Below are 57,671 nucleotides of genomic sequence, written 5' to 3'. Positions count from 1 at the left end.
AGATCATATTACCTAAAACTATTATACAATCTAAATTTCAATTAAAACCAATGAAAAAAATTATCATTCTAAAAGCAATCGCCCTAGTTTTGCTCATTAGTTCTTGCAGCGATGATGAAGGCCAGGACCTTATCGACTTTACCGTTAATTTTAGCAGCGAGACCGTAAGCACCAACGAAGAGGACACCGCTGTGGATGTGCAGCTCAATTTTTCCAGGCCAGCATCCGAGGCCGGCACGATTACCTTAAGCTATACTGGCACCAATGCCGAATATGGAACAGATTTCACCACGTCTCCCAATGGGGAAACAGGAACACTTTCCGTCCCCGTAGCAAGTGGAGCACAAAACGCCTCCTTTACGTTTAATAAACTCACCAATGCCATAGAAGGCTCCACAAAGTCCGTAACATTTACCATCGATGGATTTGATCAAACGGATTGGTCCCAAGGCACAACAACCTCCACTTTGGTAAGCTACACCCCCATTGCTTCTACCAGCGGCGTAGTGGATTCGGAAAATGGAGGTTCCAATATACCTAACCAAGTATATTTCGACTTTAGCTCTGCCACACAAACTGCAGTGAAGCGGGATACCTGGGAAATAGCATTTTACAACGGAACGGAAAACCGGGTGTTTCTAAATTCTTCCCTTTTGGTATCGGCTGCCGAGTTGACCGGTGTTACCGACCTGCTTTCTGTTACGGAAGCAAGCAATCTGCCCGAATCCATGGAGCTCAATGCCCTGGATGCCATGTTCCAACCAACCACCGTCACCGTAAATACCGTTGCCGAACTGGTACAAGGACTACCGGTCGGCTACCAACAATATGGTGATCTGGAAGCTGGAATTTCCTTTACGGACAGACCAGAAGGCAATCTGGATGACACCGCTATTGCCGAAGTATCCACCACAGCAGAAGAGAATTTTGTGTACATTATAAGTCTAGGAAGTGAAATCCCTACGGAACCGGCCGAAACGGGAAGCATTAAACATACAGGGGACCAAAGAGGTTTCATGAAAATCAGAATCCTAACCGATGGCAACAGCTATACCCTCCAATACGCCGATTTGGCCGAAACCGAGTCCTACAACGAAGTAACGGTGAACAAAGATGCAGCTTATAACCTTACTGCCTTTAGTCTGACCAATGGGGATACTGTTAGCGTGGAACCAACAAAAGAACAGTGGGACATTAACCTAAGTGGTGTTTTCGCCTATTATGGAAACCAAGGCCCGCTTGTTGCCGGATTAACGTTTTCCGATTATGTACTGCACAATACCATGGGAGGTGTTGGCCTTTATCAGGTTACCATTGAAGCCGATGTGCCCACCTATGCGAACTTTACCAGGACCGATGTGGAAGAATCTGCATTTGTGTACGATAACAGAGCAGTTGTGGGCAGCGGATGGAGAGATGCCTTTGGCGGTGTAATCAACGAAGATGTGTACTATATTGTTAAGGACGCCGACGGTAATTATTACAAATTCGATTTTACAGCCTACACCAGCGCAGAAGGTGAAAGAGGAAACTACCAGTTCGTTTACGAACGCTTATAATACTTATTTGTTCAGATGCTCAATACTAGGCACTACCTTTTGTTATCGTAGACCATTATTGTTTAGTATGAGTTAGTTTGTGTTGAAAGCGGGGCATTTGTCCCGCTTTTTTTATCCGCTTTTACGACACAAAAAAATTGGATTGCGTTAAGCCCCATCATCACAAAAAGCTAGCTTAACGTAAATTTTATTTAAAATGAAAACAGACATGGGAGTAATAGCAACAAACCATCGAGAAATAACCCTGTACTACAACGCAGAAACTCAAAAAGGTATGCAGACCTTGGCCTACCTACAATCCTCATCGAAAAAAGTACAGGACATAGATTTGTCCAAAACCAAGGTGACCGGCACCCAATGGACAGAAATTGCAAAACGGTTGGGCAAGTCCATCAAAGCCCTCATAAACACCCAACATCCCAATTTTAAAAAGGAATACGGCAGTTCGCAAGACCTACAATCAGATGAAGATTGGCTAAAAATACTGGTCAACAACCCTGCGGTCGTCACGCAGCCCATACTATTGCACCACGACAAAGCGGTTCAAATAGACACTCCCTCGGAGGCATTGGTATTTTTAAAGGATGATGAATCCTCTAAATTGTAGTCGAAAACAACCTGATCAAAACTTATATGTCCGCACCTAAAAACAAGCGAGCTTTAAAACTGGTAGTCCTTACTTTGGCTATTTTGATGCTGATCGCGATAGCTGCACAACTGTTCTTCACAAGCAAGGTAAAATCCATATTGGAAGAAGAACTACCACCATCTATCCATGTAACTTATGAAACATTGAGCACCAATGTACTATTCGGAAAAATAAGCTTGGGTCAGGTAAATGCAAAGCATAGGGAACAAAACCTGGATTTTAAGGCAGAATCCTTCACCATTTCTGGCTTAAGACTTTTTCCCCTGCTCTTACATGCGGACATTACCATTACCGATCTCACAGTTAAATCCCCTACATTTTCCTATCATCCAACCCAAAAGGGTTCTTCTTCATCAACAACCAAAGAAAAACCCCGAAATACATATACCATCAAAAATTTCAGTTTAGAAAACGGGAACTTTGTGATCGGTAACACAAAATTGGACAGTACAGCAACGGTTAAAGGCATACATCTGTCCATGTCGGACATCCAATTTGATTCGGAAAGTGCAAAAGAGATGATTCCCTTCACCTACGATAAATTTCAATTGAGCACCGAAGACGGCTACTTCCAAATCAACCCATTGGAATATGCGGCCTTTGAACAATTACATCTATCCTCCGAAAAAGGAGGGCTGAAAAAATTTGTATGGCGCACCAGGTACAGCCCTTCCGAACTATCCAAAAAACTGTCCAAGGAACACGACCATTACGACCTAAAGATCGATCATATCGGTTTAAAAAATTGGGGGTTCGGCAGCAAAAGTGGAAAACCCTGTTTCCATTTGTCAGAACTTCTGTTGCAATCCCCAAAATTTCAAGTGTACCGCGACAAATTATTACCAGACGATACCACACATAAAAAACTCTACAACGCAGCCTTGAGGGATATGCAATTGGACTTGCAAGTGGATACTGTTCAAATTTCGAACGGTCTCATTACCTACCAAGAACGGATAGAGGCCGATGTGGAACCAGAAAATGTGAGCTTTTCCGGTATTGAGGCCACCGTGGGCAATCTACACAGCCATGGCCATGGGGAGGTTATGGTGGCCATAAAGGCCAGATTAATGGACAATGCTCCCTTTGCGCTCGATTGGAGTTTTGACCCCCAAAACAAGGCCAACGCATTTTTGGTAAAAGGATCACTATCCAATTTCCAGACCGAAAGCATTAACCCTTTTTTAAAATCCAACCTACAGGCCGAGGTGAAGGGCAACGTACAGCAAATGTATTTTACCATAAACGGCAACGAACTGGAATCGCATGGGGATATAAAAATGAAATACGACAATTTTGAGTTTACCATTCTCAAAAAAAATCGTTTGGGCGTTAACAAACTCCTCACCGCGGTGGTAAATCTCTTTGCCAAAAATGGCCACAAAACCGATAAGGACGGTTTTAGGCACGGTGATTTTACCGTAAAAAGGGAACAGGATAAATCCTTTTTCAATTATTTGTGGCTCAACCTAAAAGCTGGCCTGTTGGACACAGTGACCGGTAATGGAAAAAAAGAAAAAAACTGAGTATGTCGACTAATCGCAAACATATCATCAAAAGAAAACGCTTTCTCGTTCCGGTCATTATCCTTGTGCTTTTGGTGGGCCTTCGGTTGGCGCTCCCCTACCTTGTAAAAAATTATGTAAACAAGGTATTGGCCGATATCCCCGGGTATTATGGCCAGGTGGAGGATATTGACCTTTCCCTGATCACCGGGTCCTACACCATAGATCAATTGTACTTGAACAAAGTAAATGCCGAAACCGAGATTCCTTTCCTCAATTTTGAACGAACGAACATCTCCATTGAGTGGGCCTCGTTGTTAAAAGGCAAAATCGTAAGCGAGATCAGCATGTACCGGCCCTCGCTTATTTATGTGTTCGAGGACCAACAAAAAGAAACGGAAGCAAATGCCAACATTGACGATTGGACCAAAGCGTTGACAGATTTGGTTCCGATCGACATTAACCAACTGGAAATCCACGATGGTAAAATGGCCTTTGTGCAGCTCGCTGCCGACCCCAATATTGATCTTCACCTCGATCAAATAGAGCTATACGCCAACAACCTGCGCAATGTGGTACGCACCGGGGAGCGACTCCCCTCCAACTTGGTGGCCGAAGCCGTATCCTTTGGCGGAGGAAACTTGCATTTGGAGAGTAAAATGGACCTGGTTAAGCAAATCCCGGATATGGATTTGGCCCTCGCTTTGGAAAATGCCGACGCCACTGCCCTGAACAATTTTACCGACCATTATGCAGGCATCGATTTTAACAAGGGCCAGTTTAACTTTTATGGCGAAATGGCGATTGCCGATGGCTATTTAGAAGGTTCCCTAAAACCGATCATTAAAAATGCGAAGTTGATCGGAAAGGAAGATGCTTTTTTGGAAACTCTGTGGGAAGGCTTTGTTGGCTTCTTTAAGTTTGTTCTAAAAAATCACAAGGAGAACACCTTGGCCACCAAAGTGCCCATTGAAGGCGACCTCAACAATGTAAAAACCAAAACGTGGCCCACCGTGATCAATATCTTTAAAAATGGATGGATCGAGGCCTTTAAAAATATTGTGGATAACGATATTGATTATAGAGACGTGCAAAAAACCGCCGATAAAAAGAACAGGAAAGCCAACAACTAGTATTCCGACTTAAAATACCAACCACTGCCTACTGCCTACTGCCTACTGCCTACTGCCTACTGCAAACTATACATTTCCCCCAGTTTTTTTAAGGATTTGATGCAATCGTAATTTATTGATAATTAGTAACTTGAACAAGTCCCCCGTAGAATTTAGAAACAGCTTGGACCAAAGCTACAGAGCGTATGAACTGGATGCCTTACACGGTGTTGGTATATACGCAATGGAGCCACATATTTGTGTCATGCAAAACGAATTTTAAACCTTAAAGCTACTCTTATGGACAATCCTTTTCACATTCAGCGGGAACTCAGGTATGGTGCACCAGTTTGCGATGAAATTTTAATTGGCCGGTATTTCACCATTGGCTATTCTTGGTACTTCCGGCAAGCCAAGTGGACGCTGGAAATCATCAACAGAAACGACTATCTGTTGACCGATGCCGAGCGAATGGATAATTTTCGGGCCGACATCAGAATACCGGAACGGTTTAGAGCGGGTTTAAGTGCTTACCGGGGCAGCGGTTTTGATAGAGGACATTTAGTGGCCAGCGCGAACAACGATATTTTGGAGATACAGAACAGTGAAACCTTTCTAATGTCGAACATGGCGCCACAACGACCCAATTTCAACAGAAGGATATGGCGGGATTTGGAGCAGGCCATTCGAACTTTAAATGACACGGACGACATCTTGGAAACCTATGTTTTGACCTGCCCCATTTTTTATTTTGACCGATTGATCGAAACCATTGGTGATGAACAGGATGATTACGGAATAGACATTCCCATTCCCCATGGGTTTGTAAAAAGTGTTTTGGCTGAGGATAGAAGGGGAAAATTAAAGCTATGGACTTTTGAAATGGAAAACACAGCGCTGGACGGTAACCTGGAAGATTATTTGGTGGTAACCTATGATGCCGAACAGATTGTTGGCGGCCGTTTCTGGGACCGGATTTCGGGTGGTGATATGCACGAACAAAAAAAGAATCCCATAGCCATGTGGGATTATTAAAGTAGTACGCCAATCATATCATCATTGTCACGTTCACAGATTACGGAAAGTACCCCAATATAATGCGCTTTGGCACCCTTTGAATATAGCTACCCACCAACGCAATCTAGCATAGCTAGCACCATGGCCCACTGCAAACTCCCCATTGTCCATTGTTCATTGTCCATTGCTAATTGCCTACTGTCAACTGCATATTGCACCTTTCCCCCAGTTTTTTTAAGGTTTTTCCGTAATGTTATTTTATTGGTAATTAGTAATTTGCCTACTCGCAGCCCCTCCCCTATACTTACTGAACAGAGCATACTTTGTATATGCATCGATAACATTCCTATTTGGGAGTATATGGATGTATTTTATGGTAGAAGAACTAGTTGTATGTCATTTCAAAGAAAAATATGAATAGAACAATACTAAGTTTAGCATTATTAAAAGTAAATTGGTCAAAAGGAGTTGACTATATTGATTGCTTTCTGCCTCTATTAGTAACCACAATTCTCTCTAAACAAATAAAGAACTTTGACATTGAGAACGTTTCACTAATAAAAAAAGCGATTCTTGATGAATATGGTTTGGATTTGCCTAGCTCAGCATTAATTACAATCGTAAATCGAGCGAAAAAGAGGGATTATTTCACAGTTGACAATGGAATATATACTGTGAATGAAACCAAAATCAATGTTGAAGATAATACCAAGGTAAGAGCAGAAATTAACCGAGCTTATAACTACGTTCTCAAGGAACTACAAAAATTTATTAAGCAAAATGCCCCAGAAGGTATAACATTCAATGAAGATGAAATTTCAGAGGGACTTCTTGCTTTTCTGAAACAACATGATGCCGATATTTCTTTTGGAGCTGAAAGTCTCTCTATTCTTCCAAAGGCAGATGCTCCAGAAAAACTGAAATATCTTATTTGTTGGTTTGTTGTAGAAAATTGGGATTCAAATCCTATCCTAGTTAATTACCTTAAGGATATTTCAATTGGACATGCTTTAAGTTCTATAATACTATATGATGAATTTAACCCTTTCAAAGGTAAACTTGCTAATCTTGATATCTACTTAGATACACCATTTATTTTAAGTTTACTTGGAATAAATGGCGAGAAGAGAACTCAACTTTCTGAAGAAATTTTGAGTCAATTAAGAAATGAGAACGCTAACTTATATGTTCTCCAAACAACCATAAGTGAAGTACTTAACATTTTAGACGGATGTAAATCAACCTTAAAAAAAGGAAATGGAATTTCACAATCTCTCTCTGTTCGCATGTGTGTTGAAAACAATATAAAGCCAGAAGATATTGAGCAAATAATGGCTGACTTTTCTGCCAGAATGGAGGAGTTGGGTATTGATGAAAATGAAGTTCCAGATTATGAGGATTACAAGTTGGTAATCAATGAAGAGGAACTTTTTGACACCATTATTGAGTCCTATGAAAAAATAAATCGCGGTGATAAAAAGCCACGAACACTAAATAAGATTAAGGCTAACTTACCAGATTATTTAGAGCGCACAATAAGAAGGGATGTGAAGGTGCTGTCAGGAATATATAGGTTTAGAAAAGGCAAAATTCCAATAAGCATTAAAGATGCCAAGGCTATTTTTGTCACCACTAGTTCAGCATTAGCATTTGCAAGTAGAGTTTTTGAAAACAAGCTTAATAAGCGCAACAATACAATTCCAACTTGTTTTACCGACATATTTCTGTCAACTTTAATATGGATTCAAAATCCTGTTCTTGCTGACAAAATTAATAAGCAGAGGGTTTTATCAGATTGCTATGCAGGAATTAGCCCTTCTGAAGAACTAATTAAGGAATATGAAGCCGAACTCAAAAAACTAAAAGAGAAAGGTAGGATTAACAACTCCACTTATTTAACACTTCGCACACACCACGTTGCTATTGAAATGCTGTCTTCTAAAACATTAGGAGACCCTGAGTTATTTAGTGGTGAGTCCACCTCTCAACTTGTAAACCAGTTCCTAGATAGAATGAGCGAGGAAGAGAGAGCTAAGAGACTAGAAGTTGAATCTGAAAATAAATCATTACAGTCCCAAAATGAGAAATTGACAACCACATTATCACGGAAAGAAGAAAAAATTAATCAAAAGGCAGAAGTATTTGGTCTAAAAGTAGCAAATTTGATTCTTGGTCTTTTTTACATCTTAATTATTTCGTCATTCTTAGTAAGTATTGCATCATTTCTTTTTCCTGCTATATCAAAGACCTTGCAAATTGTTTCCTTTATCATCTTAGGTTTATTGACCATATTCGGATTTAGTCATAAGTTCTCTTCAGACTCAATTAGAAATCCAATAAAGAAGTCAGTAAAAAGAAAAATTCTAAAACTGTTAGAATAATATATGGCATACTACAATATCTACATGCAGTATAGTTAGGGCACTACGCATAGCCAAACGTTATTAAAAAACCCTCCCCACCGCTTCAATCGTCTTATCCAAATCAGCATAACTAAGGGCGTCGTTTAAAAAATAGCTTTCAAAAGCAGAAGGCGGTAAGTACACCCCGTTCTCCAACATGCCGTGGAAATATTTCTTAAACGTATCATTATTGCCCTTCGCCGAGCTGGCAAAATCCACCACAGGTTCGTCCGTAAAGTGTACGGAGATCATACTGCCGTAGCGGTTAATTTGGTGCGTTACACCTTTTTCTGTCAGGGTCTCGGCAATGCCCTTGTGCAAATATTCCGTTTTTTCGGCAAGGCTGTCAAAAATTTCAGGTTGGTTGTTCAACGCGGTAAGCATGGCCAGTCCGGCACTCATCGCCAAAGGATTTCCGCTCAAGGTACCTGCTTGGTACACCGGTCCTTCGGGGGCCAGATGCGCCATAATCTCTGCACGGGCCGCAAACGCCCCTACGGGCAGTCCGCCCCCGATCACTTTTCCGAACATTACAATGTCGGCATCAATGCCCAAGGCTTCCTGTGCGCCCCCTTTCCCGAGACGAAAGCCCGTCATTACCTCATCAAACAACAACAAAATACCTTCTTGGGTGCAGAGTTCGCGTAGGCCTTTTATAAATTCTTCCTTGGGGATAATACAGCCCATATTCCCCGCTACGGGTTCCAAAATAATGGCCGCAATTTCGCCCTTATTCGCTTCCACCAAAGCTTTTACGCCCTCCAAATCGTTGTAATCCGCCAATAGGGTATCCTTGGCCGTGCCCTGCGTAACCCCGGGACTGTTGGGACTACCAAAAGTTACGGCCCCACTCCCGGCCTGTATCAAAAAAGAATCGGAATGGCCGTGGTAGCAGCCCGCAAACTTGATGATTTTGTCCTTGCCCGTGTACCCGCGCGCGAGGCGCACCGCACTCATACAAGCTTCGGTTCCACTGTTTACAAAGCGTATTTTATCGATATTGGGCACCATGGACACCGCCAATTGTGCGAGTTCGGTCTCAATTTCGGTGGGCGTTCCAAAGGAAGTGCCCTTTTTAGCTTTTTCGATAACAGCATTGATCACCGGTTCGTAAGCATGACCCAAAATAAGCGGCCCCCACGAAGCAATGTAATCGATAAGTCGGTTGCCATCGGCATCGTACAAATACGCTCCTTTGGCTTCTTTGATAAAAATAGGGTCGCCCCCTACAGCTTTGAATGCTCTTACTGGTGAATTAACCCCTCCGGGGATGTATTTTTTGGCCTCTGCAAACAAGGCACTGCTTCGTTGGTAGATCATAGTATACTTTTATTCATCCCGTCATGCTGAGTTTATTTCAACATCCCATTGTTGTCAGTCAAAAAAACAATGAGAACCTGAAACGAGTTCAGGTTGACGCAGGTGCTGCAAAGGTAATGAGGATCGTTCGTTCTTGGAAACGGAATTCATAGGGATATGAGGGATGCTTCGTTCTGCCCAGAACGATAATCGGACCATGAAGAACTGCCGTCATGCTGAATTTATTTCAGCATCCCATTGCTGTCGGTCCTAAAACCTTGTGAGAACCTGAAACGAGTTCAGGTTGACGCAGGTGCTGCAAAGGTAATGAGGATCGTTCGTTCTTGGAAACGGAATTCATAGGGATATGAGGGATGCTTCGTTCTGCCCAGAACGATAATCGGACCATGAAGAACTGCCGTCATGCTGAATTTATTTCAACATCCCATTGCTGTCGGTCATAAAACCTTGTGAGAACCTGAAACGAGTTCAGGTTGACACAGGTGCTGCAAAGGTAATGAGGATCGTTCGTTCTTGGAAACGGAATTCATAGGGATATGAGGGATGCTTCGTTCTGCCCAGAACGATAATCGGACCATGAAGAACTGCCGTCATGCTGAATTTATTTCAACATCCCATTGCTGTCGGTCAAAAAAACAATGAGAACCTGAAACGAGTTCAGGTTGACGCAGGTGCTACAAAGGTAATGAGGATCGTTCGTTCTTGGAAACGGAATTCATAAGGATAAGAGAGATGCTTCGTTCTGCCTTGAATGATATTAAAAACTACTGCGCCCTTCGGATATTGAGTATTTGACCTATGGAAATAATATTGCCGTTCAGGTTATTGAGACGGCGCAGTTCCTCGACCGAAATATCGTATCGTTTGGAAATTCCGTAAAGTGTATCCCCTTTCTTCACTTCGTGGGTAAACACTTCATATTGTTTGGTGTCCCTAACCGTGGACAAGCCATTTTCAACGACCTCTTCATCGTACTTATGCAAATCGTACCGTTCTATAAGTGCAATCAACTTTTGGGGATACTTGCGGTCGGTGGCATATCCGGCCTGCCGCAAACCATGAGCCCATTTTTTATAATCGTCCCGTTTATAATTGAACAAAAACGCATAGCGTGAACGTGTGGACAGGAAAATACTATGATCGCGGAAGGAGTACATGGGATGGTTGTATTTTCTAAAACACTCTCCCTTGGCATCATCGTCGTGAAAATCGAACTCGCCCTGCCAGCCGGCATGGCACTTTATCCCAAAATGATTATTGGTTTTTAGGGTGAGCTCCCCACGACCGGAGCCACTCTCCAAAATGCCCTGTGCCAAGGTAATACTGGCGGGTATACCATACGCACGCATTTCGTACTGGGCAATCTCGGCAAAAGTCTCGATATAATGTTGTGTATCCGAAATGGGAAAACGCGCAAAACGCCCGGTATCTTCCGGCATGGGATATAGCCCGGTTTCATCCGTGTTCTCCTTTGGGGAACTCGTGGGAGTTCTGTCGGAATTACTAATGGTCGGAGCCCCCTTACGGTGGGTACTACGTTTCTTTTTTGCACCACAGCTAGAAAGCAAAAGCGCCACTATCAATACATAACCTATTTGCCTGATCATACGTCCAATAACGGTAAATTCTTCTTTTTCAATACAAGGTTCATGCCTTTTATGCCCTGCAGCCCCCCTGTATGGATTGCCAAGATTTGGGTTCCTGGTGTAAAAAAATCCTTTTTTATAAGGTCAAAAATACCAAAAAGCATCTTACCTGTGTATATGGGATCCAGTGGGATGCCTGTTTTTTGTTTAAAAAGATTGATGAACTCGATCAGTTCGGCATTTAATTTGGCGTACCCTCCAAAATGATAATCCATAATAAGGCGCCATTGACCGCTATGTGAATATTTTTGAATTTCGTGGGTTAAAAAATCACCCTTCAAGGCCGGGAATCCCAAGACGGTCTGATGCGCTCTGGATGCATTGATAAGCCCTGCCATGGTACCACCTGTACCCACCGCACTACAGATGTAATCGAATTGAGCATCGAATTCCGTTAAAATTTCGGCACAGCCTTTTACTGCCAAAGTGTTGGTTCCACCTTCGGGCAACAGATAAAAATCACCAAATTTTTCTTTTAACTTTTCAACAAAGGCCTGAGTTTCTTTAGTCCGATAATCGCGGCGAGACACAAAATGGAACTGCATGCCATGTTCGTGGGCAAGTTTTAAAGTCGGATTGCTCTGCCATTTGTCCGCCAGTTCTTCGCCACGTATCACCCCTATTGTTGGTATGCCTTGTTCAAACCCTGCAAAGGCAGTGGCGGCTATATGGTTGGAAAAGGCCCCACCAAAGGTGAGCAAGGTACTTTTGCCCTGGTTTTTGGCCTCGATCAAGTTATATTTAAGTTTACGGTACTTGTTCCCAGATATAAAGGGATGGATAGTATCCTCTCTTTTCAGGCAAAGGCGAATGCCCTTTTCTTTCAAAAGGGGCAAATCAATATACTGATCGGGTATGTTCAATCTAAAAAATTAACGGGTCAGGTACTGCAAAAACCCAAAGGTTTTCCGCTTGGAAAGATACTGCATATCCTTTTCATTGGTATAGGCTTCCCGTTCAAAACTTATATTCTGGTAGGCACGGTAACTGTCCAAATACAATACCGTACGCAACAACCATTCGGAAACATAAAGAATATAAAAAGGTAATATGAGCAGTTCCCTTTGTTGTTTTAAATGGATGCGCTCGTGGTTGATGAGCACCTCATCCGCTTTTAAGGAATCTTCCTTTAGAATAATGAATGGCCAAAGCGAAAGGCCAACATAATTTTTATAAAAGAAATGTTTAAAAACGAGTATCAAATGGTTACTGTCAATTGGTTACCAACAAATATAACTGCAAAAAGCGCTCAAAATTGGACAGTTACGATAATTCCATCAACAATTTCGGTGAACAACATTGTTTTCAAAATCCTAAATCCTTGGCAGTTTTGGCACGAAAGCCTTATTTTTAGGTAGTAAAAGCTGGGCTACGGATGAAAGAGCGCATTCCACTGGAAGAAGGAGATTATTATTTATCGGAACATGGATATCGGGTTTTTACCGAGCAATATCACCTAAAACGTGGATACTGTTGCGAAAGTGGTTGCCGACATTGCCCGTTTGGCTACGACCCTAAAATCAACGCTCAATAATTTAATTTTCGGCATAATATTTGTGGTCTTTTTAGGGATATCTCAAACAATTAAAAAAAGTACTATGAAAAGTTTAACACGTTTGGCACTTGCCGTCTTCTGCATCGGGTTTTTAGCTTCTTGTTCCTCTGTTCGGGTTGTTTCCGATTATGATCAGAAAGCTGACTTCAACAATTACAAGAGTTACGCCTTTTATAAAACCGGAATAGATAAAGCCCAAATTTCCGATTTGGACAAAAAAAGAATCCTGCGCGCCATTGAGGCCGAAATGGGGTCAAGAGGTTTTGTTAAATCGGATAAGCCCGATATGCTGATCAGTATATTCACCAAAGAACGCGAACGTGTAGATGTGTACAACAACAACTTCGGCTGGGGCTGGGGTTGGGGCTGGGGTCCTGCATGGGCCTGGGGCCCGGGTTGGGGCTGGGGAGGCAACAATGTAAGCACAAGTACCGAGGGCTCTCTATATATTGATGTGATCGATGCCAATAAAAAAGAACTGGTATGGCAAGGTCGTGGAATAGGCACCTTGAACAATACCAATAATATTGAAAAGAAAGAACAGCGTATCCGTGAATTTGTTTCCCAAATTCTCGAGAAATACCCCCCACAAATGGCCGTGGCCACCAACTAAAATTTAGACCGCCCTTTAGGGCGGTTTTTTATTGCGCTTAACGATTCTTAAGAAAATATCCTATATCGATTTCGTATATTTAGGTCGCATAAAAATTGACCTATGAACTACGAATCCAATCCAATTCTGGACAAACTCCCAAAACACCTGAAACAATTCATAAAGCCCCAAAATTATGAAGAGTACACGGCTATAGACCAGGCTGTTTGGCGTTATGTTATGCGCAAGAATGTAGATTATTTGAGCAAAGTGGCCCATAAATCTTATGTAGATGGCCTAAAAAAGACCGGAATTTCCATTGACCACATTCCCAATATGTATGGCATGAACCGAATCTTGAAAGAAATTGGTTGGGCAGCCGTTGCTGTGGACGGATTTATCCCGCCTTCGGCCTTTATGGAGTTCCAGGCTTATAACGTACTCGTAATCGCATCGGACATTCGACAACTTGAAAACATCGAATATACCCCTGCCCCGGATATTATCCACGAAGGTGCCGGACATGCCCCTATTATCGCCAATCCAGAATATGCGGAATACTTGCGCAGGTTCGGGGAAATTGGCTGCAAGGCGATTTCCAGTGCAAAAGACTACGAACTCTATAATGCGGTTCGCCATCTTTCGATAATAAAAGAGGCACATGGAACTCCTCAAAGTGAGATAGAAGAAGCGGAAGAACACATTGAACATCTACAAAAAAATATGGGCGAACCCAGTGAAATGGCGCTTATCCGAAACCTGCACTGGTGGACAGTGGAATATGGCCTCATCGGAACTGTGGACAACCCAAAAATTTATGGAGCGGGACTACTTTCCTCTATTGGCGAAAGTGCTTGGTGCATGACGGACAAGGTGAAAAAAATTCCCTACTCCATCGAAGCGGCACATACCGAATTCGACATTACCAAACCTCAACCCCAGCTTTTTGTAACACCCGATTTTGCCTTTTTGAGCCAGGTACTGGAAGACTTTGCCAACACCATGGCCGTGCGGACGGGAGGTCTGGCAGGGATTAAAAAATTGATAGCCTCCAAAGCACTCGGCACTATTGAACTAAGCACTGGTCTGCAAATCTCGGGAGAGTTCAGCAACGTGATCGAAAATAACGCGAAACCGATCTACATACAGACCAACAGCGGAACTGCACTGGCCTATCGAGAAAAAGAACTTGTTGGGCACAGTATAGCCCACCATGCCGAAGGTTTTGGTTCACCGATCGGTAAATTGAAAGGCATCAATATCGCGATCGAAGATATGGGGCCAAGAGACCTTAAGGCCTACAAAATATATGAAGGAGAACAGATAACCCTCGAATTTGAAGGTGGAATTAAAGTAACGGGAACCATTGTTACCGGAACCCGTAATCTAATGGGCAAAATCATATTGATAACATTTGAAAACTGTACGGTTACGCATGGCGACAATGTGTTGTTCCAACCCGACTGGGGTTTGTACCACATGGCTGTTGGCCAAAATATTGTTTCGGCCTACAACGGCCCTGCCGACCTGAACAGCTTTAATTTAATGAGCCATCAAATCACAGAAAGTACCATCAAACCCAAGAAAAGCGAAAAAAGATTACAACTGGAGTTATTTTATAAACAAGTGAGGGAGTTTAGGGAAGGAACAAATACCACAATTTCCCGAAACAAGGTATTAAAAGCCCTAAAAAAGGACCATCCAAAGGACTGGTTACTGCCCGTAGAATTGTATGAGCTTGCCAAGCAGGACAATAATCTGGCTTTTCAGAAAGAGATTATGGAACACTTGGAGCACATTAAGCAGGATAATCCAAAAGTGGGCCATTTGATCGATGACGGACTACAGCTTTTGGATATAGCATTGGTAAGCTAAAATCCAAGCTTTTCGATATTTTCTGCAGCGGGCTTCAATTGGGGTACCGCTGCTTTTGTTACTGGGTAATACGATATATTGAACTCCTCACCGTTTCTTCGGAGACCCAGCTCAACTTTATGATCAATATTGCCTTGCCATATGCTTCGGGAAAATACCTCATCACCTTCTCGGACACCTGCTTCCCAAGCCTTGCTTCCTTCTGTTACGCTTGCAATTTCCTTTCGGTCATCGGTAAATTTAAAACCCAACTCGTAAATATCACTTTCCGCACTGTATTCCAATGCCAGTGCATCAAACAGTGCTACCAAATCCACTTTTTGCCCTTCTTCAATATACTTTTGGAAAACCGATTCAAAATCACCATCCCAAAACCCATCCATCACTTGAATGAAATAATCATGGGTCAGTTTTTGGTCCTTAGTGGTAGCATCTGCATAGATCTGATGCATTACATGGTCCAAACTTTGGCTACCATCACCTATTTGTTGAATTTTCTGATCAAGGTAAAAGGCAAAAATCGCCCCTCGCCAATACGGCAGTTTGGAATACTCATAATCGGACCAAAAGTTATCGTAGTTGATTTCAGCATTGGGTACCTCGCCTATCGATGATGCGTATAGATCTCTAATAGTACGATTGATTTCTTGAACAAAAAAAGCACCGTCCAGACCATTGATCTTGTTTTTCGCAATATTCTTATAAGTATAATATTCGGTAAACCCCTCACTGAACCAATATTGTTCTTCCTCGTTATCGTTGGTTATGGTATGCCCGATCCAATTGTGCATTAACTCGTGGTTGAAAAGATACACCATTTGACCAATATCGGTCTGGTCGTTGTTGGAAACCGATGTTGCAAAGGAATTGGTTAGACCAGTACCTTGAAAACTACTGCCATTTTCTTGCGGAAAGGGTTGCAGGGTAACTGTAAAATAGTCTTGGGAATGATCGTTCCAAAAGTTTCGCTGACAGGTCAAGGTCTTTTCCAAAACCAGAAAAACGTCTTCATCCGCAAAAGGAATCCAATCGCCTCGGGTGGCCAAGCTGACCCTGTTCCCTTGTATTTGCCCCTCATAAATTCTAAAATCACCTCCAACAAAAATGGCGCTATTGAACAAATCCATATCCTGGTTTTGTAATAGTTGCATTTTCTTATTACTCCCAAAACTGTTGTGAACAACATAATCTTTCCCAAAAGATGTCCAATCCAAGACAATATCCATGCTATGCTTTGCATTTTCCGGCACCATGAACAAATTATGGGAAAACACATGGAAATAATCTGAATTGATAATAGGTCGGTATATTTCCCGAGTTGAAATTTCTCCTTCAAAATCCTGTTTAAGAAAATATTCAAACTCCAATTTTTTCACCCCTTTCGGATGCATTAATACAATCCGACCACTATCCACATCTTTTTCCACCACGCCTTCTACATTTAAAAGTTCCATACGGCCAAGTGTTTTAAACAGGTCTTCTTCGCCCCATGCTTCGTTGGGAAAAGAAAGCAATGTAGTGCCGTCCGAACTGGCCTCTAAGGTCATTTTTATTTTAAGTTGCGGAATACTATCTACCAACACAGCAGAAATTTCGTAGCTGATATCGGATTCTGGTTTTTGCTGACAGGAAACAAAAATTATGGCTAAAAGGGCGGTTAGCAGTACTCTTTTAAACATGGTTTTGATTGATTGATGTATCTATAAAGACGCAAAAATGGTCGAAATGTGACACCTCAATCCAAAATATTTTTCAATTGTACGGTATTTTCCACCGGGGTATTTTTATATACCAACGTCCATCCCATGGAATCGGTCAGCACCAAAATGCGTGAAAGTTCGCTCAACAATCGGTTCTCTGCGTTCGATCGTAAGGATGAGGCTTCTATTTTCTTCATCAAGGACTGTTTCACATTTTGTTTAATGGCATTATAATCCCCTGCATTAAATGGATTCAAGTAATCTGCGGTAACATCGTAATATTCAAAATCAGGATTAATGGTAATTTCCGGCTCCGGAATGTACCTTAAGGTCAATACTTTATTTTCCCGATCAACATCGTAATCGATCTTGGACATATCGTATGCCACGGACACATCGGCATTGACCACCACCAAAGCTTTTTTATTTGCCGTTATCAATGGACCGAACAGTTCTTTGGAGTCTTTGTAATTGTACACTTCGGCAAAATGACCTTCGGTGACCACCAATTTGGACACATTGCGCAGTTCTTGCTGGATCAGCATGGAGTTTTCTTCCAGTATGGATTTTTGGGAACGATCTTCCGTACACGATTTATAAATTAACACGGAGGCCAACGCAATCACCGCCCCTACTAGGATTTTCTTCATTTAACTGAATTTCATGAAAGGATACCTTTCTTGAAGATACGTAATTTTTGTTCGGAGCGATGTTTTAAACTTTTGATGGGCTTCAGAATCCGGGTTGAACGGTCGATGTAGGAACCCTTTTTGTACAGAATCTACCCTATCCATCACGGCATAGGAAGTCGAGGTAATCCAGACCGATTTAAACTTTTCCCAAATGTAATCCACTGCTAACTGATTGGGATGCACCATATCCATTCCATAAAATCGATAATCACGAAGCTCGTCCATCATAATTTCATAAGACGGAAAGTACCCAAGGCCTCTAGACTGCGTTCGAGATGACAATAACGAATGGACTGCGGCTATCAGATGCGCCTTGCTTCGCTGGTTTTCCACAAAACCATCTTTTAAATGTCGGACAGGAGAAACCGTGAAAATAATTTGTGCCTTGGGGTTTACCTTTGTTATATTGTCTACAATCGAATCCAGGCAAGATTCAATTGCCTCGATACTCAACAATTTTTTTGCAAACTGTTTTTGGGGCACTTTATGGCAATTGGCCACTATTTTGTTGGAATCCAAATATTCATAGACCCAAGCCGTTCCCAAAGTAATGATGATATGGGATGACACCCCCAACCAAGTCTCGGTTTCCTTTAACCTTTGGTTCAGTATTTGTAACAACGCTTCGGGATTATCGGAACGCAAATCGGAATGCGCGTCGAAACAGCGCCAAATCCCATCCTGCTCAAATATCTCTTCTAGCTTATAATCCCTTCCGTTTAGGGCTCTTTCAATTAAATTCTCAATGGCCAAAGGATGGAACAATATCCCAAAAGGATTCTGAAGTTGTTGAAACTGGAAATAGTCCAACTTAGCCCCCATATTCTCAACAAAACAAGAACCTAAAAGCACCAATTTATTTTGATAATCTATTGGATTATCACTAGGGCTTAAAGGTATTTTGGTTTGTAGTTCCATCGAATTATAAATGTTAGTTCGAGAGCAGTCGAGAACATCATGGCAACACATCACACCTATGCACGATGCGACAAAGGAATTCTCAGGAAACTACTTTAGGTATTCCTTTACCTTGTTGAGTGCTTCGGGAATCCCTGCCGGGTTTTTACCCCCCGCAGTGGCAAAAAACGGTTGTCCACCTCCGCCGCCTTGGATGTATTTGCCCAATTCACGGACAATGGCTCCGGCATTCAAATCTTTATCTTTCACCAAATCTTTGGAAATGTAGCAAGATAATATGGCTTTTCCGTCTTTTTCCGAAGCAAGGAACAGGAATAAATCATCTACCTGTCCACCCATTTCAAAAGCAAGGTCCTTGATACCACCTGCATCCAAATCCACTTTTTTGGATAGGAATTTAATATCATTGATATCTTCCAATTCGGAAATCAGTTCGTTTTTGAGTCCTTTGGCCTTGTCCTTCAATAATTGCTCCACTTGTTTTTTAAGGGCTGCATTCTCTTCTTGCAAACTTGCCACGGATTTTACCGGATCCTGGGTGTTTTTCAGCAAATCCTTAATCTCGAACAACATGCGGTTGTTGTTAAAATAAAATTCCTTTACCGCATCGGAAGTAATAGCTTCGATCCTGCGTATTCCTGCCGCCACAGCTCCTTCGGACACAATTTTAAAATGCCATATATCCGCTGTATTGTTTACGTGAGTACCGCCGCAAAGCTCAATGGATTGACCAAAACGGACGGTGCGGACCGTATCGCCATATTTTTCACCAAAAAGTGCCATGGCCCCTTGTTCCATAGCTTCTTTCATGGGAACATTTCTGTTTTCTTCCAAAGGAAGGTGCCCATCTATTCGAGCATTTACAAAGTTTTCCACTTCCCTAAGCTCTTCCGTCGTCAATTTTGAAAAATGGGAGAAATCGAATCGTAAATATTTGGAATGGACAGCGGACCCTTTCTGTTCCACATGGCTTCCCAATACCTCGCGCAATGCTTGATGCAGCAAGTGCGTTGCGGTATGGTTAGAAGCTGTTCTCCAACGCTGTTTCTGGTCTACCATAGCTTTGAAGGTTCCAGAGACTTCCTTGGGCAGCGACTTGGCAAAATGAACAATTTCGTTGTTCTCCCGTTTGGTGTCCACAATGTAAGTAACATCGCCATTAGAGGCTTCCAAGTAACCCTTATCCCCTACCTGACCACCACCTTCGGCATAAAACGGGGTAAGATTAAACACCATTTGATATTGATCTCCTTCTTTTTTACTGGTGACCTTCCTATACTTAACCAATTTTACGGTAGCTTCCAAGCTATCATACCCGATAAATTCCTGCTCGGTATCTGTCAATAGAACATTCCAATCGTCCTTGGTAACTTCGGAAGCTGCCCTTGATCGATCCTTTTGGGCCTTTAGGGCCTTTTCGAATCCTTCCACATCCAATTGATAGCCTTTCTCTTCCAAAATAAGGGCGGTCAAATCTATCGGGAAACCAAAAGTATCGTAAAGCTCAAAGGCCTTATCGCCAGCAATAGTTTTGTTTTTTGATGATTTTATCACGGAATCCAACAATACCAATCCTTGTTCCAAAGTGCTCAAAAAAGAGCTCTCCTCTTCTTTTATCACGTTCTCTATCAATTGATATTGCTCCTTCAACTCTGGGAAAGCCTTTCCCATTTGCTCGCTCAACACCTTTACCAAACGGTATATAAAAGGTTTATTGGTATCCAAAAAAGTGAATCCATAGCGTATGGCGCGGCGTAGAATCCTTCGGATTACATAACCGGCGCCGGTGTTGCTGGGCAACTGCCCATCGGCAATGGAAAAAGCAACTGCCCTAACATGGTCGCAGATTACCCGGATGGCAATATCCGTCTGCTCTTCCTTACCGTATTTTTTTCCTGTGATGATTTCCACCTCTCGTATAAGCGGGGTAAAAACATCGGTATCGTAGTTGGATTGTTTTCCTTGGAGCACCATACAAAGGCGCTCAAAGCCCATTCCTGTATCAATATGGTTTTCGGGAAGTGGTTCCAAGCTTCCATTGGCCTTACGGTTGAACTGCATAAATACCAAGTTCCAGATTTCCACAACTTGTGGGTGATCTTGGTTTACCAATGAAGCGCCATCGACTTTATCCCTGTCCTTTTTGGATCGGATATCCACGTGGATTTCGGAACAGGGTCCACATGGCCCCTGATCGCCCATTTCCCAAAAGTTGTCCTTTTTGTTCCCCTTTATAATTCGGTTTTCGGGCACTATCGCTTTCCACAGATCATAAGCCTCTTGATCCAAGGGCAAACCATCATCCTCACTACCTTCAAAAATAGAAACGTACAAGCGATCCTTATCAATTTTATATACCTCTGTGAGCAGTTCCCAAGCCCAGGCAATGGCCTCTTTTTTAAAATAATCCCCTACGCTCCAATTCCCTAACATCTCGAACATGGTGTGGTGGTAGGTATCTTTCCCTACCTCTTCCAAATCGTTGTGCTTTCCGCTCACACGCAAGCATTTTTGAGTATCCGTCAAACGTTTGTGCTTTGGCACGGAGTTGCCCAAAAAGTATTCCTTGAATTGGTTCATTCCCGCATTGGTGAACATTAAAGTAGGGTCGTCCTTCATTACCATGGGCGCGGATGGAACAATCTTGTGGCTCTTTTCTTTAAAAAAGTTTAAAAACTGTTTTCTAACTTCTTGGGATGTCATTGAATTCCTAGGGTTTTCTTAAATTTAACACTTTAAGCAAAACAATTTTTATATTTGTTTGTTCTGTTTAAAATGAGTGAGCAAAAATAGGATAAAATCCATTCATGTCTAAAGTAAAGTACTATTACGATCCGGACACGCTTTCGTACCGAAAGATAGAGCCCAAAAAATCCAAGCGCTACAGGAATGTTTTCTTGTTTCTTTTGGGTTCTGCCTTGTTCGGTTTTCTTGGTCTCATCATTCTTTTGAATACACGTTGGGTGAATACCCCAAAGGAGCTTTCCTTGGAACGCGAAGTACGCAACTATGAGCTCCAATTTGAGATCCTTGGTCGCAAGATGGACCAAATGGAACAGGTCTTGGCCAATATCGAGGATAGGGACAACAATATTTACCGATTATATTTTGAAGCCAATCCCATACCCGAAGAACAGCGTAGGGCCGGTTTTGGTGGAATCAATCGATATAAGGACCTTGAGGGTTTCAATAATTCAGAGATCATCATCGATGCCACAAAACGATTGGACATTATTCAAAAGGAAATGGTTATCCAATCCAAATCTTTGGATGAAATTGCCAAGTTAGCGGAAGAAAAAGAAAAACTTTTGGCCTCTATTCCGGCAATTCAACCTGTGAGCAACGAAGACCTTACCCGAATGGCCTCTGGGTTCGGTTGGCGTTCCGACCCATTTACCAAAGCTAGAAAAATGCATTGGGGCATGGATTTTACGGCACCACGGGGCACACCGATCTATGCGACCGGAGATGGCAAAGTGGTTCGGGCGGATAATAGGTCTTCCGGTTATGGAAAACACGTAAGAATAGACCATGGGTATGGTTACATTTCCTTGTACGGGCACATGAGCAAGTACAATGTTACCGTAGGCCAAAAAGTAAAAAGAGGCGACCTGATTGGCTTTGTAGGCAGTACGGGACGCTCCCAAGCACCCCACGTCCACTACGAAGTGTTCAAGGACGGGGAACGCATTAACCCGATCAACTTCTACTACGGAAGTTTATCTGCTGAAGAATTTGAGAACATGCTCAGGTTGGCGAACCAAGAGAACCAATCACTGGATTAATGCACATAGACCTGCCAGAAAAACGATACTATGGCATTGGCGAAGTAGCCAAGGCCTTTGGGGTGAACACATCCCTGATTCGTTTTTGGGAGAAAGAATTCGATGTACTCCAGCCCAAAAAGAATGCCAAGGGCAATCGAAAATTCACGCCGCAGGATATTCAGAACCTTCAATTGATCTATCATTTGGTCAAAGAACGCGGGTTTACCCTCGAAGGAGCCAAAATCCATCTGAAAGAAGAAAAGCAAAAAGTACTGTCCAACTTCGAGGTAATTCAAAAATTACAAAAAGTAAGGGCCGAACTACTCAAGATAAAAGATCAACTTTAAACACTAATTCCATAGCAAAATGAAAAAATGGTTAATCCCCTTGATTATTGTCTTAGTCATTGTCTTTGGACTATACCAATGGGCAGTAAGTTTCAACAACACGGCCGTACAATACGAAGCAGATGCAAAAACAGCTTGGGCCAATGTGGAGAGCTCCTACCAACGTAGAAACGATTTGATCGGGAATTTGGTAAAGACCGTTCAGGGTGCCGCCGATTTTGAAAGAGGCACTTTGACCGATGTAATCGAAGCACGAGCCAAAGCAACATCCACCAACATAGATGCCAACAATATTACACCGGAACAGTTAGCGGAATTCCAACAAGCCCAAACAGGGCTTTCCTCTGCACTATCGAGATTGCTCGTTACCGTGGAGCGTTACCCCGAATTAAAGGCCAATCAGAACTTTTTGGAGCTTCAATCGCAACTGGAAGGCACCGAAAACCGAATCAATGTTGCCCGGGATAGATTTAACGAGAAGGTGAACATTTATGATGTCCATATCTCAAAATTTCCCGGCAAATTACTTGCCGGTTGGTTTGGCTTTGAGGAAATGCCGAGATATTCTGCAGATCCAGGTTCAGAAAATGCTCCGGATGTAAACTTCGAATTCAATTAAACCATGTCGCAGGTAGAAGAGTTTTTGACCGCAGAGGAGGAAAGTGAAATTATAAATGCCATTGTCGAGGCAGAAAAGAACACTTCGGGAGAAATACGGGTACATATTGAAGCTTCCACCAAAATAGACCACTTTAGCAGGGCGCAGCAACTATTCCATTTCCTAAAAATGGACAACACCAAAGAAGGCAATGGGGTTCTGCTTTACGTTGCAGTGGACGACAAAAAATTTGTTATTTACGGAGGAGAAGGTATCGACCGGGCAGTTCCAAAAGGTTTTTGGGAGACCACCAAGGATATTATTGCCTCCCAGTTTAAGAACGGAAATTTTAAACAAGGTATCGTCGAAGGTGTTCTTATGGCTGGCAAGGAACTCGAAGCCCATTTTCCATGGAAACAAAATGATGAGAACGAACTGAACAATGCGATATCCAAAGGCTAGTTTTTTCCTCTTTTTTTTATCTATCTCCCTTGCTTGGGGGCAATTCAACATACCCGAAAAACCACAAAAAGAAACCAGTGTTTACGACTATGTGAATTTATTGTCCGATTCGCAAAGCAATGCTTTGGAACAAAAACTGATTCGATATTCCGATAGCACCTCTACCCAGATTGTTGTTGCCATTATAAGTTCCACAGAAGGTGAGAACATTAATTATTTAGGAGCACAATGGGGACAAAAATGGGGTATTGGACAGGCCGATAAGGATAATGGCGTATTGGTGTTACTTGCGAGAAACGATCGTAGGATTGCCATTAATACAGGTTATGGCGTGGAGGGAAGTTTAACCGATCTAATGTCGAAACGCATTATAGAATCCGTAATTATCCCTGAATTTAAAAAAGGTGATTATTATGGTGGACTGGACAAAGGCTCCGATGCCATTTTTAAAGTGCTCACCGGAGAATTTTCCGAGGACAGAACTTTTGGCAATAGAAGACCGTTTCCTTTTGAAATCCTGTTTCCCTTTATCATTTTTATAGTGATCCTTATTATTTTATGGAGTCGTAAAAACAAAGGGGGAGGCAACGGTAGAGGCGGCCGACGCGGTAGCGGGCTCGATATTTGGGACATGATCATTCTCAGTAATATGGGTCGTAGCTCCGGTTCTTCCGGTAGTTTTGGAAGTGGAGGTTTCGGTGGCAGTGGTGGATTTAGCGGAGGTTTCGGCGGTGGCGGCTTTGGCGGAGGCGGTGCCTCTGGGGGGTGGTAGGTTTATGAGTAAACCTAAAAGCAAAAAGACCCCGTACTTTTTCTCCAAAATTTGCAATGGACATTGTGTTTATCCATTCATAAACCCAAACTGCCCATACATCAATTTCTATCTCACCCATGGGCAATTTTAATTATCTTGCCGTTAGATATTTTTCATCACTAAACACTATTCAGCACATGTCCCGGTCATTTAAAACACTAGTGGCTGCACTATTTGTCCTAGCCACTGCCTGTAAAAAACAGAACAGCACCGAAACCGACAATCTTTTTAAGTTCAAGGATTACATCAGCTACCATACCAATGGGAACCAAAGCATTTCCAAACCAATCACCATTGTATTGGCACAACAATTGGATCAGTTTGAATTGACCCAAGAGTTACCATCGGAATATTTGAAAATTTCACCAAAAGTGGATGGAAAGCTAGTGATTGAAAATGGTAGGGAACTTCTATTCCAACCTTCGGAATATTTAAAACCAAACACAGAATACACCCTTAATTTGAAGCTCAACAAGCTTTTTGAGGATATTGATAGTGAATTCAAAACTTATACCTTCAGTTTTAAGACCATCGCACCCAATTTTAGGATCAATTTGGGTGATCTGCAATCCTATAACAAAGATTGGCAATACCTTACCGGTACTTTGGATGCTTCGGATATATTGGACGCATCCAAGATAAACTCGGTACTATCCGTAAAACAGGGAGAAAAAAACATCCCTGTAAAATGGGACAATACCGATGAAAACGCGCAGTATTTTAGCTTTAAGATAGATAGTATATCCCGAAAAACAGAGGACAGTGAACTCGCTATAAATTGGACCGGTGATGCCTACAATATCGACAATAAAGGTTCGGAAACTTACACCATACCGGGTAAAAACAAGTTTGTGATCATTGATGCAAGAACCACATCTGCACCCAATGCCGTATTGACCCTTAACTTCTCGGAGCCCTTAAAACAAGATCAAAACCTAAATGGATTGGTAACCATTGAAAATGCCGAAAGCCTTAGATATGAAATCAACGGGAATGTACTGAGCGTTTATCCTTCCAATAGGATTTTGGGAGAAGTACGCATAAACGCTTTTCAGGGAATTAAGAGTGAATACGGTTTTACGCTTAAAAACGATTTTTCGGAACTGGTCTCTTTTGAGCAATTAAAGCCAGCGGTCCGTTTAATTTCAAAAGGTACGATCCTACCCAAAGCAAACGCTACTCCCATCTATTTTGAAACCGTAAACCTTTCTGCAGTAGAAGTTCGAGTAATACAGGTGTATCAGGACAATATGCTCCAGTATCTTCAAAATTACGACCTAACGGAAAACTACAGCCCGGATTTTAGACCTGTTGGTCGCCGAGTGGCCTACAAAGTGATTCCCTTAACAAAGAAAGGCAACGAAAACAACAGTTATTGGCAAGCCCACGGATTGGATTTATCCGAATTGATAAACGTGAACCCGGGATCATTGTACCGCGTAGAATTCAGTTTCAATAAGGAACACACCACTTACGATTGTGGCGAAGCAGCGTCAACCGAAGAATCCGTCAATGACTATACTTTGGAACAAGGTTCGGACGATGAATCACTGGAAGAGCAATATTGGAACAACGAAATATACAATTATAGAAACTACAACTATAATTGGGAAGAACGCGATAACCCGTGTCATTCGGCCTATTACAACTACGATAGGATAGCTGCAACCAATTTATTGGGCAGTAATCTGGGATTGATTGTTAAAAAAGGCAATAATCGCTCTCATCATTTTGCAGTAACTAATTTGCTCACTACCCAGCCGGTGGCCAATGCAAAAATAAAACTCTACAATTACCAACAACAACTTGTCGGGGAGGTTACAACAGACGCTTCCGGCCTATCTGTTTACGATAGCGATAAAGGTATCGCCTTTGCGGTTGCCGAAAGCAACAATAATTTTGCATACGCCAAGCTATCGGACGGCAATGCACTGTCCCTTAGTAAATTCGATGTGTCCGGCGAGCAACTTCAAAAAGGATTAAAAGGCTTTCTTTATACCGAAAGAGGGGTTCACCGACCAGGTGATGTGATCCATTTAACATTCGCTTTGGATGATAACGCCAACCCATTGCCCCAAGGACACCCAGTGACCCTGGAAGTAACCGATGCCCGGGGAAAACTGGTACAGCGCAACGTTTTAAAAGAAGGAAATACTCCCGTTTCCGATAATCTGTACGCCAAAAAAGAAAAGAATTTTTATTACTTCCCCATCCCAACAGATGCAACGGCATCTACCGGAAATTGGTCAGCCAAAGTAATAGTGGGAGGTGCCCAATTCAATAAAACCTTAAAAGTGGCAACGGTAAAGCCCAACCGTTTAAAAGTGGATTTTGCTTTTGATGATGAAGTACTCGAAGCCAACACCAATAATCAAGGTAAGGCCACGGTAAAATGGTTGCACGGCGCTCCGGCCCGCAATCTTAAAATAGACATTAACGCCACTTTGAGTCAAACGGCAACCGCTTTCCCCAAGTATAAAGATTTTATTTTCCAAGACCCCGCTCGCACTTTTAACGAAACCGAGTTACAGTGGATTTCTTCCAAATTGGATGCGAACGGTGTGCTCAACATCAATAAGGAAATTAATGTAAACGGAAATGCCCCGGGCATGTTGAAAGCTACCTTTACCACCAAGGTTTTTGAAGGAGGAGGAGATTTTTCCATTGATGTGTTTTCAAAAAATCTGGCTCCATTTTCAAACTTTGTGGGCCTCCGTTCACCCGAAGCAAAACAATACGGTTCATTTTTAACGGATGAGAACAACACCTTTGATGTGGTGACTGTTGATGCCCAAGGTAACCCATCGGGCAACCGAAAATTAAAAGTCCAAATATTTAAAATTGAATGGCGCTGGTGGTGGAACCGAGGGTACGATAATCTTTCGCGCTACGAAAACGCTACCGTTCATCGTCCATTTAAAGAAATGAGCCTAACCACGGGAAGTAACGGAACAGCCAACTTCAACATCAATATTCCCGACGAGGAGGGTGGACGCTACTTGATTCGTGTTATTGACGAGGTCTCCGGCCATGCGACAGGACGTACCGCCTATTTTTACCGAAATTGGTGGCGCAGACCTGCCACAGCCGATACCGAAAGTTCAAAAATCTTGATTTTCTCTACCGATAAGGAAAAATATACCCTTGGGGAAGAAGTAGCTGTAACTTTTCCCTCCGACACTGGAAGCCGAGCCTTACTAAGTGTTGAAAACGGTACCGAGGTACTCTCCCAACAATGGATAGAAACCTCAGCCAAAGAGACTAGAGCTACCATTCCAATTACGGCCGAAATGGCACCCAATGCCTACATCAACATATCACTTTTACAACCACACAGCAAAGCCAAAAACGATCTTCCCATACGATTGTACGGAGTTGTTCCTGTTATGGTAGAAAATCCGGCCACCTTGTTGAAACCACAAATCGATATGCCCGAGGTACTGGCACCTGAAAAACCCTATAAGGTCACAATTTCCGAAGCCAACCAAAAACCTATGACCTATACCTTGGCCGTAGTGGACGAAGGACTATTGGATTTGACCCGTTTTGCCACACCCGATATTCACAGTTCGTTCTATGCCCGACAAGCCTTAGGTGTAAAAACCTTTGATATTTTTGATGATGTCATGGGAGCGTACTCTGTTAGCGCAGATAATATATACGCCATTGGTGGGGGCGGTATCGGAGCAGGAGCCAAAAATCGTAAAGCACAACGTTTTAAACCTGTCGTCACCTATTTGGGTCCATTTTCCTTAAAGGCAGGGGAAAAAGTGTCGCACACCATCGATATGCCGAACTACGTGGGTTCTGTTCGTACCATGGTGGTTGCAGGAAACCCGAACAGCGCTTATGGCAATGCCGAAAAAACAGCACCCGTTCGTAAACCTTTAATGGTTTTGACCTCTATTCCTCGAAAATTATCACCTGGTGAAACCGTGACCATTCCTGTAACGGTTTTTGCCATGGAATCCAAAGTTAAAAACGTAAAGATCAGTATTGATGCAGGAAAAGCATTGGAACCTATCAACGGTACTTCAAAAAACATCACTTTTGATGCCGTTGGGGAGCAAATCGTGAATTTCGACTTTAAGGTCAACCCGGCAACATCGTTCCAGACGATAAAAGTGACCGCTTCGGGGGCTGGCGAACGTGCCAGTAACGAAACCGAAATTGACGTGGAGAACCCCAATCCCGTCACCACAAAAAGTGAACTCTACACCTTGGAAGCCAATGGCTCACAGATCATTTCAATGGAGACTTTTGGGACATCGGGCACAAATGAGGCCTTCATCGAATTCTCCACGCTCCCTCCCATGGATTTCTCCAAGCGTATGGATTATTTGTTACGATACCCACATGGCTGTGTAGAACAGACTACTTCGGCAGCATTCCCACAATTATTTTTGGGCGATGTGTTGGACATCACTTTTGACAAAAAGAAGGCTATCGAAAAAAACATAAAAGCCGCTATAACACGCCTAGGCGATTTTCAAATCCCGAATGGAGGATTGAGTTATTGGCCCGGTTACGGGAATGCCGATGATTGGGGCACTTCTTACGCCGGACATTTTATGTTGGAAGCAAAACAGGAAGGGTACCAATTACCCTTGACTTTCTTGAGCAATTGGTTACGTTATCAAAAGAACGCCGCACGCCAATGGAGCAATCAGGCCACCTATTATAACGATGATGTTTCGCAAGCCTATCGTTTGTACACATTGGCATTGGCGCAACAACCAGAACTGGCCGCAATGAATCGCTTGCGTGAAACCGTAAATCTTAGCAACGAGGCCAAATGGAGATTGGCAGCAGCCTATGCGCTGGTTGGCAAAAAAGAGGTAGCCCAAGCTCTAGCACAAAAGGCAAACATCAACTTTAAACCCAATAATTACAATTACAGAACCTATGGTTCAGTTTTCAGAAACCGGGCAATGGCATTGGAAACCATGGTAATTTTAAACGACTCCCAACAACGGGAATTAGCTGTTTCCTTAGCCAAAAATTTATCATCACAGCAATGGTACAGCACTCAAGAAACAGCATTTGCCCTCTTGGCCATGTCCAAAATGGTGGCTAAAAACGGTGGGAAGTCCCTTGACCTTACTTTTACCAATAACGGAAAAAGCGTAGCGGTAAAAACAGATAGGGCCATAGCGCAAAGGGAACTCTCCGTAACCAAGTTCAAAGAAGAAATTGAAATAAAGAACAACCAAGGCAATACTATATATGCCACGCTTACCCAAACAGGTAAGTTACCCGTGGGCGAAGAGTTGGCCCAACAGCAAAACCTAAGGTTATCGGTCAGCTATGTGGACCCGCTTGGCAATTCGGTCAATGTGAACGAGCTACGACAAGGTACAGAATTTGAAGCAAGAGTGACGGTTCTTAATAATTCCAATGATTTTGTGGAGAATGTTGCACTCACCCATATTGTGCCTAGTGGATGGGAAATCGTGGACACATCATTTGCCGGAGGAAACAGCACAAACTCATCCTCAACGGACTATGTCGATACCAGAGACGATCGTACGCACCTCTATTTTGACATGGGCGCCAAAAAATCCAAAACCTTTATCATCAAATTGAATGCCTCTTTCTTGGGTGAATATTATTTGCCAGGTGCCCAGGCCGAAGCCATGTACGACAACAACTACCAAGCCCGCAATAAAGGGCAATGGGTTAAAATAGTTCGGTAATGTTGGATGAGTGAGGTTTTATCATCATTAAAAAGGGGGCTGGCCAACCACAAGATCAAGGTAGGTGTATTTTTCATCATTTTGATTTTATGGGTGCTGTGTCTGCCCAAAACTCTTTTTAACGACCCCAACTCTACCGTAGTCAATAGTTCGGACGGAACACTTATCGGGGCACGTATTGCTGATGATGGCCAATGGCGCTTCCCACAAATTGATTCTATCCCGAAACGCTTTAAACAAAGTATTTTGCTATTTGAGGATGAATACTTTTATCAGCATCCGGGTTTCAATCCTATATCTATTTTAAAAGCCATTGGACATAATCTCACCAAAGAAACACGGCGGGGAGGCAGCACTATTACACAACAGGTTATCCGTTTGAGCAGAAAAAATCGAAGTAGGACCTATTGGGAAAAAATCATCGAGGTATTTATGGCCACACGGTTAGAATTACGCCACTCTAAGGAAGAAATTTTGGAACTCTACGCTTCCCACACCCCATTCGGCGGAAACGTGGTTGGTTTGGAGACAGCTGCTTGGCGGTATTTTGGAATTCCTGCACATGAATTAAGTTGGGGGCAATCAGCTGCTTTAGCGGTTTTGCCCAATGCCCCTGCCCTCATCTTTCCAGGAAAAAACGATCAGGCTTTTTTGGAAAAGCGAAATCGTTTATTAAAGAAGCTATGGGATAAGAAAATCATCGATAAAACCACTTACCAATTGGCCGTAGCAGAACCCTTGCCACAAAAGCCTTTCCCCTTGCCCAATATAGCGCCCCACCTTACCGAGCGCATCCGGCTCGAACATCCCGGCCAACGAATCACCACATCTTTATACAGACCCTTACAGCAACAACTGAATACTATGGCCGAAAAACATTACAGGCAGTTGCAAAGCAACGAAATACATAATCTGGCCATTTTGGTGCTCGATGTAGAAACCCGCAAAGTAATCGGATATGTGGGAAATTCACCTTCCGATAAAACACACGCCAACTATGTGGACATTATCACCAAGAAAAGAAGTACCGGCAGTACGTTGAAGCCCTTTTTATTCGCTTCGCTTTTGGATGAGGGCCAATTGTTGCCCCATACGCTTGTGGAAGATGTCCCGACCGTAATCAATGGATACCATCCGCAGAATTTTGATTTAAAACATGCAGGTGCGGTGCCTGCGAGCAAAGCGTTATCACGCTCTTTAAATGTACCGGCTGTTCGGTTGTTACGGGAATATGGGCTTCAAAAATTTTACAATAAGCTCCATAAGATGAATATGGAATCCTTGGATAGGCCTTCTTCCCATTATGGGCTGTCCTTGATTCTCGGGGGTGCGGAAAGCTCCCTTTGGGAAGTAACCTCCACCTATGCCTCCATGGCCTCCAGCCTGAATTATTTTTTGACACATTCCAGCACGTACAGGAATCGGGAATTTACCGAAGCTACTTATTTACAACATGAAACAATGAATTTTGGCAAAGAACAATTTGACCCCCTGGTTTTTGGCGCAGGATCTATTTTCAGCACTTTCCAATCAATGTATGAGGTCAATCGGCCGGAGGGTGACGAAAATTGGCAGTTTTTCGATTCCTCCCAACCCGTTGCTTGGAAAACTGGAACAAGTTTTGGTTTTAAGGATGCATGGGCCGTTGGTGTCACCCCAAAATATGCCATCGGGGTTTGGGCGGGCAATGCCGATGGGGAGGGAAGACCTGGGCTAACCGGAATCACAGCAGCTGCACCCATACTATTTGATGTATTGGCCGCACTACCACAAAGTAGTTGGTTTCAAAAACCTTTAGATGATCTTGTGGAGATAGAGGTATGTACCCAAAGTGGCTTTCGTGCTTCGGTGTATTGCGATGACATCAAAAAAGAATGGGTGCCTACCCACGGAACACGAAGTCGCCCCTGCCCCTATCATCAGCAGGTGTTTTTAGATAAGTCGGAACACTTTAGAGTTAACTCCGAGTGCTACCCGTTAGAAGACATGGTAGCTAAAAATTGGTTGGTGCTACCTCCCATTTTGGAATATTATTATGCTTCTTCGAATCCAAACTACAAGCCTTTACCTCCTTACATGGAAGGTTGTTCTGCTTTGGAAAATAATTTGATGGAATTTATCTACCCCAAACCTTATGAAGCTGTGCTATTACCAAAGGATTTGGGCGAAAAAAGAATGGAAATCATTCTAAAATTGGCCCACCAACAATCCAATACCATTATTTATTGGTATTTGGACGAGGTGTTTGTTGGCAAGACAGAGAATTTCCATGAATTGGTTATACCCATCGAACCTGGTGAATACATGCTCACCGCAGTCGACAATCAAGGAAACCGGATACAGCAAGAAGTGGAAGTACGCTACGCCTCTGGCGAATAGTTATTTCTTACGCATAAATATGGTCATCGGAACGCCGGTAAAGTCAAAATTTTGCCTGATCTTGTTTTCCAAGAATCGCTTGTAAGGATCTCTCACATATTGCGGCAAGTTGCAGAAAAATGCAAATTGCGGGTACGGTGTGGGCAATTGGGTGCAAAACTTGATTTTTACATACTTCCCTTTAGTGGATGGCGGAGGTGTTTTTTCTATGATGGGCAACATGATATCGTTCAATTTACGAGTAGGTATTTTTTTGGAACGATTATTAAACACCTCTACGGCAGTCTCGATTGCCTTAAATATTCGTTGTTTGTTCAATACGGATACAAAGAGAATCGGCACATCTTCGAATGGAGAGATTACCTCTTTTATTTTGTTAGTATACTCCTTTACCGAATTGGTCTCTTTTTCCACCAAATCCCATTTGTTCACCAAAATCACGATTCCCTTATTATTGCGCTGCGCGAGCCAAAATATATTCTGTACCTGTCCGTCGAAACCCCGGGTGGCATCGAGCATTAAAATACATACATCGCAGTGTTCAATGGCACGAACGGATCGCATTACGGAATAGAACTCCAAGTCTTCCTTTACTTTGGATTTTCTACGGATACCTGCCGTATCCACCAAATTGAATTCAAAGCCAAACCGATTATATTTGGTATCGATACTATCGCGGGTGGTCCCTGCAATATCGGTAACAATGTACCTATCCTCGCCTATCAGTGCATTGATAAAGGATGATTTCCCGGCATTTGGTCTACCAACGACCGCAAATCGGGGCAGTTCGCTTTCTTCTTCCACATCATCTGGAAGAACCTCCACAAGGGCATCCAGCAATTCACCTGTACCGCTCCCATTAATACTTGAAAGTGTGTAATACTCACCCAATCCCAAGGAATAAAATTCCACTGCATCGGCGATACGTTGGGTATTGTCCACTTTGTTTACGGCCAAAAAGGTAGGCTTATCCACCCGGCGAAGCAGTTTGGCCACATCCTCGTCCATTCCTGTTACCCCCGATTCCACATCTACCATAAAAATAATGGCATCAGCTTCATCAATGGCCAGTTCTACCTGTTTATCGATCTCTTTTTCAAAAATATCGTCGCTGCCCACCACATAACCTCCGGTGTCGATCAAAGAAAATTCTTTGCCGTTCCAATCACTTTTCCCATAATGACGGTCGCGCGTAACACCGGAAACAGCATCCACAATAGCTTCACGGCGTTGAATTAGTCGGTTAAAAAAGGTGGACTTCCCAACATTGGGTCTTCCTACAATGGCTACGATAGCTCCCATCAGGTTTAATTTTTGGCAAAAATACCATTTATTATGAAGAAAAAATGATACCTTTTTTGATCATTTTCAAATGATTATGAGCGACCTTACCAACGAGATTGTCTTACGGCCCCGTTTTCGCCTGTCCCTACGCACCGAATTGGAGCAGTTGGAGCAGGTTTTTGATGGGATAAATAATTCATCTTTTGACATTAAAAGGCTTGATGAGCATATTTTTATCAAGTTTAAAAAACCGGAGAGCACCTTTTGGACCCCTCAACTACATTTGGAGCTTTCTTCTTTTGAAAAAGGAGTGAGCAACATACGGGGCGTGTTCGGGCCCAATCCTACGTTATGGACTTTTTTTATGTTCCTACATTTTGGGGTCGGAACCCTTTTTATAATTATGGGAATTTTTGCCTATTCGAACTATTCTTTAGGAAAAGATATTACCCTATGGTTGGTGGGCATGTGCTTTTTGGTCGTGATTTGGTTCGCGCTCTATGCTTTTGGCCGCTTGGGAAAATCCAAGGGAAGAGGACAAATGGAACAACTAAAACAGTTTGTAAGGGATGCTATTGCTCCTTTTGAGCGAATCAGCAACTAGGATTAACCGTTGTAACCAAAGCGTCTAAGTTGTTGGGAGTTGCTTCGCCAGTTTTTGTTCACCTTTACATATAGTTCGATGTGTACTTGTTTGGCAAAGAATTTTTCGAGGTCTTTCCTGGCCTCTACACCTACTTTTTTGATGGCACTCCCCTTATGACCTATAATAATACCTTTTTGCGTATCCCTCTCCACCATGATTACTGAACGGATACGGATAATGTCTTCGTCCTCCAAAAACTCTTCGGTTTCTACCTCTACAGAATACGGTATCTCCTTTTTATAGTGCAGTAGGATTTTTTCACGGATGGTCTCATTAACAAAAAAACGTTCCGGTTTGTCCGTAATCTGATCTTTTGGATAGTATGGAGGTGCTTCGGGCAATAAGTCCAAAATACGGTTAAAAACTTCGGTCACATTAAAATTTTCCAAAGCGGAGATAGGATGTATTTCGGCATTGGGCAGCTGCTCTTGCCAGTATTGCATTTGCTCTTCCAACTTTTGCTGGTCGGATGTATCAATTTTATTGAGGAGCAATAACACTGGTATTTTACTGTTCTGTATTTTTTTAAAGAAGGACTCATCTTTAAGGGCCTTTTCCCCTATTTCAACCATGTAGAGCAATACATCTGCGTCCTCAAAAGCGGATTTTACAAAGTCCATCATAGACGTTTGCAGCTCGTAGGCGGGTTTGATGATACCGGGCGTGTCGGACAAAATCATCTGAAAATCATCACCGTTCACAATTCCCAAAATACGGTGCCGTGTGGTCTGCGCCTTTGAGGTAATTATTGATAATTTTTCACCTACAAAGGCATTCATCAATGTTGATTTACCCACGTTGGGGTTACCGATAATATTTACAAATCCAGACTTATGCGCCACCTTTTTTTCTTTTTTCAAAATATTGTTTGGATGCTGCATTTACCCTTGGTGCAAGATAAAGTACTGCAATCATGTTGGGTATTACCATTAGTGCATACGAGAGATCGATCAGATTTTTTACCAAGGTCAACGATGCAATCGAAGCAAAAACGATCATTACCACAAAAAATACATTGTACCATTTTCCAATCTTGGCGTTCGTCAAAAATGAAAGACTTTTAACTCCGTAGTACGAATAGGTAAATAGGGTCGACAATGCGAATGCGGACACAATGACCATCAACAATACATCGCCTATACCATATAGTGTTGTTTCGAAAGCGGACATGGTCATTACAATACCACTGCCATCCTCAAGGTAGGCTCCGCTCAAGATAATTACCACCGCGGTAAAGGTACATACTAAAATTGTATCGATAAAGGGACCCAACATGGCAACCAATCCTTCTTTGGTGGGCTCGTTGTTTCTGGATTGTCCGTGGTACATAGGCGCACTACCCAAACCTGCCTCGTTGGAGAACATGGCTCTTCGCACCCCAACGATCACCAATCCCCAAAAGCCACCTGTGACCATGGTATCGAAGTTCCAGGCCTCCACCAAAATCATTCTTAGGGCGGGCCAAACTTCTCCTGCATTGCTGGCCATTACAAAAATTACCGCCAAAAGATATACTCCTACCATAAATGGTACAATGGCCGATGCTACTTTGGCTATTTTGCTCAGTCCCCCAAATATTACGATGGATGTAACAATTGCCAAAAAGAATCCTATACCCAACTTCCAATTGTACTCACTAGTTGCCCAAATGGTTTCGTGCGGCTCCACGACGCCCATAAAAGCTTCGGTAAACTGATTGGCGGTAAATACGCCCAAAAAGCCGAACAATCCACAAATACTAAAAAAAATGGCCATGGGCCTTGCCCATTTGCCCATCCCTTTGGTAATGTAGAACATGGGGCCTCCTTGCATATGCCCATCCGAATCGGTTCCGCGGTACATTATGGCCAAACTTCCGGAATAATATTTTATGCCCATTCCCAAAAGGGCCGTCATCCATATCCAAAAAACCACACCCGGACCTCCATCGTGTATAGCAATGGCCACCCCGGAAATATTTCCGAGCCCCACAGTTGCTGCAACTGCTGCCGATAACGCTTGGAACGAACTTACATCTCCCTTGGCATTCTTGTCGTCGTATTTGCCGGATACTACAGCAATGGCGTGGCCAAAATGACGAAAGGGTACAAACCTTGAGTAAAAGGCCAAAAATAGTCCACCACCTATTAGCAATATTAACATGGGCCACTCGGTGTATGGCAAAAGTGATGCGATAAAATCGTTGATTGCGTCCATAAAGTAAAAATGTCCAATTTATGGATTTTGAACGGATTGCCCCTATTGAATACAGGAATATTAATTTTAGTTTGGAAAAGACAGAAAAACGGTTGTATATTTGCCGTCCACATCGCGGGGTAGAGCAGTAGGTAGCTCGTCGGGCTCATAACCCGAAGGTCGCTGGTTCGAGTCCAGTCCCCGCTACTAGAAAAAAGCCGAGAAAATTTTCTCGGCTTTTTTTATACCCTTTTTTATTGATGCTTCCATTGCCTTTAGGATAGTAAACTTTTATCGGGGCTTACCTACTTTAATAGTTTGTTAACGTTTTTAACGCCTTATTTTCATAAATTGTTAATATCTAATTCATCATCAATCAAAAATGAGACAATCAACAAAATATATTGTCCTCATTATTCTATGTGCAAATGTGATGTTTGCCCACGGCAAAGCCTTGGACAGCTATGCCGGAATACCCGTACCGACAGCAGAAACTTTTAAGGATTCGCTGGATTGGGCGGACTATTATTTTAATATTCACCGGTTTGAGGATGCTGTACCGATATACAAAAAGAATCTAGAACTTCCTGATAAAGAACAGAAAATCCATGTTCTTAAAAAACTTGCCCTGAGCGAGGCGGCATTGGACCACCCTCAAGAATCTATTTCTTACATCTACGATTATTTCGAGATAGATTTTCACCCTGCGTTCCTCTTACACGAAGATTTTGACGGCATCCGAGATGAGACCGAATTTGTAAAACTATCCGGAACGGTACTCCCAAAGCTCACGGTGTGGTCCATATTCTACTTTTTTGTTTCCCTAATCGGGTTTTATGTGACCTTTGTTCTATTGATCAACAAAAAAATTGACCTTCAGGCCAGGGGCCTGATCGCACTTTTTGTTTTTATACATTCCTTGTTCATCCTAAACATATGCGCAAACCAAACCAATTATGTTTTTGAGTTCCCGCACACATACCTAATGTCCACATGGTCTTCCTTCTTATATGGTCCACTCCTTTTCCTCTATTTTAAAAGAGTATCAAAATCAACGGACCTCAACAAAAAAAATTACTGGCATTTGTTACCTACGGTGGTGTTAACCATATACCTTACATTCACCGTATATGCATTTTCAGGTTCAGAAAAAGTGATACAAATGCTCCAAAGACTGGAGGACGGACTAAACCCTGGCGATTCCACTAAACTGGTTTTGTTGGTAATCCTTAAAGCGATTTCTTTAAGTGTGTATGCCTACTTTGTCCATTCTCTGTTAAAAGAGAGCAAAACGGAATTAAACAAGAAGACCCGTATCTGGCAAAAAAACATCTATCTGATCCATGTAGGATATGTATTGGCCTATATTATTTATGGTGTCTATATTTCTACAGGAATAAACAGTGGAGCATTTTTCCACGCACCTATAATTTTAATGTCCACCATGGTTTTATATATAGGATATGCGGCCAATGTACAACCCGATGTTTTTAGTGGGCTATACTCCTACACCAACCGATTGTTTCCCAAATATGTGAAGTCGGGTTTAACCGATAGCCTCTCCCAAGAATTAAAGACCAACTTAAAAGATCTATTTCAGAAAGAAAAAATATATCGCCATAACGATATCAATCTGGATATGGTGGCCGAAAAATTGGATACCACCAGGCACAATACCTCCCAACTCATCAACGAACATTTTAATATGAGCTTTCGCGAGTTTGTAAATTCTCACCGAATCCAAGAAGCAAAAGAATTATTGGAGGAGAAAACGGAACTCAACATTATTGATGTTGCTTACGAAGTTGGGTACAACAATAAAGTGTCTTTCAACAAAGCTTTTAAAAAAGATACACAGCTTACCCCTAGTGAGTACCTCCTTCTCATAAAACAACAGTAAACTCTTATCGGGAACACCGATTTACTAGCATTTTATAGGTAACTAGTAGTCATCAATCAAAAATCATCAATCCTATGAAACGACTACTAAAACAACTCGTTTTTAAGTACATTGGGCAGGAACACCGGAGCCCGAGCCCATTGAACAGTCATGAAAAGTACAAGAAATCCGGACTCACTCATGAGGAAGCCCTTACCATAAGGGAAAAAATCCAAAGTGCCTTTGAGGTAGAAAAGATCTACAGGAACAATACCATGGGACTCGACGAACTATCCGAGCACATCCAAGAAAACAGGTATAAAGTATCCCAAGTGATCAACACCTACCTTGCAAAAAACTTTTATTCATTTTTAAATGAATATAGGATCAACGAGGCTAAGCAACTTTTGGTAACGGATCCAAACTTAAGTGTAAAAGCAGTTATGTACGAAGTAGGTTTTAACAGTAAGAACAGCTTCTACAATGCCTTCAAGAAAATTACGGGACACTGTCCCAACAATTACAGGGCATTGGCCAATGCAGATTTTGTACAGACCAAAATTCAAATGGCCTAACTAACTACCAACATTACTCTTCAAAAATGGTTTGGACCTAACGGAAAAAGTCTCTTGAAAACACAAGAGACTTTTTTATTGCTCATTATCAAACAGTTACCTTCACATTTCTTAGAATGTTAAAATCGGTACTTCCCCATAGGGATTTCGATTTATAAGGTTCTCGCCGTTTAAAAAGTACCTGTTCCAAAACCGATTTGGGTTGATTTGTTATGCAATTGTAAAGGTAGGGCGGTGAGAGGCCTTACTTCTTAAAAAAACAAAATCCATTGAGTTTTGTTCACTTCCCAGAAGTATTATTTGAATTAGCTATCAATATCCTTGCGCCGTCCACCTTTCTCAGTTGCCCTAACTCATTTCAAATTACTAACAAAAGTTTAATCGTATGAAAGTAAAGAAACTGTTTGGAGCACTAGCGGCAATGTGTTTATCCATACTATTTGCCCATGCCCAGGAAAAAACGGTCACCGGAACGGTCACCGACCAAGATGGCGTGCCCTTGCCCGGTGTAAACATCGTTGTTAAGGGTACGGTACGTGGAACACAATCCGATTTTGATGGCAACTACGCCTTACAAGCCAGTACAGGAGATGTACTGGTGTTTTCGTATTTGGGCCAAAGAACACTGGAAAGAAGTGTAGGCGATGCAAGTACGATCAATGTACAAATGCAAGAAGATGCCTCTCAACTCGAAGAGGTAGTAGTAACCGCCCAAGGTATTGTTCGGGAAAAACGTTCGTTGGGCTATTCAGTGACCACGGTAGAGTCCGATAAGGTAGAATCCAGGCCCGAAGCAGATGTGGCCCGGGTATTGAACGGCAAGGTAGCAGGGGTAAATATTACCTCCAACAACGGTATGTCCGGTTCAGGAACCAACATTATCATCCGAGGGTATTCATCGGCAACCCAATCCAACCAACCCCTATTTATTGTTGATGGAATCCCATTTGATTCAGGTACCAATACCCAATCCAACTTTTTGGACGGAAACACTGAGTCCAGCCGATTTTTGGATCTTGACCCCAATAATATTGAAAGTGTAAGTGTCCTAAAAGGATTAAGTGCAACGGTTTTATATGGTAACCGTGGCAGAAACGGTGTAATCCTGATCACCTCCAAAGGTGCGGCCACAGGCGATGCCCCTACCAAGACCGAAGTTTCCGTAACACAATCCGTATTTATGTCCAAAGCGGTACTTCCTAAATTTCAGGATAATTATGGCGGTGGTTTCCACCAAGGCTTTGGATACTTTTTTAGTAACTGGGGTCCACGATTCGATAGAACAGATGATGACGGAATTGCCTCGGCGGGACAATACCTGGGCACAGGGCCCAATGGCGTTGCTGTTCTGCAGCATCCCTTTAACTATATAGCCGACCCTACATTAATTGCTGGCTATGAAGACTTATTGGATGATCAATATTTGTACAAACCCTACAACGGCGTCGAAGATTTTTTTAGAACCGGTTACGTGTACAGTACCTCTGTAAATGTTCGAGGAGGGTCGGAAAAAGTAAGCTTTAATGCAAATTACGGTAGAACGGAAGATATCGGGGTAACCCCAGGGAACCGGTTATTACGAAACAATTTTAGTTTAGGGGGCAACGCCGCCCTTTCCAATAACTTTACCGTTTCCGGGGTGTTCAACTTTGCAAGAACCGGATACAAGTCGCCACCCAATGCAGTAAGTACGGGTAGTGGTGCTGCTTTTGATGGTTCCGCTATCTTTGGCGACGTACTTTACACACCACGGAGTGTAGATCTTACCAACCTACCGTTCCAAGCTGTAGATGGAAGAAGTTTGTACTATAGATCTGGTAACGACATTCAAAATCCATATTGGACCGTTGCAAACTCCAAGACCTCTCAAGAAACAGACCGGTTTACAGGAAATGTCTCCATGAGCTATGCCCTTAACGATTGGATGAACCTCACCTATCGTGTAGGTCTGGACACCTATACAGAGTTAAACTCTTATGGACAAAACAGAGGTGGTGTGGATGGTCCAACTTTGGGAATCTTACGAACCAGTTCGGTTAGAAACTCCATTTGGAACCACGATCTTATTTTAAGTGCAGAGAAAAGACTATCGGACGACCTTAACCTCACCGCTACATTGGGCGCGAACAGTAGAAGGGACACCTTTGCACAAGATGGAATAGAAAGTCAAGGGCAATTGGTGTTTGGAGTATTGGAACATTACAACTTCACCACACCATCATCGGTGAACTCCTTTTCAGGAATCGATCTAAATCAAAATTTTGAAGAAAATCTGGTCGGTATTTATTTGGACGCCACCCTATCCTACAAAGATTGGATGTACTTAAACGTGGTGGGCAGAAATGATTGGTCCTCCACATTGGAAAGAGAAAACAATTCATTGTTCTACCCCGGCGCCAGTGTTTCTTTTATACCTACCACTGCATTTCCATCACTGCAAGGAAATGTGCTCAACTATGCCAAACTTAGGGTAGGTTACGGTTCATCAGCAGGTTTCCCAACACCTTTTAACACTCGGGATGTTCTCTCGTTGGGTGCAAGAACCTTTGTGGACTTTAATGGAAATGTAGTTTCCGGAAATACGGTTTCCGATATTCTAGGTAACCGGGATTTATCTCCAGAAAGAGTACAAGAACTGGAAATTGGTCTGGACACCCGATTGTTCAACAGACTCAATTTTAATCTGAGTTTATATCAAAAATCAACTACGGACCTTATTACCAACCGCACCTTGGATAGCTCAACAGGTTTCCGCTCCACATTTGTAAACATCGGAGAAGTAGAGACCAAAGGTATTGAAGCGGACTATGACTTCAATGTCTTAAGGGAAAGTGAAGCTGGTATCGGATTTAACATCGCTGGTAATTTTACAGCAAGCGAAACTACTGTCACCGACTTGGCAGAAGGCACCAACAATATCCTATTGACCTTTGCGGTTGCTGGCGAGGCGGCAAACTATGCAGTAGAAGACCGACCATTTGGTGTATTGCTTGGCAGCACCATACAAAGAGATGACAATGGCAATAAGGTAGTTGGGCCGAACGGACGCTATTTGGTGGACAACAATATCACAGAAATCGGTGACCCCAACCCAGATTGGACCACAGCATTGATCCCTACCATTACCTATAAGAATTTCACCCTCTCCGCAAACCTTCAATACCGCCATGGCGGTGATGTATACTCGGTGACCACAGCAGGGCTTATTGGTCGTGGAGTAGTAGATCCAGATGACCCAATAGATAGGGAAACCAATTATGTGTTGCCCGGCGTATTTGCGGACGGTACTCCAAACAACGTGGCCATATCGTCCACCGAATTTGGGTTCAACACATTCTTTGGTGGGGACATTAACGAAGTGAATGTTTTTGATGGAACTACTATCCGTGTTCAAGAAGCTTCCTTGGGCTACAGCATTCCAAAGAAAATGTTGGACAAAACACCCTTCGGTAGCCTTTCGCTAACACTATCTGGAACCAATTTATGGTACAAAGCAGTAAACTTTCCGGACAATGTGCGCTACGACACCAACTCCTCCAGTACAGGTGTGGGCAATGGTCAAGGGATCGATTTCTTTACGGGGCCCTCAACAAGAAGGTATGGTCTTACCGTAAGAGCATCATTTTAAAAGCAGCTAACTAGAATCAAAAAATATATTATGAAAAAAATATCAAATATACTAAGTCTCTTAATCGCTGCACTGACGATCATGTTGGGCTGCGAGACCACATCTTTAGATGTTGTGGAGAGCCCAAATGCATTGAACCCCTCGCAGGCGAGTGTTGATTTCTTTTTGAATCAAATACAACTAATGACCGCACAAATCCATTCTGGCGAAGAAGGACGTGCAGAGAACGGACTAAGTCAGTTTGGCATGGAACCGGTCCGTATGCAACATGGTTTTGGACCCACATACCGCGAGAATTACGACCCATCGGATTTTGACCGGGTTTGGGACAATGTATATGCCCGGGCATTGATAGACATACGCACCATGAATCCCTTGGCCGAAGAAGCCGGGCAATTTACACACATTGCCATAGGACAAATTTTGGAAGCCTATATAATGATGTCGATGGTTGATTTCTTTGGAGATGTTCCCTATTCCGAAGCAGTTTCGGGCGGCGAAGGCATCCTTAATCCAACCGTGGATTCCGGCGCATCCATTTATCAGGCAGCAGATCAGCTCTTGGTTGAGGCCATTGCAAACCTCGGCAAGGACGAAACTTCGTTGCCGTTGAACGATCTTTTCTATAACGGAAACGAAGGGAAGTGGAGAAAGGTGGCCAACACCATGCGCCTAAAGTTGTATCTACAGACACGTTTGGCAAACGCAGAAGGTTTTGGCGCCTCGGTTTCTACCTCGCGCATCAACGAATTGATCAATAGCAACCAATTGATTTTGGACGCTTCCGATGATTTCTATTTTCAATGGGGCACAAACAATGCTTCACCTGATAGTAGACATCCATATTTCGATGCCAATTACGACGGCGCCGGACCTAGTTCGGATTTTTATACATCCAACTATTATATGAATCTAATGGCCAACCAGTATAGTGAACCAGACCCTAGAATCCGGTATTATTTTTACCGTCAACAGGAAGACTATTCCGGAGCGGATGTAGTCACCAAGGAGTGCGTTACCGAAATATCCTTGCCTTCCTGGTGGGACCCATCGGAACCCTATTGTTTGGTACCGTCCACCAATGGGCTCAGCGGATATTGGGGCAGAAACCACTTGGACGATGACGGTATTCCACCAGATGATGCCTTTAGAACATTGCACGGCACATACCCTGTGGGCGGCCCTTTTGACGACAATACATTTAGAAATGTATCGGGATCAGCCGCCATTAACGAAGGACTGGTGGGTGCTGGTATTTCCCCCATACTGATGTCCTCTTACACCTATTTTATGTTGGCAGAAGCCGCATTGACCTTAAATACAACTGGAAATGCTAGGGATTATCTGGAATCGGGCATAAGACAATCTATTGGAACCGTGGCAAATTTTGGAGCCTCCTTGGCAACCGGAACAGGTTTTGAGGCAACGACCACGGCCATAGACAACCATGTCGCGGAAATATTGACCAGTTATGATGCTGCCGATGATACCGGCAAATTACGCATAATTGTAGAGCAATATTTTATTGCGCTTTGGTGCAACGGTATTGAAGCCTACAACACGTACAGAAGAACAGGGCAGCCCGATAATCTTACACCGGCCTTTACAACTCCCGACCCTGGACCGTTCCTAAGATCTATGTGGTATTCACAGACCGCAGCGGACAGTAACACCAATATTACGCAAAAGAGCGCTCCGAGCACACCGGTGTTCTGGGATACCAACCCTGATGGTTTCGTTGATTGATTCATAACAAAAAAACAATACAGATGAAAAGTAACTTTAAATATATAATCGGATTGGCACTCTTAGCTATTGGGATTGTCGCCTGTGATGACAGCGATAAAAACCCGTTCAATGTTTTTGAACTAGAGGATTCGGCCTCGCCCTATGTTCGGATAGTTTTAGATGAAACCATTGTGGCCAAAGGCGACCTTGCCTCCTCTTCGTTAACCGGCACTGTAGATGACCCTAGCGACAATGTGGCCTCTTGGGAACTAAGCGTAACCTTGGAATCTGGTGGGGTTTCCACCGACACGGTCCAGCTTATGACCATTACAGAGTTTCCTAGTGACATTTCCATTCCATACCCAGATATTGCAAGTGCTCTTGGAATTACGATAGATGATATTTCGGGAGGTGATTTTATCCGCTTTTTGGGCAAGTCCACCGGCACCGATGGCACCGTGACCACCGTGGACAATTATAGTGCTACGATTACCGGTCAGCCAGAGCAGTTACAGGCCTTTAATTTTATTGTTCTGGTAAAGTGTTCACCTATTTCCGGGACAACAGTGCCGGGAACTTGGGTAATCGAAATGCAAGATCTATTCGGTGATGGTTGGGACGGTGCTTTTGTAACATTCGAGATCGATGGCGTAGCAACGGATTACACCTTCACCGCTGGCGACGCCGCAACCTTTAATGTAGAAGTGCCCGATGGAACAAGTTCGCTGGTCATATCTTATACAAGTGGTGCTTTTGAAGAAGAGCATGTTTACACAATTGAAACACCAAGTGGTGATGTGCTCGGGCCTTTTGGACCCAATCCGTTGCCATGCATCAATTGATCTTTACATACTATCCAACCAAGAAAGTCCCGCTCCAAATTGGAGCGGGACTTTTGTTTTACTTAAAAACAGTTCTATTAAATCGGGATAGGTACTTGTGGTTGAGGATTACCTCAAAAAACTGTAAGTAAATGTAGTTTAGGGCAAGTAAAAAGTAATCTTCAGAACAGCCTTGAACCCAAAATATCTTTTCAAAAGTATCTGTTTCATTTTTTGAATGTATTTGAATTAGTCCAATCCTCAAGGCTGTTTTTTATTCCCAATAAAGGCAATCCAACACAGAATTGTGTAAATATGTTTGCTTTCAATTCAAACAATACCACGTAACTTTGCCCACTAATTAAATTAGTTTGGACAACTCTTCACAACCAACAAATAAGAAAGCACTTTTATCTCTTGCCATTGGTGGTTTTGGAATTGGGCTTACGGAATTTGTTATTATGGGCATTCTGCCAAATATTGCTGGATCTCTAGAAATATCTATCCCAAAAGCTGGCCATTTTATTGCCATTTATGCTTTGGGAGTGGTGATCGGAGCTCCTTTTATGGCTAGGCTTACTTCTGGTCTTAACCCCAAAAAAACATTGCTCTTTTTAATGTTGTGGTTTACGGTTTTTAACACTTTATCCGCCTTTTCCGGAAACTATTGGACCATGATGCTTTTTAGATTCCTTTCTGGTATGCCTCACGGTGCTTTTTTTGGTATAGGTGCCGTTGTATCGGGATATTTGACCAAACCTGGCAAAGCGGCGCAGGCCATGGCCATAATGTTTTCCGGACTCACGGTAGCCAATATTTTAGGGGTACCATTGGGCACATATATTGGTCAGGAATGGCATTGGAGCTATTCTTTTTTGCTGGTCGGGATTTCCGGGATCGCCACCTTGGCGAGTCTATATTTTTGGATGCCAAAACAAAATTTAGAAGAGGTTGGCCCACAGGAAAATCAAAATGAAACGCCTGTACTCAAAAACAAAAAGCTTTGGGCTTTAATACTGTTGACCACCGTGGGCACTGGAGGTTTCTTTGCTTGGTACAGTTATATAGCTCCCTTGGTAATTACCATTACAAAACTGCCCGAAGCAAATGTAGGCTATGTAATGATCATTGCGGGTGTGGGAATGTTCTTTGGAAATTTCCTAGGTGCAAGAATGGTAGAAATCTTAAATCCCGTAAAATCTGTGGTTATAAGTATGCTCTGCATGACGCTGGCCTTGATCTTGAATTCTATTTTGGCAGAAAGCAGCATCGCTATCTATACCCTGAGTTTTATTGTAGGCGTAATCACCTTTTCAATTGCCACTCCAATCCAAATTGCCATTATAAAAGCTGCCAAGGGGGCAGAAAACCTAGGTTCGTCCATGAACCAAAGTGCTTTTAACATGGGTAATGCTTCAGGGGCTTATTTTGGTGGTTTGCCCATGGTATTTGGTCTGGAGGTGAACTACTCCAGTTTGGTCGGCGGTATGTTGGCCTTTATGGGTGCCGCTATCGGTATTGCCATTATTTATACACAAAGGGTTCAGAAAAAGAGAGAAGAAGCAATCAGGGATTAAATACCAAATCGACTTAAAACCTAGTTATTGCCCCAGTTCTTGAGCATTAAAATATACCATTTCCCGATTTTGGAATTTGGCCGTTGCCTCTATGGGATGGCAACATACTTCACAATCCTCTATGTACATTTGTTCACTTACCGAACTATCCAGCAAGAAAGAAATGGTTTCCCAACAGTACGGACATTGGAAAAAGTGTTCGTACATAAATTAAAAATCTACATTGAGCAATTGTCCGCTAATTTGAAGCATTTGAAGCTCGGCCAACTTGGCATTGTACTTTGCCTGGCTTTTGGCCAATTCCGCATTCAGTAAATTTAGCTGTGCTTGCCTAAACTCAATGGAGGTAACTTGGCCCAGTTTGTAGCGTTCATCCGTTCGCTTAAAATTGTTCTGATTGGTCTGTAGGTTCTTTTCTTGTACCTGCAACACAAAAAGGGCGTTGGTATAACTATCCCAAGCATTACGGATATCCCTTTCCACCTCTAATTGAATCTGCTTCTTGGCAATTTCTTGGTTCTTGTAGGCAATCTTGGCGTTTTTTATTCCTGTAATGGTGCTGCCACCATCGAACAGGTTCCAAGTAAGGTTAACGGCTCCCGTTACTCCTGTAGAAGTGTTTTGCAACGTAAAAGCCAAAGGACTGTTATTATTGGACTCGTTCCAGCCATAAGTTCCGGTAAGGCCAATCGTTGGCAGATAACCGCTTCTGGCCACTCTAATATTATTGAGTCCCATATTTAAATCTTTTTCCGCGATCTGTAGCCTCACATTGTTTAGCTGGGCCTCGTTGAACATACTTTCCATTTGTAGTTCGGGTACAAAATTCACCGTGGTGTCCGCAGAAAAATTTGAGGAAAGCTCACGATTTAGTATCAAGTTTAAATCCCTCATGGTATTTCTTAGCTGCTGTCTGGAATTTAAGAGGTTAATACTGTCCGTATTGATATCGACTTCTGCATTGAGCACATCCAGACCCGTATTCTGTCCAAATTCAAATTGATACTCTGCTCTTTTAAGCCTATCCTTGGAAATTTCCAGAGCTTGTTCCAAGGTATTGGTGTTCTCCGTAAGGCGAGCTGCTTCATAATACACCGTGAACAACTGTAAAATGGTTGTTTCTATGGTTTGGCGAACCTCAAGCTCCGATTGCTGGGAACGCTCCTTAAAGTTTTTATAATTGTAATATCGCCCCAGGCCATCGAATAGGGTATAGTTTACATTTACGGCGGCACTATATCTTCTGGTTTCTGCTCCTTCGGCGGTTCTGGTATCTCCATTGGCAAGAACACCTTCGGAATCTTGTTTATCAATACTTCCGCTGGCATTCCCGGTTACACTGGGTAAATAGCCAGAGTTTAGAATATCCGCATTGTTATCGTCTATTTGCTTTGTGTTGCGGGCAACCTGAATGTCCAGGTTGTTCTCCAAGACCAGATCAATGGCCTCTTCTTTTGTAAGGAGTTGATCTTGGGCCATGGCCAATGGACCAAATAAAAACAATGTTAAGAACAGGGTATAAAAAATGCTTTTCATTAGGTGGTCTCTTCTGTAACTTTTTGGGTTTCTTCTCCGTTATGGGAAACTTGCCGGTTATCGGCGCCATTAATAGGTTGACTATCCGCTTCCATTTCCTCCTCCTCTTGCTGCTCCCGAATGGCTCTTTCCACTTCTTCCTTGGTAACCTTTTCTCCTGTCCAAAGTTTTTTGGCAAATACTTTTACATTGTTTCCGAAGGACAGTAACAAAGGAAGCATCAACAGCGTTAGTACCGTTGCAAAGGCAATACCGTATGCAATGGAAATAGCCATGGGTTTTAGGAATTGGGCCTGACGGCTTTTTTCGAGCAGCAAGGGTGCCAACCCGGCAATTGTGGTAACCGATGTTAAAAATATGGCCCTAAATCGGGAACGTCCTGCTTCATAGAGGGCATCGTCGAACGTCATCCCACTACGTAAGTTTATATTGAACTTACCTATTAGCACCAATCCATCGTTGACCATAATCCCAATCAATGCAATAATTCCGAGCATGGATAGTACATTTATCGGAAATCCATGGATCCAATGTCCCCAAGCAACTGCGGTTAGGCTAAAGGGTACCATAAAAATCAACAGTAAGGGTTGACTTATACTTCGAAAGGTAAAAGCTATCACGATAAATATCAAAAATATAACGATGGGGCCAACAAAGCCCAAAGATCCGATCAATTTATTGGCCTCTCTATTCTGTCCTTCGTAGGATGGTGTTATGGATGGATACTTTGATAATATCTCTGGCAGCACTTCATTTCTAACCCATAGCATGGCATCTGTTCCACTGGTAGTCTCGGGGTCGGTAAGGTCCGAGGATACTTGTATTTCTCTGCGTCCTTCAAGATGGTTGATGGCTACATCCCCTCGCTCAATAGTATAAGTGGCAATTTCTTTTAATGGGATGCGATCTCCGCTTGGCGCCAAAATCCTCATTTCGTCCAAATCGGAAATCGATGATCTATTTTCCCTGTCATAACGCACCCAAACCCTTATCTCATCTTGACCACGTTGAAATCGTTGTGCCTGTGCTCCAAAGAAACCGCCCCTTACTTGGTTCATCACCGTACGAAGATCAAGTCCCAACAAATACGCATTTTCTTTTAATTGCAGTCTTATTTCTTTGATTCCAGCTGGGTCGTTATCGGTAACATCTTTTAGGTTCGCGTTGCTCTCCATAGCTTGTTTAAGCTCTTCCTTTGCTGCTTTTAACTCTTCGATATTGTTCCCTAATAGGGAAACAGATACTGGATTTCCACCAAAATTGCCTCCCGAGCCATAAATAAGGCTTTCCACACCAATCACTGGGCCTACCAACTCTCTAAGCCTTGTGGTAACCATATCTGACCGTATCCCATCTGGCCGTTCTTCTCCGGGCAAAAGGTTAATTTCCAATCGAGCGGATGATGAACCGGGGCCTAAATTTTTGATCATATTCACGAACAGCATTTTATCCATGCCCTGTAAATATGTATCGGTCAATTCCTGGTTTACAATATGCGCTTTGTCCTGAATTAGGCTTATAATGGAATCTGTAACCTTTTCGTTGGTTCCGTTGGGCATGGTCAACTGAATGGAGACTTGATCACTGGCAATTCTAGGGAAGAAAGCGGTTCGAATTATTCCTCCACTAATAGACCCCAATGTTAGAACGAGGGCCATAAAGAACAGTGCAAAGGTCAAAATTTTGTAGTCCATCATAAAACGGAGTACGGGGCTATACCAATTGTCCCGCATGTAGTTCATAAGTCTGTCCCCTATTTTATTGATCACCCTAAGTCTGGCAAAAACCCTTGAAATTGCGGTCTTGGGTTCTTTTTTATGACGATGGAGAGCCTTGGAATGTGCTAAGTGGGCAGGTAGAATAATCAATGCTTCCACAAGTGAAACTACTAATGTTAGGATAACGATCACGGAAACTTCACTAAAGAATTCCCCAATCCGACTATCCAAGAAAAGGAAAATGGAAAAGGCCAAGATTGTGGTAATTATTGCCGAGATAATTGGCGGTATCACCTCCATGGTTCCATCCAGTGCGGCTTTTACCGGCGATTTGCCATCTTCGTAATGTTGATATATATTTTCCGCGATTACAATACCATCATCCACCAAGATACCGATAACAATGATCATCCCGAACAAAGAGAGCACGTTGATGGTAACATTGAACATGGGTGCAAAAACAAACATTCCTAGAAATGCAATGGGAAGCCCGAATGCAACCCAAAATGCCAATCTGGTGTTCAAGAAAAGTGACAAAAAGACCAAGACCAAAAGCATCCCAACGATAGCATTTTCCGTTAACAATTGGGTACGCTGTGTCAATGTGGTGGATCTATCATCGATTACATTAAGCTCAACATTGGTGTATTTTTCGTTGAAATCCTGGATATACTGCCTTACATTTTCGGCAGAGCCCATTAAATCTTCTGTATTGGTACTTGTAATCGTAATGTTAACCGCCAGTTCCCCATTAAAATAAGATGCATTGGGTGTCTCGGAAAATCTATCCCGAATAATAGCGACATCTTTTAAGCGGATTGCACGACCGGCCGCATCTCCCCTTACAACTATATTGGAAAGCTCATCTCCATAATAGGATCTGTTGTTTGCCCTTATCAGATATTCTTCGGTAACGGTCTTTATATTACCCCCGGTTACCAAAATATTGGCATTGGCCACTGCCTGTGCCACTTCGGCAAAGGAAAGGTTGTAGGCCAATAGACTATTCTCATCTACGGCGATTTCTATTTCTTCATCCGGATAACCTGCTATTGAAATTTGGGAAATGCCATCGATTGCCCTAAGGTCGTTCTCTATTTGGCGACCAATTTGCTTTAGTGTGGCCAGCGGTATATCCTTCCCACTCACTGCAAAACTGATAGTGGGCCTTACGGGTTCTTGCTTGGCAACTATCAAAGGTTCCATTCCGGTGGGAAAGGTAGGAACCCTGTCCACAGCATTTTTTACCTCCAACAACATAAAATCGACATTCCTTTCCTTCTCGATTTCCACATTGATGGTACCACTGTTTTCCCTTGATGTGGAAGTGACCCGTTCTACTCCTTCGAGTCCTTTTAGGTTATCCTCGATCTTTAGTACGATACCTTCTTCGACCTCTTGGGGAGATGCCCCGGGATAGGCAATGGAAATGGTAATATTACGAGCTTCACTTAGTGGAAAAAAGGAAGATTTTAGCGAAAGTATCCCCACTGCCCCAAAAACAAAAAATGCCAAAATAAAGACATTTACTGCCATGTGGTATTTTATAAAATACGAGATCAGTTTTCTCATGGCCTTGGAGGTTTAGGATTTATTTTCGTCGAATACTTTTACCAACATGCCTGCATAAGCCCCTGTCATTGGTCTGGAAACGATAACTTCTCCATCGGGAACGTTCTTTAGCACAACGGTCTTATCTGTAAAAAAAATGGGACTTACATCCATAAGGTCAAGGATGGAGTCTTTTACCACAAAAATTTGATTGTTTTCCAATAGTAATGACCGATCGATCTCTATGGCATCGGTTTCTTCTTTGGCCTCTAAATTGGCCTCGAGATATTGACCTTCTTTTAAATTATCCCCGCGCACCTCGATATACACTGTTATGGTTTGTGAATTTTGGTCTACCCTACCATTAACCCGGGTTACTTCGCCAACAAAAGATTTGGTTTTTTCCAAATTGGTCAGGTTTACCTTTTTCCCCACTTTAAGGAAATCCCCATAGGTTTTGCTCACGGATACTTCTAGCTCATACAATCCTGTATCGATAAACTCCCCTAACTTTTGCCCGGACCTTATCAAGGTACCCTCAGTAACCAAGGCTTCGGTCAAAATGCCATTAAAGGGTGCCGTAATGGTATACTTGGACAAACGTTGTTCCAGATTCTTAACGTTATAATATGTAGTAATGATCTCCCTTCCGGTTATAAAGAACTTTTCCTTTTCCGAATCCAAGCTGGGCAATTCGGGCGTGGTTTTGTCCAAATCGAAACTATTTAAGTACTGCTGCCATTTTGGATAAATCTCAGGATAATCCAATCTAAGGTCAGGCATAATTGAAGTGAGCAAGTTGTACAGGTTACTTTTGGCAGATTGCACCGTGGCATAGTACTCGTTCGCATCTATTCTGATCAAGGTCTGTCCGGAAGTGTATGGTTGCCCTGTTCGAAACAATTTGCTCCCTGGCCTAAATACTCCTTGCACCTCTGAATAGAGTTCCACTCGCTTTTTTGCCTTAAGATTACCATTGGCGGGCACTTGGATAGGTACCGTGGTGTTTTTTATGGTATCTACAAATACGGTTTTGACCACTTTTTGGGAGGGTGGTCTTTTATTATCTTTTCCACCCGCAATTAGGCCTGCAAAATATAGTGAAGCAAAAATAATTATGCCTCCAGCAACTGCTGATATGATGAGCTTTCGCATGTGTTAGTTGGTTTAAGCCTTGCAAATCTATCGCCTACATCTTTTACATTGGTTAAATATTTCATAAAATACAATTTAAACCCGGTCAAATGCAAAAAGGGGACCCCAAACGGCATCCCCTAACCAAACAAACTAAAGTAATAATTTAACTACTCATTTTCGTCATCATCCTCAAACTTGGTATCTGCCATTCGAGTACGCTCAAATTGTAGATCGTTAAATTTGGGATTCAATGTTTTATCATCCGTATCAAAAACCAGGAATTGTTTTGTATCCATTGCTCGGAGCACATTAAAGGATTTGAACTGATTGTTCTGGAGCTGCAATATCTCAAGACTTGCCAATTGTCCAAACTCTGCTGGGATTTCTCCTCCCAATCTATTGTTGGACAACACCAATTCCTTCAGTTTGCCCAAATTTCCGATTTCCGCCGGTATTTGACCTTCCAACATGTTTTCGAAAAGCCCCAATGCCTCTAATTTGGAAAGCTGACCAATTGATCTTGGGATGGCTCCTTTTAAATTGTTACTGGATAGATTAAGCTCTTTCAAATTTTCAAGTTCACCAAAGCCTTCCGGAATTGGTCCGCTCAAAAAATTGTTGAACATGGAAAAGACTTCCATTTCCTTGAATTTTCCTACTTCTGAGGGAATTTCACCCTTGATTCGATTCATTTCCAAACGAAAGACCTTAAGTTTTTCAAGTTTAACAATATCCGATGGAAGTATGCCGGTAATTTGGTTAAACGCCAGATTTAAGGTGTGCAGGTGCTTTAATTTACCAATGCTTTCTGGTAACACCCCTTTTAAATTGTTCATAAAAAGGGTCAGGCCCACAACCTTCCCGTCCTTTACCTCCACACCTTTCCAAGTGTCGACAGGCGCATCTAAATCCCATGGAGCATTCCACTCCTTTCCATTGGTGCTATTATATAGATCCACCAAAGCGGCTTTTTCGGACTTGGAAACTTGTCCGCTGGCCAGCGAAATGGCCGAGCAAAACATTAAACAAAAGAAAAAAATGGCTGATCGAATCATTGAATACTTATTTTCTTGTAGCGAATTTACTTACAAAGTAAGAAAAAGAAGAATTACCCTACAAATATAATCGACGAATACACGCTTTATTGTTGTGTATCAGTAAAAAAACGATGTGAAAATGTAGGATTACTTCCCTAATCCAGTGATTCCAGCTCGTGAGAAATGTTTTCCCAATCCTCCATTAAAGATTCCAGGTCTTTCTTTTTGCCCTCATACGAATCAAAAAAATTGGGCTTTGCTATGGTAGCATCATAATCCATGAGCAGCTCGTGGTCTATATTGGCAATCTCCTTTTCCAATTGGGAGATTTTCTTTTCGACACCGCTCAATTTATTTTTAAGGGATTTTTGTTTTTTCTGAGTTTGATAATCGTTTTCCTTCGGTTTTTCCTGAAGTTTCTCGATTTTTTCCTTTTCACCTTTTTCAACGCTTCGGAAATCATCCATTTTTCGTTGCTCCAAATAAAAATCAATATCTCCGAGATACTCCTTTATGTTGCCTTCTTTAAACTCGTACACCCTATCTGTTAACCCTTGAAGAAAGTCACGGTCATGGGAAACCAAGATCAAAGTACCCTCAAAATTCTGAAGTGCCTGTTTTAAAACATTTTTGGATTTAATGTCCAGGTGGTTGGTAGGTTCGTCCATTACCAACACATTAAAGGGCTGGAGCAACATCTTTGCCAGGGCCAAACGGTTCCGCTCTCCCCCTGAAAGTACTTTAACATACTTCTCCACATCATCCCCCCTGAACAAAAAAGAACCCAAAATATCACGGACCTTGCTTCGGTTGGTCTCATTGGCCGCATCGATCATGGTGTCCAGTACGGTTTTATTGCCCTCCAGATATTCGGCTTGATTCTGTGCAAAATAGCCCAATTGCACATTATGACCCATTTTTAGATGACCTTGATAATCCAGTTCGCCAACCATAATTTTGGCCAATGTGGTCTTGCCTTGACCATTTTGACCCACGAAGGCCGTTTTACTTCCGCGCTCTACCAATAAATCTATTCCCTCCAATACTTTTTTGGGGCCATAACTTTTGCCAATTCCGTCCAATTCTGCTACAACTTTTCCAGGGTTCACGGAAACCGGAAATCTAAGGTTCATTACGCTGTTGTCCTCTTCATCCACCTCTATACGATCCATTTTATCCAACTTTTTGATCAGGGATTGCGCCATAGAGGCCTTACTGGATTTTGCCCTGAACTTCTCGATCAAGCGTTCGGTCTGCTGAATTTGTTTTTCTTGGTTTTTTTGGGCACTCAGCTGCTGTTCTTTTATTTCTTTCCGATGCACCAAGAATTGTGTGTATGGTTTATTGTAATCGTAGATTCGTCCAAGAGAGATCTCAATGGTCCTGTTAGTGACATTGTCCAAGAACATTTTATCGTGCGAAACAATTACGACGGCTCCGGCAAAATTGCGTAGAAACTGTTCCAACCAAATAATGGATTCGATATCCAAGTGGTTGGTAGGCTCATCGAGCAGCAGCACATCGTTGCTCTGCAATAAAAGTTTGGCCAATTCTATGCGCATGCGCCATCCACCGGAAAAAGTGTCCGTTAATTTATTAAAGTCCTCCCTTTTAAATCCCAAGCCGAGTAGCACCTTTTCGGTATCGCCCTGGTAATTATAGCCTCCCAAAATTTCATATCGATGGGTAACATCGGTAAGATCCACCATAAGTTGATGGTAACTTTCGCTTTCGTAATCGGTACGCTCTGCCAATGCTGTATTGATCTCGTCCAGCCTAAGTTCCAAAGCCTTGATCTCCGCAAATGCTTGATGGGACTCTTCCAACACCGTCCTACCTTCTTCAAAGTCGATGTCCTGCTTTAAAAAACCTATCTTCACGTCCTTCTCGGTAGCAATGGTGCCCTCGTCCAAAGGCATTTCCTTGGCCAATAGTTTTAGCATTGTGGATTTCCCCGCTCCATTCTTTCCGATAAGTCCAACCCTGTCGCCCCCGTTAAGACGAAAGGATATTTCCTCGAACAGATATTCTCCTCCAAAAGCTACAGATAGGTTATGAATATTTAGCATTTATATGTGACCTTGATTACATTTAATTATTTGGTGAATGTGTACTTTTGCGCAAAAGCCTTGCAAATGTTAAAAAAAGGAACCAAAATGTACAGCATTTTAACAGGAAACTGCCCAAGATGCCACGAAGAAAGTATGTATGAGAATTCCAACCCTTATGCATTGTCCAAAATTTTTAGCATGAACGATAGATGTTCGCATTGCGGTTTAAAATACAAGATCGAGCCTTCCTTTTTTTATGGGGCCATGTACGTGAGCTATGCGGTCGGTGTTGCCTTTGCAGTGGCAGCTTTTGTAGTTTCTTTCCTATTTTTAGGTACATCCTTGGTAACAACCTTTATCTCCATTGTTGGCACCTTGATCGTTTTTATGCCACTTATTCTAAGGCTATCCAGAAATATTTGGATCAACTTTTTTGTAAAATACGACCCGACCGCTGTTAAAAATCACGAAGTGGTAAAGTAGTATTTTTTGGTAAATCTTTGCACATCCATTTCTGGATCAAGCTCCGATTGTTTTTCAATATGATCAAATAATTGATTGGAGGCATAGGGCCCGATGAGCACTCCCCTGGAACCAAATCCGTTCAACACATACATATTTTGATGTTCCGGGTGCCTTCCGACCAATGGCCTGCGGTCTACAACAGTGGGGCGAATACCCGCAACATGATCCACAATTTTAAAATCACATTTTAAGAAGGTTTCCAGTTTTTCCAAAAGCTCTTTTTTGGACTCCTCGGTGGGTGCATTGGTCTTATCTTTCCACTTATAAGTAGCCCCTACCAAATAGTGATCATTATTCATTGGGATGGTAAACACGGAAGACTTGATTACATTTTCCTCCTTGAACTCAGGGGCATGTACGATCAACAGTTCCCCCTTTGTGCCATTAAGGGGCAAATATCCAAAATACGGGTTTTGCTTGAGCCCATATCCGCAGGCAAAAACAATGTTTTTGGCTACAATGGACTTATATTTTATGCGTTCTTCCGATACAAGCAACTCATCAAAATCAAAAGATTCCTCCAATAGCGAATCCGATTTTTTAAGATGATATTTATAGTTGCGAACCAAAGAACCCGTATCGATCCTACCCGTAAATTTAACTTCTCCAAAACCATAAGGTGCATCGATGGCAGGGTTGACATTGGTAATGATCTTATTGGATAGAAAATGCCCTAAATTGGGACGGTCTGCCGCCTCAAACCAGAGGTTCTGCTCTTCAATGGAAGCAAATTTTCGCAATACGGGAAGCTCATAATCCAGTTTTACGCCCAATTTTTCTTCCAAGTCCCGATAGAATGGCTTTGCCATTTCCAGTTGATGCTTTGCCTTCCATGCCATGGTAAACCGTTTAAGGATTATCGGGTTGTACAATCCTCCCGCAACTTGGGATGCTCTCTGGGACTCATCGGTGATCACGGTAAAGGTTTTGCCTTCCTTTTCCAATACTTCGCAAAAAGAAATGCCCGCCAAACCCAAACCTACTATTATATAATCCAGCATACTGCAAAATTAGGCATATAGGTGATCTTACCACAATTCATGCCCAAGTATAAAACAAAAAAAACGCCGCACTAAGTGCGGCGTCCTGTTCTATTGAATTGGAAATATTATTCGGCTTAATAAGCCCACATATCTTGTTCCCTGTCCCGAATGCCTTCTTTTATTCTTTGGCCTTCCAAGAGCTGGAACAGTGCATT

At 42.6% G+C, this 57,671-nt stretch carries 44 protein-coding genes and 1 tRNA gene (2 of these 45 only partly in view); 26 read left to right on the top strand and 19 right to left on the bottom strand.

Annotated features, from left to right (window positions below; all coding sequences use genetic code 11):
• The 7 genes from ACXAFK_RS04250 to ACXAFK_RS04220 all read left to right on the top strand — a co-directional run.
• Nucleotides 1–45, top strand: partial view of a TonB-dependent receptor plug domain-containing protein gene (locus tag ACXAFK_RS04250; RefSeq protein ID WP_474956918.1) — the end only. Its footprint begins 2,124 nt before the window's first position; the window shows 45 of its 2,169 coding nt (coding positions 2,125–2,169); its start codon lies beyond the left edge, outside the window; its stop codon occupies nucleotides 43–45.
• Between the two features lie 5 nt (nucleotides 46–50).
• A complete protein-coding gene (locus ACXAFK_RS04245; protein WP_224837832.1) occupies nucleotides 51–1,559 on the top strand; it encodes an HmuY family protein in 1,509 nt (502 codons plus the stop codon).
• Between the two features lie 196 nt (nucleotides 1,560–1,755).
• Nucleotides 1,756–2,166: an arsenate reductase family protein gene (locus ACXAFK_RS04240; RefSeq protein WP_474956917.1), complete on the top strand. Its 411-nt coding sequence runs from the start codon at nucleotides 1,756–1,758 to the stop codon at nucleotides 2,164–2,166.
• A gap of 26 nt (nucleotides 2,167–2,192) precedes the next feature.
• Nucleotides 2,193–3,734, top strand: a complete 1,542-nt coding sequence (locus tag ACXAFK_RS04235; RefSeq protein WP_474956916.1) for a hypothetical protein — start codon at nucleotides 2,193–2,195, stop codon at nucleotides 3,732–3,734.
• Between the two features lie 2 nt (nucleotides 3,735–3,736).
• On the top strand, nucleotides 3,737–4,846 hold the full coding sequence (locus ACXAFK_RS04230; protein ID WP_474956915.1) for an AsmA family protein: 1,110 nt from the start codon (nucleotides 3,737–3,739) through the stop codon (nucleotides 4,844–4,846).
• 279 nt (nucleotides 4,847–5,125) lie between these two features.
• Nucleotides 5,126–5,860 carry a DNA/RNA non-specific endonuclease gene (locus ACXAFK_RS04225; RefSeq protein WP_474956914.1) on the top strand — a complete coding sequence of 245 codons (735 nt, stop codon included), beginning with the start codon at nucleotides 5,126–5,128 and terminating at the stop codon, nucleotides 5,858–5,860.
• A 395-nt stretch (nucleotides 5,861–6,255) separates the two neighbouring features.
• Entirely contained in the window at nucleotides 6,256–8,223 is a 1,968-nt protein-coding gene (locus ACXAFK_RS04220) for a hypothetical protein (RefSeq protein WP_474956913.1), read from the top strand.
• 63 nt (nucleotides 8,224–8,286) lie between these two features.
• Here the strand turns inward: ACXAFK_RS04220 and hemL are convergent, their stop codons facing one another.
• The 4 genes from hemL to ACXAFK_RS04200 form a co-directional block, all read right to left on the bottom strand.
• Entirely contained in the window at nucleotides 8,287–9,564 is a 1,278-nt protein-coding gene (gene hemL, locus ACXAFK_RS04215; RefSeq protein WP_474956912.1) for a glutamate-1-semialdehyde 2,1-aminomutase, read from the bottom strand.
• A gap of 764 nt (nucleotides 9,565–10,328) precedes the next feature.
• The gene (locus ACXAFK_RS04210; RefSeq protein ID WP_474956911.1) at nucleotides 10,329–11,171 is read right to left on the bottom strand and encodes a glucosaminidase domain-containing protein; all 843 of its coding nucleotides are present in this window, start codon (nucleotides 11,169–11,171) and stop codon (nucleotides 10,329–10,331) included.
• Nucleotides 11,168–12,073 (bottom strand): 1-aminocyclopropane-1-carboxylate deaminase/D-cysteine desulfhydrase, encoded by a 906-nt coding sequence (locus ACXAFK_RS04205; RefSeq protein WP_474956910.1) that lies wholly within the window; start codon nucleotides 12,071–12,073, stop codon nucleotides 11,168–11,170. The genes ACXAFK_RS04210 and ACXAFK_RS04205 overlap by 4 nt, the downstream gene beginning before the upstream one ends.
• A gap of 9 nt (nucleotides 12,074–12,082) precedes the next feature.
• A complete protein-coding gene (locus tag ACXAFK_RS04200; RefSeq protein WP_224836420.1) occupies nucleotides 12,083–12,412 on the bottom strand; it encodes a hypothetical protein in 330 nt (109 codons plus the stop codon).
• A gap of 173 nt (nucleotides 12,413–12,585) precedes the next feature.
• On the opposite strand from ACXAFK_RS04200, the gene ACXAFK_RS04195 reads away from it, so the two are divergent.
• From ACXAFK_RS04195 to ACXAFK_RS04185, 3 genes are all read left to right on the top strand, one after another.
• Complete coding sequence (locus tag ACXAFK_RS04195; protein WP_224836419.1) at nucleotides 12,586–12,744, top strand: DUF5522 domain-containing protein; 159 nt, start codon at nucleotides 12,586–12,588, stop codon at nucleotides 12,742–12,744.
• A gap of 64 nt (nucleotides 12,745–12,808) precedes the next feature.
• Entirely contained in the window at nucleotides 12,809–13,378 is a 570-nt protein-coding gene (locus ACXAFK_RS04190) for a DUF4136 domain-containing protein (protein ID WP_224836418.1), read from the top strand.
• 102 nt (nucleotides 13,379–13,480) lie between these two features.
• The gene (locus ACXAFK_RS04185; RefSeq protein ID WP_474956909.1) at nucleotides 13,481–15,232 is read left to right on the top strand and encodes an aromatic amino acid hydroxylase; all 1,752 of its coding nucleotides are present in this window, start codon (nucleotides 13,481–13,483) and stop codon (nucleotides 15,230–15,232) included.
• Here the strand turns inward: ACXAFK_RS04185 and ACXAFK_RS04180 are convergent.
• From ACXAFK_RS04180 to alaS, 4 genes are all read right to left on the bottom strand, one after another.
• Nucleotides 15,229–16,911, bottom strand: a complete 1,683-nt coding sequence (locus ACXAFK_RS04180; RefSeq protein WP_474956908.1) for a M1 family aminopeptidase — start codon at nucleotides 16,909–16,911, stop codon at nucleotides 15,229–15,231. The two genes, ACXAFK_RS04185 and ACXAFK_RS04180, sit on opposite strands and share 4 nt — an antisense overlap.
• Before the next feature lie 56 nt (nucleotides 16,912–16,967).
• Complete coding sequence (locus ACXAFK_RS04175) at nucleotides 16,968–17,582, bottom strand: DUF4230 domain-containing protein (protein WP_474956907.1); 615 nt, start codon at nucleotides 17,580–17,582, stop codon at nucleotides 16,968–16,970.
• Nucleotides 17,583–18,542 carry a GSCFA domain-containing protein gene (locus ACXAFK_RS04170; RefSeq protein WP_474956906.1) on the bottom strand — a complete coding sequence of 320 codons (960 nt, stop codon included), beginning with the start codon at nucleotides 18,540–18,542 and terminating at the stop codon, nucleotides 17,583–17,585.
• Nucleotides 18,543–18,632: 90 nt separating this feature from the next.
• Nucleotides 18,633–21,245, bottom strand: coding sequence for an alanine--tRNA ligase (gene alaS / locus ACXAFK_RS04165; RefSeq protein WP_474956905.1), 2,613 nt, complete (start codon nucleotides 21,243–21,245; stop codon nucleotides 18,633–18,635).
• 104 nt (nucleotides 21,246–21,349) lie between these two features.
• Between alaS and ACXAFK_RS04160 the strand changes: the two genes are divergently transcribed.
• The 7 genes from ACXAFK_RS04160 to pbpC all read left to right on the top strand — a co-directional run bounded on the left by ACXAFK_RS04160 (nucleotide 21,350) and on the right by pbpC (nucleotide 32,605).
• Complete coding sequence (locus tag ACXAFK_RS04160; RefSeq protein WP_224836411.1) at nucleotides 21,350–22,327, top strand: M23 family metallopeptidase; 978 nt, start codon at nucleotides 21,350–21,352, stop codon at nucleotides 22,325–22,327.
• Nucleotides 22,327–22,656 (top strand): MerR family transcriptional regulator, encoded by a 330-nt coding sequence (locus tag ACXAFK_RS04155; RefSeq protein WP_224836410.1) that lies wholly within the window; start codon nucleotides 22,327–22,329, stop codon nucleotides 22,654–22,656. Before ACXAFK_RS04160 ends, ACXAFK_RS04155 begins: the two co-directional genes overlap by 1 nt.
• A gap of 19 nt (nucleotides 22,657–22,675) precedes the next feature.
• Nucleotides 22,676–23,275, top strand: coding sequence for a LemA family protein (locus ACXAFK_RS04150; protein WP_224836409.1), 600 nt, complete (start codon nucleotides 22,676–22,678; stop codon nucleotides 23,273–23,275).
• A gap of 3 nt (nucleotides 23,276–23,278) precedes the next feature.
• Nucleotides 23,279–23,716 (top strand): TPM domain-containing protein, encoded by a 438-nt coding sequence (locus tag ACXAFK_RS04145; RefSeq protein ID WP_224836408.1) that lies wholly within the window; start codon nucleotides 23,279–23,281, stop codon nucleotides 23,714–23,716.
• Nucleotides 23,697–24,488, top strand: a complete 792-nt coding sequence (locus tag ACXAFK_RS04140; RefSeq protein ID WP_474956904.1) for a TPM domain-containing protein — start codon at nucleotides 23,697–23,699, stop codon at nucleotides 24,486–24,488. The genes ACXAFK_RS04145 and ACXAFK_RS04140 overlap by 20 nt, the downstream gene beginning before the upstream one ends.
• 179 nt (nucleotides 24,489–24,667) lie before the next feature.
• Nucleotides 24,668–30,226: an alpha-2-macroglobulin family protein gene (locus tag ACXAFK_RS04135; protein WP_474956903.1), complete on the top strand. Its 5,559-nt coding sequence runs from the start codon at nucleotides 24,668–24,670 to the stop codon at nucleotides 30,224–30,226.
• Between the two features lie 6 nt (nucleotides 30,227–30,232).
• The gene (gene pbpC, locus ACXAFK_RS04130; RefSeq protein WP_474956902.1) at nucleotides 30,233–32,605 is read left to right on the top strand and encodes a penicillin-binding protein 1C; all 2,373 of its coding nucleotides are present in this window, start codon (nucleotides 30,233–30,235) and stop codon (nucleotides 32,603–32,605) included.
• Here pbpC and der read toward each other — a convergent pair whose 3' ends face one another.
• Nucleotides 32,606–33,907: a ribosome biogenesis GTPase Der gene (gene der / locus ACXAFK_RS04125; protein WP_224836404.1), complete on the bottom strand. Its 1,302-nt coding sequence runs from the start codon at nucleotides 33,905–33,907 to the stop codon at nucleotides 32,606–32,608.
• 76 nt (nucleotides 33,908–33,983) lie between these two features.
• Between der and ACXAFK_RS04120 the strand changes: the two genes are divergently transcribed.
• Entirely contained in the window at nucleotides 33,984–34,493 is a 510-nt protein-coding gene (locus ACXAFK_RS04120; protein WP_474956901.1) for a GTP-binding protein, read from the top strand.
• 2 nt (nucleotides 34,494–34,495) lie between these two features.
• Here ACXAFK_RS04120 and era read toward each other — a convergent pair whose 3' ends face one another.
• Nucleotides 34,496–35,377 (bottom strand): GTPase Era, encoded by an 882-nt coding sequence (era, locus tag ACXAFK_RS04115; protein ID WP_338198067.1) that lies wholly within the window; start codon nucleotides 35,375–35,377, stop codon nucleotides 34,496–34,498.
• On the bottom strand, nucleotides 35,367–36,731 hold the full coding sequence (locus tag ACXAFK_RS04110) for an alanine/glycine:cation symporter family protein (RefSeq protein ID WP_338196768.1): 1,365 nt from the start codon (nucleotides 36,729–36,731) through the stop codon (nucleotides 35,367–35,369). The genes era and ACXAFK_RS04110 overlap by 11 nt, the downstream gene beginning before the upstream one ends.
• 113 nt (nucleotides 36,732–36,844) lie before the next feature.
• On the opposite strand from ACXAFK_RS04110, the gene ACXAFK_RS04105 reads away from it, so the two are divergent.
• From ACXAFK_RS04105 to ACXAFK_RS04075, 7 genes are all read left to right on the top strand, one after another.
• Nucleotides 36,845–36,917: transfer RNA gene (locus ACXAFK_RS04105), tRNA-Met, on the top strand.
• 175 nt (nucleotides 36,918–37,092) lie between these two features.
• Nucleotides 37,093–38,610 (top strand): AraC family transcriptional regulator, encoded by a 1,518-nt coding sequence (locus tag ACXAFK_RS04100; RefSeq protein WP_474956900.1) that lies wholly within the window; start codon nucleotides 37,093–37,095, stop codon nucleotides 38,608–38,610.
• Between the two features lie 74 nt (nucleotides 38,611–38,684).
• Complete coding sequence (locus ACXAFK_RS04095) at nucleotides 38,685–39,164, top strand: helix-turn-helix domain-containing protein (RefSeq protein WP_252080643.1); 480 nt, start codon at nucleotides 38,685–38,687, stop codon at nucleotides 39,162–39,164.
• Between the two features lie 385 nt (nucleotides 39,165–39,549).
• Nucleotides 39,550–42,792, top strand: a complete 3,243-nt coding sequence (locus tag ACXAFK_RS04090; RefSeq protein ID WP_474956899.1) for a SusC/RagA family TonB-linked outer membrane protein — start codon at nucleotides 39,550–39,552, stop codon at nucleotides 42,790–42,792.
• 30 nt (nucleotides 42,793–42,822) lie between these two features.
• Nucleotides 42,823–44,538 (top strand): SusD/RagB family nutrient-binding outer membrane lipoprotein, encoded by a 1,716-nt coding sequence (locus tag ACXAFK_RS04085; protein ID WP_474956898.1) that lies wholly within the window; start codon nucleotides 42,823–42,825, stop codon nucleotides 44,536–44,538.
• 23 nt (nucleotides 44,539–44,561) lie between these two features.
• The gene (locus ACXAFK_RS04080; protein WP_474956897.1) at nucleotides 44,562–45,362 is read left to right on the top strand and encodes a hypothetical protein; all 801 of its coding nucleotides are present in this window, start codon (nucleotides 44,562–44,564) and stop codon (nucleotides 45,360–45,362) included.
• A gap of 350 nt (nucleotides 45,363–45,712) precedes the next feature.
• Nucleotides 45,713–46,918, top strand: a complete 1,206-nt coding sequence (locus ACXAFK_RS04075) for an MFS transporter (RefSeq protein ID WP_474956896.1) — start codon at nucleotides 45,713–45,715, stop codon at nucleotides 46,916–46,918.
• 24 nt (nucleotides 46,919–46,942) lie between these two features.
• Here ACXAFK_RS04075 and ACXAFK_RS04070 read toward each other — a convergent pair whose 3' ends face one another.
• From ACXAFK_RS04070 to ACXAFK_RS04045, 6 genes are all read right to left on the bottom strand, one after another.
• Complete coding sequence (locus ACXAFK_RS04070; RefSeq protein ID WP_474956895.1) at nucleotides 46,943–47,125, bottom strand: CPXCG motif-containing cysteine-rich protein; 183 nt, start codon at nucleotides 47,123–47,125, stop codon at nucleotides 46,943–46,945.
• Nucleotides 47,126–47,128: 3 nt separating this feature from the next.
• Nucleotides 47,129–48,454: a TolC family protein gene (locus ACXAFK_RS04065; RefSeq protein ID WP_474956894.1), complete on the bottom strand. Its 1,326-nt coding sequence runs from the start codon at nucleotides 48,452–48,454 to the stop codon at nucleotides 47,129–47,131.
• Nucleotides 48,454–51,744, bottom strand: a complete 3,291-nt coding sequence (locus ACXAFK_RS04060; protein WP_474956893.1) for an efflux RND transporter permease subunit — start codon at nucleotides 51,742–51,744, stop codon at nucleotides 48,454–48,456. Before ACXAFK_RS04060 ends, ACXAFK_RS04065 begins: the two co-directional genes overlap by 1 nt.
• 12 nt (nucleotides 51,745–51,756) lie before the next feature.
• Nucleotides 51,757–52,878, bottom strand: a complete 1,122-nt coding sequence (locus ACXAFK_RS04055) for an efflux RND transporter periplasmic adaptor subunit (protein ID WP_474956892.1) — start codon at nucleotides 52,876–52,878, stop codon at nucleotides 51,757–51,759.
• Between the two features lie 149 nt (nucleotides 52,879–53,027).
• On the bottom strand, nucleotides 53,028–53,915 hold the full coding sequence (locus ACXAFK_RS04050) for a leucine-rich repeat domain-containing protein (protein ID WP_224836391.1): 888 nt from the start codon (nucleotides 53,913–53,915) through the stop codon (nucleotides 53,028–53,030).
• A 137-nt stretch (nucleotides 53,916–54,052) separates the two neighbouring features.
• Complete coding sequence (locus tag ACXAFK_RS04045) at nucleotides 54,053–55,966, bottom strand: ABC-F family ATP-binding cassette domain-containing protein (protein ID WP_474956891.1); 1,914 nt, start codon at nucleotides 55,964–55,966, stop codon at nucleotides 54,053–54,055.
• Between the two features lie 66 nt (nucleotides 55,967–56,032).
• On the opposite strand from ACXAFK_RS04045, the gene ACXAFK_RS04040 reads away from it, so the two are divergent.
• Complete coding sequence (locus ACXAFK_RS04040; protein WP_252080651.1) at nucleotides 56,033–56,431, top strand: DUF983 domain-containing protein; 399 nt, start codon at nucleotides 56,033–56,035, stop codon at nucleotides 56,429–56,431.
• Here the strand turns inward: ACXAFK_RS04040 and ACXAFK_RS04035 are convergent.
• Both ACXAFK_RS04035 and porN read right to left on the bottom strand, forming a co-directional pair.
• On the bottom strand, nucleotides 56,413–57,474 hold the full coding sequence (locus tag ACXAFK_RS04035; protein ID WP_474956890.1) for an NAD(P)/FAD-dependent oxidoreductase: 1,062 nt from the start codon (nucleotides 57,472–57,474) through the stop codon (nucleotides 56,413–56,415). The two genes, ACXAFK_RS04040 and ACXAFK_RS04035, sit on opposite strands and share 19 nt — an antisense overlap.
• Before the next feature lie 116 nt (nucleotides 57,475–57,590).
• Nucleotides 57,591–57,671: the 3' end of a type IX secretion system ring subunit PorN/GldN gene (gene porN / locus ACXAFK_RS04030; protein WP_474956889.1), read on the bottom strand. The gene runs 822 nt beyond the window's last position; the window shows 81 of its 903 coding nt (coding positions 823–903); the start codon falls outside the window, past its right edge; its stop codon occupies nucleotides 57,591–57,593.

Source organism: Flagellimonas sp. ABD4_174, from assembly GCF_056160185.1.
This window is presented reverse-complemented; position numbering and strand designations above follow the sequence as displayed.

What these genes read in the sequence shown, in the direction of transcription:
- ACXAFK_RS04245 (WP_224837832.1), top strand. Translation starts at nt 51, where the DNA reads ATGAAAAAAATTATCATTCTAAAAGCAATCGCCCTAGTTTTGCTCATT.
- ACXAFK_RS04240 (WP_474956917.1), top strand. Translation starts at nt 1,756, where the DNA reads ATGAAAACAGACATGGGAGTAATAGCAACAAACCATCGAGAAATAACC.
- ACXAFK_RS04235 (WP_474956916.1), top strand. Translation starts at nt 2,193, where the DNA reads ATGTCCGCACCTAAAAACAAGCGAGCTTTAAAACTGGTAGTCCTTACT.
- ACXAFK_RS04230 (WP_474956915.1), top strand. Translation starts at nt 3,737, where the DNA reads ATGTCGACTAATCGCAAACATATCATCAAAAGAAAACGCTTTCTCGTT.
- ACXAFK_RS04225 (WP_474956914.1), top strand. Translation starts at nt 5,126, where the DNA reads ATGGACAATCCTTTTCACATTCAGCGGGAACTCAGGTATGGTGCACCA.
- ACXAFK_RS04220 (WP_474956913.1), top strand. Translation starts at nt 6,256, where the DNA reads ATGAATAGAACAATACTAAGTTTAGCATTATTAAAAGTAAATTGGTCA.
- hemL (WP_474956912.1), bottom strand. Translation starts at nt 9,564, where the DNA reads ATGATCTACCAACGAAGCAGTGCCTTGTTTGCAGAGGCCAAAAAATAC.
- ACXAFK_RS04210 (WP_474956911.1), bottom strand. Translation starts at nt 11,171, where the DNA reads ATGATCAGGCAAATAGGTTATGTATTGATAGTGGCGCTTTTGCTTTCT.
- ACXAFK_RS04195 (WP_224836419.1), top strand. Translation starts at nt 12,586, where the DNA reads ATGAAAGAGCGCATTCCACTGGAAGAAGGAGATTATTATTTATCGGAA.
- ACXAFK_RS04190 (WP_224836418.1), top strand. Translation starts at nt 12,809, where the DNA reads ATGAAAAGTTTAACACGTTTGGCACTTGCCGTCTTCTGCATCGGGTTT.
- ACXAFK_RS04185 (WP_474956909.1), top strand. Translation starts at nt 13,481, where the DNA reads ATGAACTACGAATCCAATCCAATTCTGGACAAACTCCCAAAACACCTG.
- ACXAFK_RS04180 (WP_474956908.1), bottom strand. Translation starts at nt 16,911, where the DNA reads ATGTTTAAAAGAGTACTGCTAACCGCCCTTTTAGCCATAATTTTTGTT.
- ACXAFK_RS04175 (WP_474956907.1), bottom strand. Translation starts at nt 17,582, where the DNA reads ATGAAGAAAATCCTAGTAGGGGCGGTGATTGCGTTGGCCTCCGTGTTA.
- ACXAFK_RS04170 (WP_474956906.1), bottom strand. Translation starts at nt 18,542, where the DNA reads ATGGAACTACAAACCAAAATACCTTTAAGCCCTAGTGATAATCCAATA.
- alaS (WP_474956905.1), bottom strand. Translation starts at nt 21,245, where the DNA reads ATGACATCCCAAGAAGTTAGAAAACAGTTTTTAAACTTTTTTAAAGAA.
- ACXAFK_RS04160 (WP_224836411.1), top strand. Translation starts at nt 21,350, where the DNA reads ATGTCTAAAGTAAAGTACTATTACGATCCGGACACGCTTTCGTACCGA.
- ACXAFK_RS04155 (WP_224836410.1), top strand. Translation starts at nt 22,327, where the DNA reads ATGCACATAGACCTGCCAGAAAAACGATACTATGGCATTGGCGAAGTA.
- ACXAFK_RS04150 (WP_224836409.1), top strand. Translation starts at nt 22,676, where the DNA reads ATGAAAAAATGGTTAATCCCCTTGATTATTGTCTTAGTCATTGTCTTT.
- ACXAFK_RS04145 (WP_224836408.1), top strand. Translation starts at nt 23,279, where the DNA reads ATGTCGCAGGTAGAAGAGTTTTTGACCGCAGAGGAGGAAAGTGAAATT.
- ACXAFK_RS04140 (WP_474956904.1), top strand. Translation starts at nt 23,697, where the DNA reads ATGCGATATCCAAAGGCTAGTTTTTTCCTCTTTTTTTTATCTATCTCC.
- ACXAFK_RS04135 (WP_474956903.1), top strand. Translation starts at nt 24,668, where the DNA reads ATGTCCCGGTCATTTAAAACACTAGTGGCTGCACTATTTGTCCTAGCC.
- pbpC (WP_474956902.1), top strand. Translation starts at nt 30,233, where the DNA reads ATGAGTGAGGTTTTATCATCATTAAAAAGGGGGCTGGCCAACCACAAG.
- der (WP_224836404.1), bottom strand. Translation starts at nt 33,907, where the DNA reads ATGGGAGCTATCGTAGCCATTGTAGGAAGACCCAATGTTGGGAAGTCC.
- ACXAFK_RS04120 (WP_474956901.1), top strand. Translation starts at nt 33,984, where the DNA reads ATGAGCGACCTTACCAACGAGATTGTCTTACGGCCCCGTTTTCGCCTG.
- ACXAFK_RS04110 (WP_338196768.1), bottom strand. Translation starts at nt 36,731, where the DNA reads ATGGACGCAATCAACGATTTTATCGCATCACTTTTGCCATACACCGAG.
- ACXAFK_RS04100 (WP_474956900.1), top strand. Translation starts at nt 37,093, where the DNA reads ATGAGACAATCAACAAAATATATTGTCCTCATTATTCTATGTGCAAAT.
- ACXAFK_RS04095 (WP_252080643.1), top strand. Translation starts at nt 38,685, where the DNA reads ATGAAACGACTACTAAAACAACTCGTTTTTAAGTACATTGGGCAGGAA.
- ACXAFK_RS04090 (WP_474956899.1), top strand. Translation starts at nt 39,550, where the DNA reads ATGAAAGTAAAGAAACTGTTTGGAGCACTAGCGGCAATGTGTTTATCC.
- ACXAFK_RS04085 (WP_474956898.1), top strand. Translation starts at nt 42,823, where the DNA reads ATGAAAAAAATATCAAATATACTAAGTCTCTTAATCGCTGCACTGACG.
- ACXAFK_RS04080 (WP_474956897.1), top strand. Translation starts at nt 44,562, where the DNA reads ATGAAAAGTAACTTTAAATATATAATCGGATTGGCACTCTTAGCTATT.
- ACXAFK_RS04070 (WP_474956895.1), bottom strand. Translation starts at nt 47,125, where the DNA reads ATGTACGAACACTTTTTCCAATGTCCGTACTGTTGGGAAACCATTTCT.
- ACXAFK_RS04065 (WP_474956894.1), bottom strand. Translation starts at nt 48,454, where the DNA reads ATGAAAAGCATTTTTTATACCCTGTTCTTAACATTGTTTTTATTTGGT.
- ACXAFK_RS04060 (WP_474956893.1), bottom strand. Translation starts at nt 51,744, where the DNA reads ATGAGAAAACTGATCTCGTATTTTATAAAATACCACATGGCAGTAAAT.
- ACXAFK_RS04055 (WP_474956892.1), bottom strand. Translation starts at nt 52,878, where the DNA reads ATGCGAAAGCTCATCATATCAGCAGTTGCTGGAGGCATAATTATTTTT.
- ACXAFK_RS04050 (WP_224836391.1), bottom strand. Translation starts at nt 53,915, where the DNA reads ATGATTCGATCAGCCATTTTTTTCTTTTGTTTAATGTTTTGCTCGGCC.
- ACXAFK_RS04045 (WP_474956891.1), bottom strand. Translation starts at nt 55,966, where the DNA reads ATGCTAAATATTCATAACCTATCTGTAGCTTTTGGAGGAGAATATCTG.
- ACXAFK_RS04040 (WP_252080651.1), top strand. Translation starts at nt 56,033, where the DNA reads ATGTTAAAAAAAGGAACCAAAATGTACAGCATTTTAACAGGAAACTGC.
- ACXAFK_RS04035 (WP_474956890.1), bottom strand. Translation starts at nt 57,474, where the DNA reads ATGCTGGATTATATAATAGTAGGTTTGGGTTTGGCGGGCATTTCTTTT.